General features: G+C 58.3%; 54 protein-coding genes, 1 tRNA gene and 1 pseudogene (1 of these 56 running past the window's edge). 23 read left to right on the top strand and 33 right to left on the bottom strand.

Annotated features, from left to right (window positions below):
• Together recG and ACFWW4_RS16650 are read left to right on the top strand one after the other, a co-directional pair.
• Positions 1-1177, top strand: partial view of an ATP-dependent DNA helicase RecG gene (recG, locus tag ACFWW4_RS16655; protein WP_411891896.1) — the 3' portion only. The gene continues 914 nt to the left of window position 1, outside the view; the window shows 1177 of its 2091 coding nt (coding positions 915-2091); the start codon falls outside the window, past its left edge; its stop codon occupies positions 1175-1177.
• Positions 1178-1277: 100 nt separating this feature from the next.
• Entirely contained in the window at positions 1278-1400 is a 123-nt protein-coding gene (locus ACFWW4_RS16650) for a hypothetical protein (RefSeq protein WP_393928435.1), read from the top strand.
• Between the two features lie 210 nt (positions 1401-1610).
• Here the strand turns inward: ACFWW4_RS16650 and ACFWW4_RS16645 are convergent, their stop codons facing one another.
• Positions 1611-2057: an iron-sulfur cluster assembly scaffold protein gene (locus ACFWW4_RS16645; protein ID WP_393928434.1), complete on the bottom strand. Its 447-nt coding sequence runs from the start codon at positions 2055-2057 to the stop codon at positions 1611-1613.
• Between the two features lie 67 nt (positions 2058-2124).
• Between ACFWW4_RS16645 and hisI the strand changes: the two genes are divergently transcribed.
• Positions 2125-2499 carry a phosphoribosyl-AMP cyclohydrolase gene (gene hisI / locus ACFWW4_RS16640; RefSeq protein WP_411891895.1) on the top strand — a complete coding sequence of 125 codons (375 nt, stop codon included), beginning with the start codon at positions 2125-2127 and terminating at the stop codon, positions 2497-2499.
• On the opposite strand, the gene gluQRS is transcribed toward hisI, so the two are convergent.
• From gluQRS to gyrA, 6 genes are all read right to left on the bottom strand, one after another.
• Positions 2468-3319 (bottom strand): tRNA glutamyl-Q(34) synthetase GluQRS, encoded by an 852-nt coding sequence (gene gluQRS, locus ACFWW4_RS16635; protein ID WP_411891894.1) that lies wholly within the window; start codon positions 3317-3319, stop codon positions 2468-2470. The two genes, hisI and gluQRS, sit on opposite strands and share 32 nt — an antisense overlap.
• Complete coding sequence (locus ACFWW4_RS16630; protein ID WP_411891893.1) at positions 3316-3933, bottom strand: class I SAM-dependent DNA methyltransferase; 618 nt, start codon at positions 3931-3933, stop codon at positions 3316-3318. The genes gluQRS and ACFWW4_RS16630 overlap by 4 nt, the downstream gene beginning before the upstream one ends.
• 22 nt (positions 3934-3955) lie before the next feature.
• Entirely contained in the window at positions 3956-5311 is a 1356-nt protein-coding gene (gene trmFO / locus ACFWW4_RS16625; RefSeq protein ID WP_411891892.1) for a methylenetetrahydrofolate--tRNA-(uracil(54)-C(5))-methyltransferase (FADH(2)-oxidizing) TrmFO, read from the bottom strand.
• 67 nt (positions 5312-5378) lie between these two features.
• A complete protein-coding gene (locus tag ACFWW4_RS16620) occupies positions 5379-6305 on the bottom strand; it encodes a porin (RefSeq protein ID WP_393928429.1) in 927 nt (308 codons plus the stop codon).
• A 206-nt stretch (positions 6306-6511) separates the two neighbouring features.
• Entirely contained in the window at positions 6512-7264 is a 753-nt protein-coding gene (locus ACFWW4_RS16615; RefSeq protein WP_411891891.1) for a hypothetical protein, read from the bottom strand.
• A gap of 150 nt (positions 7265-7414) precedes the next feature.
• The gene (gene gyrA / locus ACFWW4_RS16610; protein ID WP_411891890.1) at positions 7415-10147 is read right to left on the bottom strand and encodes a DNA gyrase subunit A; all 2733 of its coding nucleotides are present in this window, start codon (positions 10145-10147) and stop codon (positions 7415-7417) included.
• 196 nt (positions 10148-10343) lie between these two features.
• On the opposite strand from gyrA, the gene ACFWW4_RS16605 reads away from it, so the two are divergent.
• Positions 10344-10610, top strand: coding sequence for an usg protein (locus ACFWW4_RS16605; RefSeq protein ID WP_393928426.1), 267 nt, complete (start codon positions 10344-10346; stop codon positions 10608-10610).
• Positions 10611-10635: 25 nt separating this feature from the next.
• Here ACFWW4_RS16605 and ACFWW4_RS16600 read toward each other — a convergent pair whose 3' ends face one another.
• From ACFWW4_RS16600 to rocF, 3 genes are read right to left on the bottom strand one after another with little or no spacing between them, the layout of a single operon-like run.
• The gene (locus ACFWW4_RS16600) at positions 10636-11409 is read right to left on the bottom strand and encodes a fumarylacetoacetate hydrolase family protein (protein ID WP_411891889.1); all 774 of its coding nucleotides are present in this window, start codon (positions 11407-11409) and stop codon (positions 10636-10638) included.
• Between the two features lie 55 nt (positions 11410-11464).
• Complete coding sequence (locus ACFWW4_RS16595; RefSeq protein ID WP_393928424.1) at positions 11465-12511, bottom strand: ornithine cyclodeaminase; 1047 nt, start codon at positions 12509-12511, stop codon at positions 11465-11467.
• On the bottom strand, positions 12508-13437 hold the full coding sequence (rocF, locus tag ACFWW4_RS16590; protein WP_411891888.1) for an arginase: 930 nt from the start codon (positions 13435-13437) through the stop codon (positions 12508-12510). Before rocF ends, ACFWW4_RS16595 begins: the two co-directional genes overlap by 4 nt.
• 86 nt (positions 13438-13523) lie before the next feature.
• Between rocF and ACFWW4_RS16585 the strand changes: the two genes are divergently transcribed.
• Positions 13524-13943, top strand: coding sequence for an Lrp/AsnC family transcriptional regulator (locus tag ACFWW4_RS16585; RefSeq protein WP_411891887.1), 420 nt, complete (start codon positions 13524-13526; stop codon positions 13941-13943).
• On the opposite strand, the gene ACFWW4_RS16580 is transcribed toward ACFWW4_RS16585, so the two are convergent.
• Together ACFWW4_RS16580 and ACFWW4_RS16575 are read right to left on the bottom strand one after the other, a co-directional pair.
• On the bottom strand, positions 13900-14379 hold the full coding sequence (locus tag ACFWW4_RS16580) for a disulfide bond formation protein B (protein WP_411891886.1): 480 nt from the start codon (positions 14377-14379) through the stop codon (positions 13900-13902). The two genes, ACFWW4_RS16585 and ACFWW4_RS16580, sit on opposite strands and share 44 nt — an antisense overlap.
• The gene (locus tag ACFWW4_RS16575) at positions 14376-14954 is read right to left on the bottom strand and encodes a YqaA family protein (RefSeq protein ID WP_411891885.1); all 579 of its coding nucleotides are present in this window, start codon (positions 14952-14954) and stop codon (positions 14376-14378) included. Before ACFWW4_RS16575 ends, ACFWW4_RS16580 begins: the two co-directional genes overlap by 4 nt.
• A gap of 112 nt (positions 14955-15066) precedes the next feature.
• On the opposite strand from ACFWW4_RS16575, the gene ACFWW4_RS16570 reads away from it, so the two are divergent.
• The 3 genes from ACFWW4_RS16570 (at position 15067) to ACFWW4_RS16560 (ending at position 16940) form a co-directional block, all read left to right on the top strand.
• Positions 15067-15921: a neutral zinc metallopeptidase gene (locus ACFWW4_RS16570; RefSeq protein ID WP_411891884.1), complete on the top strand. Its 855-nt coding sequence runs from the start codon at positions 15067-15069 to the stop codon at positions 15919-15921.
• A 63-nt stretch (positions 15922-15984) separates the two neighbouring features.
• A tRNA-Leu gene (locus ACFWW4_RS16565) sits at positions 15985-16070 on the top strand.
• Positions 16071-16328: 258 nt separating this feature from the next.
• Positions 16329-16940 carry a Hint domain-containing protein gene (locus tag ACFWW4_RS16560; RefSeq protein WP_411891883.1) on the top strand — a complete coding sequence of 204 codons (612 nt, stop codon included), beginning with the start codon at positions 16329-16331 and terminating at the stop codon, positions 16938-16940.
• Here ACFWW4_RS16560 and ACFWW4_RS16555 read toward each other — a convergent pair.
• Positions 16933-17523 carry an NTP transferase domain-containing protein gene (locus ACFWW4_RS16555; protein WP_411891882.1) on the bottom strand — a complete coding sequence of 197 codons (591 nt, stop codon included), beginning with the start codon at positions 17521-17523 and terminating at the stop codon, positions 16933-16935. The genes ACFWW4_RS16560 and ACFWW4_RS16555 overlap by 8 nt on opposite strands.
• Positions 17520-19928 carry a GcvT family protein gene (locus ACFWW4_RS16550; protein WP_411891881.1) on the bottom strand — a complete coding sequence of 803 codons (2409 nt, stop codon included), beginning with the start codon at positions 19926-19928 and terminating at the stop codon, positions 17520-17522. Before ACFWW4_RS16550 ends, ACFWW4_RS16555 begins: the two co-directional genes overlap by 4 nt.
• A 114-nt stretch (positions 19929-20042) precedes the next feature.
• Between ACFWW4_RS16550 and ACFWW4_RS16545 the strand changes: the two genes are divergently transcribed.
• The gene (locus ACFWW4_RS16545) at positions 20043-21329 is read left to right on the top strand and encodes a DUF2254 domain-containing protein (protein WP_411891880.1); all 1287 of its coding nucleotides are present in this window, start codon (positions 20043-20045) and stop codon (positions 21327-21329) included.
• On the opposite strand, the gene ACFWW4_RS16540 is transcribed toward ACFWW4_RS16545, so the two are convergent.
• A complete protein-coding gene (locus ACFWW4_RS16540; RefSeq protein WP_411891879.1) occupies positions 21319-21876 on the bottom strand; it encodes a YSC84-related protein in 558 nt (185 codons plus the stop codon). The genes ACFWW4_RS16545 and ACFWW4_RS16540 overlap by 11 nt on opposite strands.
• A 376-nt stretch (positions 21877-22252) precedes the next feature.
• On the opposite strand from ACFWW4_RS16540, the gene ACFWW4_RS16535 reads away from it, so the two are divergent.
• From ACFWW4_RS16535 to ACFWW4_RS16525, 3 genes are read left to right on the top strand one after another with little or no spacing between them, the layout of a single operon-like run.
• Positions 22253-23500 (top strand): ATP-binding protein, encoded by a 1248-nt coding sequence (locus ACFWW4_RS16535; protein WP_411891878.1) that lies wholly within the window; start codon positions 22253-22255, stop codon positions 23498-23500.
• Positions 23501-23503: 3 nt separating this feature from the next.
• Complete coding sequence (locus tag ACFWW4_RS16530) at positions 23504-24001, top strand: hypothetical protein (protein WP_411891877.1); 498 nt, start codon at positions 23504-23506, stop codon at positions 23999-24001.
• Complete coding sequence (locus ACFWW4_RS16525) at positions 24001-24918, top strand: tetratricopeptide repeat protein (RefSeq protein ID WP_411891876.1); 918 nt, start codon at positions 24001-24003, stop codon at positions 24916-24918. The genes ACFWW4_RS16530 and ACFWW4_RS16525 overlap by 1 nt, the downstream gene beginning before the upstream one ends.
• Here ACFWW4_RS16525 and hemB read toward each other — a convergent pair.
• A complete protein-coding gene (gene hemB / locus ACFWW4_RS16520) occupies positions 24915-25913 on the bottom strand; it encodes a porphobilinogen synthase (protein ID WP_411891875.1) in 999 nt (332 codons plus the stop codon). The two genes, ACFWW4_RS16525 and hemB, sit on opposite strands and share 4 nt — an antisense overlap.
• A gap of 120 nt (positions 25914-26033) precedes the next feature.
• On the opposite strand from hemB, the gene ACFWW4_RS16515 reads away from it, so the two are divergent.
• Together ACFWW4_RS16515 and mfd are read left to right on the top strand one after the other, a co-directional pair.
• On the top strand, positions 26034-26558 hold the full coding sequence (locus tag ACFWW4_RS16515) for a hypothetical protein (protein ID WP_411891874.1): 525 nt from the start codon (positions 26034-26036) through the stop codon (positions 26556-26558).
• Between the two features lie 39 nt (positions 26559-26597).
• Positions 26598-30047, top strand: coding sequence for a transcription-repair coupling factor (mfd, locus tag ACFWW4_RS16510; RefSeq protein WP_411891873.1), 3450 nt, complete (start codon positions 26598-26600; stop codon positions 30045-30047).
• A 9-nt stretch (positions 30048-30056) separates the two neighbouring features.
• Here mfd and ACFWW4_RS16505 read toward each other — a convergent pair whose 3' ends face one another.
• The 3 genes from ACFWW4_RS16505 to ACFWW4_RS16495 all read right to left on the bottom strand — a co-directional run bounded on the left by ACFWW4_RS16505 (position 30057) and on the right by ACFWW4_RS16495 (position 33537).
• On the bottom strand, positions 30057-31253 hold the full coding sequence (locus ACFWW4_RS16505; protein WP_411891872.1) for a multidrug effflux MFS transporter: 1197 nt from the start codon (positions 31251-31253) through the stop codon (positions 30057-30059).
• Positions 31254-31388: 135 nt separating this feature from the next.
• The gene (locus tag ACFWW4_RS16500) at positions 31389-32036 is read right to left on the bottom strand and encodes a DsbA family protein (RefSeq protein ID WP_411891871.1); all 648 of its coding nucleotides are present in this window, start codon (positions 32034-32036) and stop codon (positions 31389-31391) included.
• Positions 32023-33537 carry a class I adenylate-forming enzyme family protein gene (locus ACFWW4_RS16495; RefSeq protein WP_411891870.1) on the bottom strand — a complete coding sequence of 505 codons (1515 nt, stop codon included), beginning with the start codon at positions 33535-33537 and terminating at the stop codon, positions 32023-32025. The genes ACFWW4_RS16500 and ACFWW4_RS16495 overlap by 14 nt, the downstream gene beginning before the upstream one ends.
• Before the next feature lie 65 nt (positions 33538-33602).
• On the opposite strand from ACFWW4_RS16495, the gene ACFWW4_RS16490 reads away from it, so the two are divergent.
• Positions 33603-34226 carry a helix-turn-helix domain-containing protein gene (locus ACFWW4_RS16490; RefSeq protein ID WP_411891869.1) on the top strand — a complete coding sequence of 208 codons (624 nt, stop codon included), beginning with the start codon at positions 33603-33605 and terminating at the stop codon, positions 34224-34226.
• A 27-nt stretch (positions 34227-34253) separates the two neighbouring features.
• On the opposite strand, the gene ACFWW4_RS16485 is transcribed toward ACFWW4_RS16490, so the two are convergent.
• From ACFWW4_RS16485 to ACFWW4_RS16470, 4 genes are all read right to left on the bottom strand, one after another.
• Positions 34254-34601: a hypothetical protein gene (locus ACFWW4_RS16485; protein WP_411891868.1), complete on the bottom strand. Its 348-nt coding sequence runs from the start codon at positions 34599-34601 to the stop codon at positions 34254-34256.
• Positions 34602-34648: 47 nt separating this feature from the next.
• Positions 34649-35299, bottom strand: a complete 651-nt coding sequence (locus tag ACFWW4_RS16480) for an aquaporin (protein ID WP_393928399.1) — start codon at positions 35297-35299, stop codon at positions 34649-34651.
• The gene (locus ACFWW4_RS16475) at positions 35296-35766 is read right to left on the bottom strand and encodes an arsenate reductase ArsC (protein WP_411891867.1); all 471 of its coding nucleotides are present in this window, start codon (positions 35764-35766) and stop codon (positions 35296-35298) included. The genes ACFWW4_RS16480 and ACFWW4_RS16475 overlap by 4 nt, the downstream gene beginning before the upstream one ends.
• A 70-nt stretch (positions 35767-35836) precedes the next feature.
• Entirely contained in the window at positions 35837-37549 is a 1713-nt protein-coding gene (locus tag ACFWW4_RS16470; RefSeq protein ID WP_411891965.1) for an extracellular solute-binding protein, read from the bottom strand.
• A gap of 371 nt (positions 37550-37920) precedes the next feature.
• On the opposite strand from ACFWW4_RS16470, the gene ACFWW4_RS16465 reads away from it, so the two are divergent.
• Entirely contained in the window at positions 37921-38694 is a 774-nt protein-coding gene (locus ACFWW4_RS16465) for a 3-hydroxybutyrate dehydrogenase (protein ID WP_393928397.1), read from the top strand.
• Positions 38691-39722, top strand: a complete 1032-nt coding sequence (locus tag ACFWW4_RS16460; RefSeq protein ID WP_411891866.1) for a patatin-like phospholipase family protein — start codon at positions 38691-38693, stop codon at positions 39720-39722. The genes ACFWW4_RS16465 and ACFWW4_RS16460 overlap by 4 nt, the downstream gene beginning before the upstream one ends.
• On the opposite strand, the gene ACFWW4_RS16455 is transcribed toward ACFWW4_RS16460, so the two are convergent.
• The 5 genes from ACFWW4_RS16455 to ACFWW4_RS16435 all read right to left on the bottom strand — a co-directional run bounded on the left by ACFWW4_RS16455 (position 39715) and on the right by ACFWW4_RS16435 (position 43764).
• Entirely contained in the window at positions 39715-40317 is a 603-nt protein-coding gene (locus ACFWW4_RS16455; RefSeq protein ID WP_411891964.1) for a LysE/ArgO family amino acid transporter, read from the bottom strand. The two genes, ACFWW4_RS16460 and ACFWW4_RS16455, sit on opposite strands and share 8 nt — an antisense overlap.
• Positions 40318-40320: 3 nt before the next feature.
• Positions 40321-41049: a DUF502 domain-containing protein gene (locus ACFWW4_RS16450; RefSeq protein ID WP_393928395.1), complete on the bottom strand. Its 729-nt coding sequence runs from the start codon at positions 41047-41049 to the stop codon at positions 40321-40323.
• 82 nt (positions 41050-41131) lie between these two features.
• The gene (locus tag ACFWW4_RS16445; RefSeq protein ID WP_411891865.1) at positions 41132-42037 is read right to left on the bottom strand and encodes a pseudouridine-5'-phosphate glycosidase; all 906 of its coding nucleotides are present in this window, start codon (positions 42035-42037) and stop codon (positions 41132-41134) included.
• Positions 42034-42927 carry a PfkB family carbohydrate kinase gene (locus ACFWW4_RS16440; protein ID WP_411891864.1) on the bottom strand — a complete coding sequence of 298 codons (894 nt, stop codon included), beginning with the start codon at positions 42925-42927 and terminating at the stop codon, positions 42034-42036. Before ACFWW4_RS16440 ends, ACFWW4_RS16445 begins: the two co-directional genes overlap by 4 nt.
• A 36-nt stretch (positions 42928-42963) precedes the next feature.
• Positions 42964-43764, bottom strand: a complete 801-nt coding sequence (locus ACFWW4_RS16435) for a DUF4198 domain-containing protein (RefSeq protein WP_411891863.1) — start codon at positions 43762-43764, stop codon at positions 42964-42966.
• On the opposite strand from ACFWW4_RS16435, the gene ACFWW4_RS16430 reads away from it, so the two are divergent.
• The 3 genes from ACFWW4_RS16430 (at position 43757) to tsf (ending at position 47015) form a co-directional block, all read left to right on the top strand.
• Positions 43757-45103, top strand: a complete 1347-nt coding sequence (locus tag ACFWW4_RS16430; protein ID WP_411891862.1) for a HupE/UreJ family protein — start codon at positions 43757-43759, stop codon at positions 45101-45103. The two genes, ACFWW4_RS16435 and ACFWW4_RS16430, sit on opposite strands and share 8 nt — an antisense overlap.
• A 164-nt stretch (positions 45104-45267) precedes the next feature.
• Positions 45268-46068, top strand: coding sequence for a 30S ribosomal protein S2 (gene rpsB / locus ACFWW4_RS16425; RefSeq protein ID WP_411891861.1), 801 nt, complete (start codon positions 45268-45270; stop codon positions 46066-46068).
• A gap of 74 nt (positions 46069-46142) precedes the next feature.
• The gene (gene tsf, locus ACFWW4_RS16420) at positions 46143-47015 is read left to right on the top strand and encodes a translation elongation factor Ts (protein ID WP_411891860.1); all 873 of its coding nucleotides are present in this window, start codon (positions 46143-46145) and stop codon (positions 47013-47015) included.
• A gap of 396 nt (positions 47016-47411) precedes the next feature.
• Here tsf and ACFWW4_RS16415 read toward each other — a convergent pair whose 3' ends face one another.
• From ACFWW4_RS16415 to ACFWW4_RS16400, 4 genes and pseudogenes are all read right to left on the bottom strand, one after another.
• A complete protein-coding gene (locus ACFWW4_RS16415) occupies positions 47412-48173 on the bottom strand; it encodes an autoinducer binding domain-containing protein (RefSeq protein WP_411891859.1) in 762 nt (253 codons plus the stop codon).
• Positions 48170-48616, bottom strand: a complete 447-nt coding sequence (gene aroQ, locus ACFWW4_RS16410) for a type II 3-dehydroquinate dehydratase (RefSeq protein ID WP_411891858.1) — start codon at positions 48614-48616, stop codon at positions 48170-48172. The genes ACFWW4_RS16415 and aroQ overlap by 4 nt, the downstream gene beginning before the upstream one ends.
• 78 nt (positions 48617-48694) lie before the next feature.
• Complete coding sequence (locus tag ACFWW4_RS16405) at positions 48695-49618, bottom strand: hypothetical protein (protein WP_411891857.1); 924 nt, start codon at positions 49616-49618, stop codon at positions 48695-48697.
• Between the two features lie 448 nt (positions 49619-50066).
• Positions 50067-50582: pseudogene (locus ACFWW4_RS16400) on the bottom strand (glycosyltransferase family 2 protein); the annotation flags it as partial.
• A 1334-nt stretch (positions 50583-51916) separates the two neighbouring features.
• Between ACFWW4_RS16400 and ACFWW4_RS16395 the strand changes: the two are divergent.
• The 3 genes from ACFWW4_RS16395 to ACFWW4_RS16385 all read left to right on the top strand — a co-directional run bounded on the left by ACFWW4_RS16395 (position 51917) and on the right by ACFWW4_RS16385 (position 55031).
• Positions 51917-52771 carry a hypothetical protein gene (locus ACFWW4_RS16395; protein WP_411891856.1) on the top strand — a complete coding sequence of 285 codons (855 nt, stop codon included), beginning with the start codon at positions 51917-51919 and terminating at the stop codon, positions 52769-52771.
• Between the two features lie 74 nt (positions 52772-52845).
• The gene (locus ACFWW4_RS16390) at positions 52846-54012 is read left to right on the top strand and encodes a nucleotide sugar dehydrogenase (RefSeq protein WP_411891855.1); all 1167 of its coding nucleotides are present in this window, start codon (positions 52846-52848) and stop codon (positions 54010-54012) included.
• Complete coding sequence (locus tag ACFWW4_RS16385; RefSeq protein ID WP_411891854.1) at positions 54012-55031, top strand: SDR family NAD(P)-dependent oxidoreductase; 1020 nt, start codon at positions 54012-54014, stop codon at positions 55029-55031. The genes ACFWW4_RS16390 and ACFWW4_RS16385 overlap by 1 nt, the downstream gene beginning before the upstream one ends.
• A gap of 129 nt (positions 55032-55160) precedes the next feature.
• Here ACFWW4_RS16385 and ACFWW4_RS16380 read toward each other — a convergent pair.
• Positions 55161-56015, bottom strand: an 855-nt coding sequence (locus tag ACFWW4_RS16380; RefSeq protein ID WP_411891853.1) for a TniQ family protein, incomplete at its 5' end; no start/stop codon positions are given.

Raw genomic sequence — 56015 nt, 5'->3', positions numbered from 1 at the left:
GCTGATGGCGCTGTTGATCGTGGTAGAGGCTGGCGGGCAGGGGGTGATGATGGCCCCGACCGAGATACTGGCCCGCCAGCATCTGGAGGGGTTGCAGCCGCTGGCGGAAAGCGCGGGCGTGGTGCTGGAGATTCTGACGGGTCGCGACAAGGGGTCGGAGCGCAAGGTCAAGCTGGCAGCGTTGGCTGCAGGCAGGATTGATATTCTGGTCGGCACCCATGCCGTGTTTCAGAAAGATGTGCATTTTCATGATCTGCGACTGGCAATCGTGGATGAGCAACATCGCTTTGGTGTGGCCCAGCGGATGGAGTTGGGTGCCAAAGGGCAGGCGGTGGATGTGCTTGTGATGACCGCGACGCCGATACCACGGTCACTGGCGCTGGCGCAGTATGGCGACATGGATGTGTCGGTTCTGGATGAAAAACCACCCGGACGAACGCCTGTGCAAACCGCGCTGGTTTCAACCGCGCGGATGGATGAGGTTGTTGAAAAACTGCGCCATGCGGTGGCCGAAGGACGGCAGGCTTATTGGGTGTGCCCGCTGGTTGAGGAAAGCGAAGTCATGGATATGACCGCCGCAGAGGAACGGTTCAAGCATCTGCGTGCCGCTTTGGGTGAAGGTGTTGTTGGGCTGGTGCATGGGCAATTGCCGCCGGCAGAGAAGGACGCGGCGATGGCGCGCTTTGTATCGGGAGAGACAAAGGTGTTGGTCGCAACCACGGTGATCGAAGTTGGGGTGAATGTCCCCGATGCGTCGATCATGATGATCGAACGGGCCGAGCATTTTGGCCTCGCACAGCTGCATCAATTACGCGGTCGGGTCGGGCGCGGGGACGCCGCGTCGACCTGTTTGCTGCTTTATCAGGCCCCGCTGACCGAGAGCGGGCGGCGCAGGCTGGAAATACTGCGTGAGACAGAGGATGGGTTCCGCATATCCGAGGAAGATCTGGCCATGCGCGGGGCGGGTGATGTGATTGGCACGGCGCAGTCCGGTCTGCCGCGGTTTCGGATCGCCGATCTGGAGCGTCAGGCGTCACTCATGGCGCTGGCGCAATCGGATGCGCGCAAGTTGTTGCATGATGATCCGACGCTGGAAACAGATCGTGGGAAAGCGGCCCGTACATTGCTGTGGCTGATGGAGCAGGACAAGGCGATCCGTTTGATTTCAGTGGGTTAGCGTAACGTGTTCCAAAATGTTCACGAATGTTCCTAAAAAGTTCTTTACACAAGGTTAATGATGTGAGAACAAAGCAGCAACAGAACGTGAGGAACACAGCATGGCCCAAGAGATCAAATCCATCATCGTCCGGTCCCGCGAGACGCTTTTGGCTGATGCGCTTGGCGTTGTGGCCCTGATGATCATGTTGTTTGTCGGATTGTCCTTGCCCGGGCTGATCTGACCTCCCTGGCGATAGCCGTCCGGTCCATCACATTGCCCTGTCCCAAGAATGCAATGTCTGATGACCTGCCTGTCTGAGTCCAAAAAGGGGTTTTGCCTCCCCCGCTGGAACGCCGGACCGGACCTGTCGCTTAAACTGCCGCCGCCATCCTGTCCCGGATGTGCGGCGGTTTTTTCTGCGAGGGGCAGACTTTTCCAAGAAATTGGCTGCTCAGGCAGTGGCTTTGGCGGTTTCCAGTGCGTCTAGCGTGGCATCAAAAGCCAGCAGGATCGATGCATGCCGGTTTTTGTAATCCTTGGCAGGTTGCAGGACCTCAAGCCCGTCGAAAGGGGCGGTGGGCACAGGGCCGTCAGATTTCAACATGGCGTAAAGCTCATCACGCCCTTGCTGCACCTGCGCGGGCGTTGTGCCTACGATGCTGCCGCCAACGACGGCAGCGGCGGCCTGACCTAGGGCACAGGCCTTGACGTCCTGGGCATAGTCCGTGATCACGCCGTCTTCCAGGACGATATCGACGGTGACGGTTGATCCACAAAGGGGGGACCGTTTCTTGGCCGTGGCAGAGGGCTGCGCGAGCCGTTCGGTGCGCGGCATGTCGGCGGCCAGGGCAAGGATCCTGCCGGAATAGAGTTTGATCATGTCTGTTTCAGCTGACATCGCGTTTGCCCTTCCTCACGGTCCTCTTTAGATAGTCCGGACCGATCCTGATGCAAAGGTTTTTGACATGCCCTTCGATCCCGCCAGCCTGAAGTATAATGACGCAGGCCTGATCCCGGCGATTGCGCAGGATGCCGCATCAGGTGAGGTGCTGATGATGGCCTGGATGAATGCAGAGGCTGTCGCGCGGACACTGGAGACAGGGCAGGTGACCTATTGGTCGCGGTCCCGGCAGGAGTTTTGGGTGAAGGGGGCGACCAGCGGGAACACGCAGGCGCTGGTGGATTTCAAGGTGGATTGCGACCGCGATTGTCTGTTGATCGAGGTGCAGCAGACGGGCCCCGCCTGCCATACCGGCCGCCGGACCTGTTTCTATACAGCCGTGCGCAATGGTGAAGAGATTGAAGTGGTCAAGCTGCCGGAAGACCCACCATCTGCCTGATGTCATTGGGCGTGGCACCCTCGGCCCGGTATTTGGCGATCGCGCGGGCGTCGTCGCGTTTCGCCAAACGCTTGCCGTTCTCGTCGCGGATCAGTTTGTGGTGGTGGTAGATCGGGATGGGAAGGCCCAGCAGATGATAAAGCAGCACATGGATGCGGGTGGCATCAAACAGGTCTTCGCCACGGATCACATGGGTGATGCCCTGCGCATGGTCGTCCAGGACCACGGCTAAATGATAGGCGGCGGCCATGCCGCGCCGCGCCACCGCGACATCACCGATTGATGTCATCAGGTCGTCCGCGTCCAGTTGCAGCGTGCCGCAATACTTTTCGCCGGTTTCCTTGTAACTCGGCAAGGGCGCCGCCTGATCGACCGCTTCTTCCATATGCAAGCGGATCGCATCGCCCTCCCTGAAGTCTGCCATCGTTCGATGTCGGCAGGTCCCGGGATAGATGCGTCCGTCGGGTCCATGGGTGGGCACGCCCTCTTGGGGAGCGCTGGCGGCGTTTTCGATGTCGGTCCGGCTGCAGGAGCAGGGGTAGAGCAGACCTATCGCGGCAAGTTTTTGAATATTGGCCCGAAAACGGGGTTCGGACCGCGATTGCTTCATGATTGGTTCCGGCCAGGACAGCCCCAGCCAATGCAGATCGTCGATGGCCTGTTGTTCGAATTCCGGTTTTGAGCGGACGCGGTCGATATCATCCATGCGCAGGATGAATGTTCCATCGTCCGCCATGGCCATGTCATAGGCCAGCATCGCGGAATAGGCATGCCCCAGATGCAGTGGCCCGGTGGGCGATGGCGCAAAGCGGGTGATCATCGCCGTCGCAGGATGATGATGTCTGAGCCCATGTCCATGTCACCCAGATGGGGCCCGTGCTCGCGAAAAATGACCTCGGCCCGGCCTGCACCGATTTCCGTGCTGAGCGCCTCTGTGTAGCTGGCGTCTGCAAGGGTTGGATCGTTGTAGGACAATGCCAATAGACCACCGGTGTTGAGTTTCCCCACAAGTGCGCCCAGCGTTTCGGGTGGCGCGGCCCCGAGGCTGACGACGCCTGCCGCGACGATCACCGGGTAGGCGCCACGCCCGAAGCTGAGTTCGCCGGGTTGCGAGAGCCAGGTCTTGGCATAGACGCCGCGTTCGATGGCCTTTTCAAGCATCTCTGCGGTGACGTCGGTGCCGTGCAGGGTGCCGCACCCCGCTTCGCGCAGGATTTGCCCGGAGAAACCGGTGCCGCAGCCAAAATCCAGAATGGTAGTGTCAGGCGTCGCATGCGTTTTCAGCGCAGCGGCGATCCGGGCAGGGGTATGATACCCGCGCGCGGTGATATCGGCGTCATAGGTCGCAGCCCAGTTTGCGTAAACCGCGATGGTTTCCTCCACCGGGCGCGGTGTCCAGAGATCGGGGCGCAGCGGGTCCTTCTTGTCAGCCATGGTGCAAAGCTAACGCGGCAGTTCAGGCGGCGTCCAGCGCCATTTGACCCAGCCACGCCTGCCAATCGGATTTGGCCCGGTCGGTATAGGCTTTGTAGCGGTCTTTGCGGTTGCGCCGCCCGCCCTTGACCCCTTCCAGCGGTGGGAAGAGACCAAAATTGACGTTCATGGGTTGAAATGTCTTGGCATCAGCCCCGCCGGTGATGTGGGTGACAAGCGCGCCCATCGCGGTTGTATTCGGCACCGGGTCCAAGGTTTGGCCGGTCATTTCGGCCACCGCCATACGACCCGCAAGCAGGCCCATGGCGGCGCTTTCAACATAGCCTTCGACCCCGGTTATCTGGCCGGCAAAGCGGATGTTGGGCCGCGACCGCAGGCGCATCTTGTCATCGAGCAGCGTGGGAGAGTTGATAAAGGTGTTGCGGTGGATACCGCCGAGGCGGGCGAATTCCGCATTCTCAAGCCCAGGAATCATTTTGAAAACAGCCTTTTGCGCGCCGTATTTCATCTTGGTCTGGAAGCCTACGATGTTGAACAGCGTGCCAAGTGCATTGTCGCGGCGCAACTGGACAACGGCGTAGGGTTTGTTTTGTGGATCATGGTCGTTGGTCAGGCCGACAGGTTTCATTGGGCCAAAGCGCAGGGTTTCGCGCCCGCGTTCGGCCATGACCTCGATCGGCAGGCAGCCGTCGAAGTAACCGGCGGTTTCGCCTTCCTTGAATTCCGTCTTTTCGGCCGCCAGCAATGCGTCGATGAAAGCTTCGTACTGGTCGCGTGTCATCGGGCAGTTGAGATAGGCGGTGCGTTCTTCCTCGGTTTCGCCCTTGTCATAGCGCGACTGCATCCAGGCGACATCCATGTTGACGCTGTCGGCATAGACGATGGGGGCGATGGCGTCGAAGAACGCCAGCGCCTCGGCCCCGGTTTCCGCTTGCATAGCCTCGGCCAATGCGCCTGAGGTCAGCGGACCCGTCGCGATGATCCAGTGACCGTCTTCGGGGAGCGCGGCGATTTCATCGTGGGAAATGGAAATGTTCGGGTGTGCGGTGAGCGCTGCGGTGACCGCTTCGGCAAATGGATCACGGTCGACGGCCAGCGCGCCGCCCGCAGGCAGCCGGTGCCGGTAGGCGGTTTGCATAATCAGTCCGTTGGCCTGCATCATTTCCCAATGCAGCAAGCCGACGGCGTTTTGTTCATGATCGTCAGAGCGGAAGGAGTTCGAACACACCATTTCGCCCAAATTGCCGGTCCGATGGGCGAAGGTGCCCACTTTGGGGCGCATTTCGTGGATCGTCACGTTCAGGCCCGCATTGGCTGCCTGCCACGCAGCTTCGGACCCGGCCATGCCGCCGCCGATAATGTTGAGTGTTTTTTCCATGAGGGCACATTTAGGTCCTGTGCCGGGGAATGAAAAGGCCCGCGCACGTGGCGCGGGCCTTGATTGGTTAGGGTGTGGCGATCGGAAGCGCACCAAGCGCATTTCGGAACTGGCCGCTGCCTGCATTGGCATCCCCGCGCAGGTCGCGGGCAAATTCGCGGTCCAGACGTGTGGGCCCGCCAGTTTCGAACGAGATTGAAAGGCTCAAAGTGTCGACCGTTTCACCATTGCTTGGATCAATCTGGCCGATGGAGGCGTCAATCCATGCCCCGTCCGCAATCTCATACCCGGCACCGATCTTGAAGCTGGTGTAGTCGACCAGCCCGCCGGATACATTTTCGAAAGCGGCTGTACCGCGGAAGGCGCTGCCGAATTCATAGGCCCCGCGCGCACCGATGGTGCTGGCATCATCTTCGGAATTGCCCGCGAAGTAGACGCGTGCATCGATGGGGCCCTGTTCGTAATCTGCCGAAATGACGTAGCCTGTGCTGTCATTGGCGGTGTTGCTGCTCAGCCCGATGCCGAGGTCGATCCCTGGCGATACTTCGAACGTGGCGACACCCAGATACAGGGTTTCCTCTGCATCGAGGTCCTGCCGGATGCTGAGCCCGACGCCAAATTGATCTGTCCGGTATTGGGCGAACGCACCGGCGACAGTGGCGTCCGCTGTATCCGTCTCAACATTGCCGATTTCGGCCCCGATCAGAATGTCGGGTGAGAGGAAATATCCAGCCCCGACCGAGATCTCACGCGTCGTTGCATCCAGGTCGCCCCGATCCGCCGAGAGGTTTTCGACTGCGCCCGAAAGCAGGACATCGCCCACCTGGTATTCGATTTCGCCGACCAGTTCGTTGGCGTTGATGTCGTCATCACCGACAGAATAGTTGTTTCGGTCATAGCTAAATTGTGCGTAACGCACACCATCAGCCGCAACCGTGCCGGTCACAAGCGCGACGACAGCGGTGGAGCTGAGAATGATTTTGGTTCTTGTCATTGTCCAAACCTTTAATGGATGCTGGTAGCGATACATCTGGAATGCTGCCCTAGGGGAAATGGCGCAATCGGGGGGCAGTGGCAGAAAACCTGACTGATGCATCTTTGTCGCAAGGAGTGGCAAGGTCTTGCCGAGGTCGGCGGAAGACCGCAAAAAGCCCCGCAACAATGGCGGGGCTTTGTAAGGATTGTTCTGATTTGGGGCGTTTAGTAGCCGATGGCCTCAAAAACGCTGCGGTTGCTCATCAGGGTGCCGCTGGACCGGCCAAACGTCATTTCGGCCCCGATTGCAAAGAAGTTCGAGTCGTTTTCAGAGACAAACAGATCGCCGTCGATAGACGCCGTTGCGCCAAGCTGGCCAATTTCCGCATAGATCGAAGGGCCGTTGTCGAATGTATACCGGCCACCGATAGCGGTTGTCCCAAGGGTGACGCTGTCATTGAAATCATCGCTGAATGTCACAGCTTGGCTGTTCAGCATCAATGCAAAGTTGCGCGCCACTTCAAACTCGAAGGAGATACCGGCAATGCTGGTGTCAATCGAAGACGAGTCGCTGAGCCCGTCAACTGCGCCGTAGTAAAACTCAAAACGTCCCTGAGGAGAGCCGAAACCGGCCTCGACCCCGAAATGTTCGTAATTTGCGCCGCCGTCATCATCGCTGGCGACATACACACCCAACGCCGTGGTCGGCGAAATCATGTAAAGGCCATGCAAGGTCACGTTCGTGCCCGCCTCGTCGATTTCGTCGGAGTTGTAGACCGCCAGGTTTCCGCTGATGGCGAAGTCCCGCGACAGGCCCAGTTCAGCACCTGCCTTCAGCGCGGAGTTTGTGGCATCGTAGCTGTCATCATCGAAGACATTCACGTTGCCGGAGATCGTCGCCCCGTTCAGCGATTGCGAAAACGATGGGGTGGCCGCAACTGCAAGTATCACTGCAGCAGAGAAGATCTTGTGAGACATTGAGAAAATCCTTTGATGGGCGAGGTATGCTCGCCTTTTACGCCTGTTGCGATTTTTCGCCAGTGCAAGATTTTCAACAGATTCAGGATGTGATGCGGTCGCAACAGCCTGCGGTTGCCCGCAGGCTATTCTATGACCGCTTAGACCGTATCAGGACGCCTCTTCTTCCTCACCCTGATCGGCGATCCACGCCACGCTGACCACGGTTTCGCCTTTGCCGGTGTCGAACACCTTGACCCCGCCCGCACCACGGGACCGGAATGAGATGCCGTCAATGGGCACGCGGATGGACTGGCCGGTTGATGTGACAAGCATGATCTGATCCGAGATATCGACCGGGAAAGACGTCACCAGCGGACCGCCACGCATCGCCTTGTCCATGGCCGCGACCCCCATGCCGCCGCGTCCGCGCACGGGGTAGTCGTGGCTTGACGACAGCTTGCCGGATCCTTTGGCGGTGATTGTCAGGATCAGGTTTTCCGCAGCCGACATTTCGGCGTAGCGTTCTTGGCTGATCTGGCCTGGCGCGGCCTCTTCATCTTCGTTCTCTGCCTCGTCGGTCAGTCCCGCCATGGCACGACGCATTTTCAGATATGCGGCACGTTCGGCAGGGTCAGCCTCAAAATGCCGGATGATGGACATGCTGACCACTTCGTCCTTGCCGGTTAGCCTGATGCCGCGGACACCCACGGATGCACGGCTGTTAAAGACGCGCACATCTGTCGCTGGGAAACGGATGGCCCGACCTGAACTGGTGACCAGCATCACGTCATCGTCGTTCGATGCGATGCGGGCATTGATCATCGTGGTGCCTTCATGTTCACCTTCAAATTTCATGGCGATCTTGCCGTTGGATTTCACATTCGTGAAGTCTGACAGGGCGTTACGGCGTACAGTTCCAGCAGACGTGGCAAAGACGACCTGCAGGTCGTCCCATTCTTCTTCGGGCCGGTCGACAGGCATGATGGCTGCGATGGAGACCCCTTGTGGGATCGGGAGGATGTTGACGATCGCCTTGCCTTTGGCAGTCCGGTTGCCCAAGGGCAGACGCCATGTTTTCAGCTTGTAGACCATTCCGTCGGTTGTGAAGAACAAAAGCTGTGTATGGGTGTTGGCGACAAAAAGGGTGGTGACAACATCCTCTTCCTTGGTCTGCATGGATGACAGGCCTTTGCCGCCACGGCGCTGCGCGCGGAAATCGGCGAGGGCTGTGCGCTTGATGTACCCGCCGGAGGTCACGGTGACGACCATGTCCTCTTTCTCGATCAGGTCCTCGTCTTCCATGTCGCCCGACCAGTCGACGATTTCGGTGCGACGGGGGACGGCGAACAGTTCGCGGACCTCATGCAATTCATCCCGGATGATTTGCATGATGCGGTCGCGTGAGCCGAGGATCTCAAGGTATTCGCGAATTTTTCCGGCCAATTCCTGCAATTCGTCGGTGACTTCCTTGACGCCGATCTGGGTCAGGCGCTGCAGGCGCAATTCCAGAATGGCGCGCGCCTGGGTTTCAGACAAATTATACGTGCCGTCCTCATTGGCTGTGTGGGTCGGGTCATCAATCAGTTTGATGTATTCAAGGATGGATTCCGCAGGCCAGCGCCGGGTCATCAGTTTTTCACGGGCGGTCGCGGCGTCTGCGGACTGCCGGATGGTGGCAACAACTTCGTCGATATTGGTGACGGCCACGGCCAGACCACACAGAACATGGGACCGTTCGCGTGCCTTGCGCAGTTCGAATGCCGTGCGACGGGCCACGACATCTTCGCGGAAATCCACGAAAGCCGTCAGGAAGGCACGCAGCGTCAACTGTTCGGGCTTGCCACCGTTCAGCGCCAGCATGTTGCAGCCGAAATAGGTCTGCATCGGGGTAAAGCGGAACAGCTGGTTCAGCACGACCTCTGCTGTGGCGTCGCGCTTGAGTTCAACCACCACCCGCACGCCATTGCGGTCGGATTCGTCCTGCACGTGGGCGATGCCTTCAATCCGTTTATCGCGGGCCGCCTCGGCGATCTTGTCGATCATTGCCGATTTGTTCACCTGATAGGGAATTTCATTGATGACAATGGCATAGCGATCCTTGCGGATTTCCTCGACCTCGGTTTTGGCCCGGACGATGACGGAACCGCGCCCTTCGAGATAGGCCTTACGCGCGCCGGAGCGGCCAAGGATGATCCCGCCGGTCGGGAAGTCGGGACCTGGGATATATTCAATCAGGTCTTCGGAGGACATATCCGAATTGTCGATCAGGGCGAGTGTGGCGTCGACCACTTCGCCCAGATTGTGAGGCGGTATGTTGGTGGCCATGCCGACGGCGATACCGCCAGCGCCATTGACCAGCATATTGGGGAAGCGCGACGGCAGGACGCTGGGTTCGCGTTCCTTGCCGTCGTAGTTATCCATGAAGTCGACCGTGTCCTTAGGCAGGTCTTCGGTCATATACTGCGCGACTTTGGCGAGCCGGGATTCAGTATAACGCATGGCGGCGGCGCCATCGCCATCCATCGACCCGAAATTGCCCTGACCATCAATCAGCGGCAGCGACATGGAAAAATCCTGGGCCATCCGCACCAATGCGTCATAAATCGCGCTATCGCCGTGCGGGTGATAGGAGCCCATTACATCGCCGACAGATTTCGCGGACTTGCGATAGGACTTATCGGCGGTGATCCCCTTTTCATACATCGAATAAATGATGCGACGATGCACTGGTTTTAAGCCGTCGCGCAGATCAGGGATTGCGCGCGATACGATGACGCTCATCGCGTAGTCGAGATAGCTGGTCTTCAGTTCGTGTTCGATCGTGACCGAAGGGCCGGTATACGCGGGGCGCATTTGCGGCATTTCATCATCGTTTTCAGGGGTTTCTGGGGTATCGTTCACGTGGACCGCCTGTTGTTACTGGCACTGCTATATTTCGTTGCGCTGACCTTATCAGACACTTGATGTGGGGTGCAATGGCGGATGCCATGCCTGGTTGGCAGCCTTGCGGGTGGACTGATAACAAGCTGTTTTTATTGACAAAGTTTATAATTCGGGAATCATTTTGGAATAAGCATAAGAAACGAAAGGAGTGCCGATGCAGTCAGAAGCAGAATTGATGATGAAAGGGTACGGTCTGACCACGGCCGAACTGTTCTATCACATGCCCGATCACCCCCATGTGCTGAACACTTTTATCTGGCAGGATTACGACCTTGCCCCCGATCACGATAAATTATTGAAATTCATAGGGTTTTGGCAGGAAGAGCTGGACGGTCCGCTGCATTCCGTCCGGTTTGTTCATCGCAAGATGATCAGTGCGGGCGAATGGCGCAATGTGACGGGCGAATTCCACTATCACTGAAGACAGCGTTTATCCTGTTTGCTTCCTAACCCGAAGTGTCATCCACCATTGTGACCCCAAGACGGCCAATACCGTCAATAATCACGTCAACCCGATCCCCGGCCTTCACCGGACGCGCACCGATTGACGTGCCGCAGGCGATCACGTCGCCGGGCATTAGGGTCACATCCTCTGACAGTTTGCTGACGATCTTCGCGGGCGGCATAATCATGTCATCGGCTGGATAGGATTGCCGTTCGCGCCCGTTGACTTCGACCCGGATAGTCAGATCGCGCCAGTTCAGGTCAGTGGCAATGACGGGGCCGACAACGCCGAAGCCATCAAAACCCTTGGCACGGGTCCATTGCGGGAATGACGGATCAGCCGTCAGGACCTGTAAGGCTGTGATATCGTTGATGCAGGTATAGCCGAGGATTGCGCTCTCGGCTTCGTCCTCGCTGATATGGCGGCATTCCTGTCCGATCACGATTCCCAATTCGCCTTCAAAGATGACCCGGCCGACATCTGCGGGGATTTGGACGGTCGCGTCCGGCCCAGCCAGCGACGTGACGGGTTTGAGGAACCATAACGGGTGTTCAGGGATATCCAGTTTGTTGCGGGTCGCTGCCGCATGATAGTTGTTCCACAAGCCAATGAACTTTCCGGGAACGGTAGGGGCCAGTAATCTTTCCTGATCAAGCGGAACGGGATCGCCTGCCCCTTCATCGGACCCAAGCACCTTCCGCGGCAGGAAAACGCCATCGCTGATGACCCCGGTCACTATATGCCCGTCAGTGCCTTGAATGCGTGCCCAATCCATCCTGTTTTTCCCCTAAGCTCATGATCTTGTCGAACATTAGGGGCCGCGCACAGGATTAACCAGCCCGCTTGATCATTCCGAAGAGGTCGCGCGGATCGTCAGGGTCGGCGATCAGGTCGAGGTCGATATAGAACGGCGTATCCTTGATCTTGTCGTGCACGTAGCGCAGTGCGCTGAAGTCTTCGATTGCGAAGCCGACACCGTCGAAAAGGGTGACCTCACCAGCGGATTGCCGGCCCTTGGCGGCACCGGTGATGACCTGCCAAAGCTCTGTCACCGGATGGTCCGGATCCATCTGCTGAATTTCACCTTCGATGCGGGTTTGTGGGGGATATTCCACAAAAACCGAGGAGCGGGCGACGATATCACGGTGCAGTTCCGTCTTGCCGGGGCAATCGCCGCCGATGGCGTTGATATGCACACCTGCGCCGACCATGTTGTCGGTCAGGATCGTCTGCATATCCTTGTCTGCCGTGGCGACGGTAATGACATCAGCCCCTTCAATCGCATCCTCGGGCGTCGTGCAGGGGGTGATGTGAAAGCCCAGACCATCAAGGTTCTTCATGCATTTTTCGGTGGCGGCGCTATCAATGTCATAAAGCCGCACGGTGTCGATCCCGCAGACAGCCTTGATCGCAAGACACTGAAATTCGGACTGGGCCCCGTTGCCGATCATCGCCATGGTCTTGGCATCCGGTCCGGCCAGATGTTTGGTAGCCACTGCCGACATCGCCCCGGTGCGCAGGGCAGTCAGGATTGTCATTTCAGAAAACAGGATTGGATAGCCGGAATAGACCTCTGACAGGACGCCGAAGGCGGTTACCGTTTGCAGCCCTTCGCCCATGTTCTTTGGGTGGCCGTTGACATATTTGAACCCATAGAGTTCGCCGTCAGATGTGGGCATCAGTTCGATCACCCCAACATCTGAATGGCTGCCAACACGGGGGGTTTTATCAAACAGTTCCCAGCGGGCAAAATCCTGTTCAATTGCGTGCGCGAGATCGGCCATAAAGGTTTCGATGCCCACATGATGGACCAGCCGCATCATGTTATCGACGCTGACAAAGGGCACCATCGCCAATTTGGAGGCTTTGAGGCTCATGATTTGCTCCGTGTTGGGCGGTCAAAGACGCGGCGGCCCAGAAGGGATGCGGTCAGGTCGACCATCAGGTTGGCGGTCGTCCCGCGATCATCGAGAAAGGGGTTGAGTTCAACGAGGTCGAGCGACGTGACCAACCCACTGTCAGACAGCATTTCCATGACCAGATGCCCTTCGCGCACCGTGGCCCCGCCGGGGACGGTCGTGCCGACAGCCGGTGCGATGGAAGGGTCGAGGAAATCGACGTCGAGCGAGACATGCAGCATCCCGTTGGCCTCTGCAACCTTGTCGAGGAAGGATTGCAGTGGCGCGCTGATCCCTTCCTCGTCAATCCGGCGCATGTCGACCAGCATCACGTCGCCACCGGTCAGAATCGCGTGTTCGGCACTGTCGACCGACCGCAGGCCGATCATGCAGATATTGGCAGGATCCACCTTGGCGGGCAGGGGCGGGTAGGCATCAAACCCGTCGCGCCCTGTGACGTAACCCACTGGCGTTCCGTGCAAATTGCCGCTGTCGGTCGTTTCCGGTGTGTGGATGTCACTATGGGCATCGAGCCACAGTGCAAAGAAGGGTTTGCCGATCTTTTGCGCATGGGCCGCCATGCCGGCTACGGTGCCTGCGGCCAGCGCATGATCGCCACCCATGAAGATCGGCATGCCCTTTGTGGCAGCATTCTGTGCGGCGTCCATCAGCGTATGGGTCCAACCGACATTTTCTGCCAGCTTGTGCACCAATGGGTTTTTCGGCTCCGGGACATTCACGTCCTTGGGGGCCAGATTGCCGATGTCTTCGACCGTATGGCCAAGCTGCGTAATGGCTTCGGCGATGCCGGCGGTGCGGTAGGCATCCGGGCCCATAAGGCAGCCGCGGCGGCGTTTGCCGCAGTCCACCGGCGCCCCGATGAGAATACAAGTTTTATGTGTCATGGGGCGAGTGTTGCCCAAAATAGGGGGTGGGGTAAGCATGCAAATTGTGCAAAATGATGATGAATTGATCGAATTGGATGGTAAGAATGGACGAACTGGACAGTCGCCTGATTGGCGCATTGCGGCAGAACGGGCGTGCATCCCTGTCGGATTTGGCGGCGACGCTTGGGGTGACCCGCAGCACGGTGCGCGCGCGACTGGATCGGCTGATCGCGGGCGGTGAGATCGCGGGGTTTACCGTGCTAACCCGGTCGGATGTGCGGCCTGATGCGGTGCGTGGGCTGATGATGCTTGAAATCGCGGGGCGCGGGGCAGAGCGGGCGATGAAACGACTGACCGCCATTCCGGAAGTGCGGGCAGTCCATTCGACCAATGGCACCTGGGATCTGATCGCCGAGATCGGGGCTGATACGCTGGAGGCGTTTGATCAGGTCCTGTTTGCGATCCGCCGTCTGGAAGGGGTCACGCGGTCCGAGACGAGCCTGCTTTTGTCAACGCGGCGATGATCCAGACAGCCATCAGAGCGAAGGAAAGAAGCGCGTTCCAGCTTGCCATGGACAAGGTCAGAAACTCCCACGACACCTGATCGCACATCACGACACGTGGTCCTTCGATAGCGAGCAGGTCAGCACCGCTCAGCCCGTTCAGCCCGCCACCCGCGCTAGTGCAGCTTGACGGGCCTTCCCACCAGTCCCGTTCCACCCCGGTGTGGTATACGCCGATCCCGCCGGTCGTGGCCGCTGCGATAGCACCCAGAAACGGTAGGACCCGACCGGGGATGGCCAGTGCCATCGCGCCGATCACAATCGTCGCTGCATGCGGCCAGCGCTGCCACAGACACATCGCGCAGGGCGGATATCCGATCAGTTGAAAGAAGAATGCGCCCCCCAGCAATGCCGCAGACCCGCCAGCGGCCAGAAGGATCATCAGATTACGCGTCATAGAAGCCCCACAAGTGCAAAACCGCCCAATAGCAATATGCAGAAGATGATAAAGACGAGCCCCAACCGCCGTTCGATAAAGTCGCGGATCGGCGCCCCGAATTTCCAAAGCAACGCGGCCACAATGAAGAACCGCAAGGCCCGGGCAATGATGGAGGAAATGATAAAAACAGGCAACGACAGCTGCGTCACACCCGACGCGATTGTGATCACCTTGAACGGAAAAGGTGTGACCCCGGCGAACAGCACGGCCCAGGCGCCGTATTCATTGTAAGATGTTGCGAATTCATCGAATTTCTCGCCTTTTCCATAGAAGTCGAGGATCGGCTGGCCCACGGCCTCAAACAGGCCATAGCCGATATAATAGCCAAGCATACCACCAGCAACGGATGCAACCGTGGCGACCCCAGCGATCAGAAAGGCGCGGGAGGGGCGGGCGATGATCATCGGGATCATCAGAACATCGGGCGGAATCGGGAAAAACGAAGATTCCATGAAGGCGACAACCACCAAAGCCCAGAGGGCGTAAGGCGACTGCGCAAGTGAGAGTGTCCAGTTATAGAGTCCGCGCAGCATTGCCGGGCCTTTTGTGGTTTCGCGCCGTTAGGCCATGGCCATCGCCGAGGGTCAAGCTTGTCTAGACCATCATTCCGCATAAGATGGCCCCAGATGGTGGGGAGTATCGATTATGAAATGGCAAGGACGGCGCGGCAGCAGCAATATCGAAGATCGTCGCAGGCGCGGGGGCGGTGCCCGGCGGGCCGGGGGCATTGGTGGCGTGGCTGGCGTGCTGGTTCTGTTGGCGGGGTGGTATTTCGGCGTTGATACCAGCCAGTTTGTCGATCTGGGCGGCGGGGGTTTCGAAGCCAGCTCGTCCGCCGAAATCACCCCGGCAGATGAACGCGCGGCCCAGTTCGTGTCAGTGACGCTGGCTGATACTGAAGAGGTCTGGTCAGATATATTTCAGCGCCAATTGGGGCAAACCTACCAACCACCAATCCTGGTATTGTTCAAAGGGCAAACGCAATCGGCTTGCGGTGGCGCCTCTGCCGCGACGGGGCCGTTTTACTGCCCGCCTGAACGTAAGGCCTATCTGGATACGGATTTCTTTACCACGTTGGAACAACGCCTTGGGGCAGAGGGCGATTTTGCCGCCGCCTACGTGGTGGCCCATGAAGTTGCCCATCATGTACAGAATGAGTTGGGCATACTGGGACAAGTGAATCAGTTGCGTGCGCAAATGAGCGAGGCGGATTCGAATGCCATGTCTGTTCGGGTGGAATTGCAGGCCGATTGTTTTTCCGGGATCTGGGCACGCGCGGCGCAACAGCGGTTTGGCAGTCTGGAACGCGGCGATATTGCCGAGGCGATGAATGCGGCGGCCCAGATCGGTGATGATACACTGCAGCGCAATGCAGGCCAGGCGGTGCGCCCGCATACCTTTACCCATGGCACCAGCGAACAGCGCCAACGCTGGTTTGCACGCGGTCTGGAAAGCGGCGATCTGTCGATCTGCGATACCTTTGCTGCGACCCGTCTGTAAGAGGCAAAAATACACAAGTCCTGATTGACGGCGTTGGCGCGCCCGATTAGGACATGCGCACTGGCCGATGTGGCGGAATGGTAGACGCAGGGGATTCAAAATCCCCCGATGGCAACATCGTGAGAGTTCGAGTCTCTCCATCGGCACCAGCTATCCTTTGCGTGTGATGAACGCGCGACGGATTTTCGTGATAATCCGCGATCCAACGCTTGGTTTTTGAGTCATTTACGGTTTATAAACCAATAGGTCGGCAAGTTTTCGCCGACCAGCCGGTTTGTATCGGTCGCGTATTTTTTCATCCTCGCGGCCAGTTGAACCCGGCAGGAGTGACGGCAACGAGTAGGACAGTTATTGTCATGAATTATTCCAAATCGCATGTTGTGGCGAACAAGGACAGGAGTCCGCAGATGATGGTGGCACATCCGCGTATCGTTCCATGTTTCACCCCGGGTACCCATATTGCGACGCCGAAGGGCGAACGCGCGGTCGAGACGCTGACAATCGGCGATCGTATCCTGACCCGCGACCATGGCATTCAGCACATTACATGGTCTGGCCACCGCTCACTGACGGCCGATGAGTTGAAGGCGACGCCCAGCTTGCGCCCTGTGCTGATCCGGGCGGGCAGTCTGGGCAATGATCTGCCCGAACGTGACCTGCTGGTGTCCCCGATGCACCGGATGCTGATCGTGTCCGACGTGGCGCGCAAGCATTTTGGCGAGGCAGAGGTATTGGTTGCTGCAAAGGACATGACAAAGCTGCCGGGTGTTGATGTCGTCAACGTACCGGGCATCACCTATCTGCATTTCATGTTTGAGGCGCATCAGATCGTGCTGGCGGACGGGACGTGGACGGAAAGCTTCCAGCCCAATGATTATTCACTCAAGGGTGTGGTTCCGGCGCAGCGTGAGGAGTTGTTCCTGATCTGTCCGGCCTTGGCAACACAGGAAGGTGTCAAGAGGTTCCGCGCCGCGCGCCGCGCCTTGCGCAGCGTGGAAGCGATCCGGCTGTTCAAGTAACGCCGCGCCGCCATCTGTTCCAATCCTCTGGCGTATCAAGGTCAAGCCGCGCGCGATCATCGGCGAAGCGGGTCAGATGGGTTTGTGATTTCAGCGGTTTGACGAGCGGTTCACCACCGCCATCTCCCGATAGTTTGGCGAATTCCGGCCTGAGCGTGCCATCGAAAACGATCGGATGGCCGGGATACCCTCCCGTTGTGGCCCCGCGCCAGATCAGAAAATCCGGGTTGTCTTTGCGCGCTTGAAAAATCACCTGCATGTCGGTGGTTTCAATTCCCACCAGATCGCCCAATAAAATCATGAAAGCGGCACATTCAGGAAGCTGTTGCACAGCGCCGCGCATGGTGCCGGACATGCCTTCCGCAGCCTCGGGCACCGTCAAGGCGGTCAAATCCAGACCAGCCAACGCATCCTTTCTTGGATGATCGGAAGCGGGAAGTGCCACAAACACGGCATGCCCCGTGGCAAGCGCGCGCCTCGCCTGCCTGCGCAGCAGCGGTTCGCCATCCACGTCTTCCAGCAGCTTGTCACGTCCGCGCATCCGGGTGGACCCGCCGCCAGCAAGGATCAGGATCGGGATCATCCGCGCATCGCGCTGCCGTCAGGGTCGAACAGCGGGGTGGTGATCTGTACGGCCCGGCGGCGTTGACCCATGATTTCGATTTCGGCCTCCAGCGTGCCGGTGGCATGTTCGCGCGGCACCAGGGCGAGGGCGACGGATTTGCCCGCATGATGAGAATAGCCACCGGAGGTGCAGAAACCCCTGACCTCACCGTCGATGAACACCGGTTCATAGGCGACCACATCGGCGTCATCCGCATCCACTTCGAAACTGACAAACGTGCGGGCAGGGGGGGTGGCCCGCTCCGCTTCGGCTGCGGCCCGCCCGATGAAATCAACGTTCTTCTTGAAGCTGATGAACCGGTCCATGCCGGTTTCTGCGGCGGTATAATCGGGCGAGAATTCGGATAGCCAAGAGCCAAAGAACCGGTCCAGCCGCAGCGACATCATCGCCCGCATGCCGAAGGGCGCGATGCCCATCGGTTGACCCGCGTTCCACAATGTCCACCACAATTGACGCTGATCCATCGGATCGCAATAAATCTCGTACCCCAGATCACCGGTATAGCTGACCCGCTGCACGATGCAGGCGACCTGCCCAATCGTCATGCGGCGCACATCCAGAAATTTGATCCCGTCCACATCATCGGGGGTGCAGGCGCGCAGCAGATCGCGCGATTTGGGTCCGGCAATCTGAAAACCTGTGCGCTTGTCCGAGATGTTTTCGACAATGCAATCGTCGCTCGCATTCTGCAGGAACCAGCGGTGATGCACCTCTTGCGCACCATAGCTGGCGGTCAGCTGGAATTCGGTATCCGACAGACAGGAGACGGTGAAATCCCCCCAAAGCTGTCCCTTGGGCGACAGCATTGGGGTCAGTGACATCCGCCCGGGTTGGGGGATGCGGCCCGCCATGATCCGGTCAAGCCAGGCGCGGGCGTCAGCGCCGGTGACGCTGAACTTCCCGAAATTCTGGACTTCGTTGATGCCAACGCCGCCACGCACCGCGGCCACCTCACGCGCGGTCGCGTTCCAGGCATCGGACCGGCGGAATGTCGGCGTTTCGTAACCGGGGTCACCGTCTTGTGCAAAATAGTTTGCCACTTCCAACCCGAACTGATGCCCCCAGACCGCCCCCAGATCGCTGAAGATGTCGTACATGGGTGTTGTTCGGTGGGGGCGTGCTGCAGGCAATTCTTCGTTCGGATAGCTGACGGAAAACCGGTTCTGGTAGTTTTCGATCACTTTGGGGCGCGTGTAACCGGGGGTAATCCATTTGCCATAACGAGCGACGTCAAGTGCTGTGACATCGCGCTCGCATTCGCCTTCGATCATCCATTGTGCCAGCATCAGGCCAACGCCGCCGCCTTGACTGAAGCCCGCCATCACACCGCAAGCGGACCAGTAGTTGCGGACGCCCGGCACCGGGCCAACCAGCGGATTGCCATCAGGGGCGAAGGTGAAGGGGCCATGGATGACGGATTTGACCCCGGCGGTGGCCAGCACCGGAAAGCGATTATAGGCAAATTCAATCGAGGCTTCGACCTTGTCCAGATCGTCGGGCAGCAGTTCATGCCCAAACTCCCAAGGCGTGCCGTCCACGGCCCATGGTTTACAGGGCTTTTCATAGAACCCGATGCAAAGTCCACGCCCTTCCTGCCGCAGATAGCTTTCGCCGGCAGGGTCCATCACATGGGGATGTTCGCTGTCGCGTTCGTAGATCTCAGGGATGTCATCGGTGACGATATACTGGTGTTCCATCGGGTGCAGTGGGGTGTAGATGCCAGCCATCGCCCCCACTTCGCGGGCCCAGAGGCCTGCAGCATTCACCACATGTTCGGCATGGATTGTGCCCTTTTCGGTGACCACATCCCAAGTGCCGTCTGGGCGCTGGTTGGTCTCGACCACTTTGCAATGGGTCTCGATCGTGGCCCCGCCCATGCGCGCCGCTTTGGCATAGGCGTGGGTCGTGCCGGACGGATCCAAATGCCCATCAAGCGGGTCGTAGAGTGCGCCTATGATCCCATCGAGATTGGTGATCGGCGCGATTTTGGCAATTTCTTCGGGGCCAACAATTTCGGTCTCTAGCCCCATATACCGGTGCTTGGCGCGTTCCGCGACCAGCATGTCAAACCGGTCCTGATTGTCGGCGAGAGTCACGCCACCAACGTGATGTAGACCGCAGGACATGCCGGTGATTTCCTCCAACTCCTTGTAAAGCTTGATGGTATAGCCTTGCAGGGCGGCCATGTTGGTGTCGCCGTTCAGGGTGTGAAAGCCGCCCGCGGCATGCCATGTCGACCCTGATGTCAGTTCTGACCGTTCGATCAGCATCACATCGGACCAACCCAGCTTGGTCAGGTGATAAAGAACGGATGCGCCAACGACGCCGCCCCCAATGACTGCTACGCGCGTTGTGGTCTTCATCTGCCGCATTCCCTAGTTTACCACTGCACCATGGCGCATGGGCGCGTGTGAACGATTATCCGCTTGCGACTGTTTGTGTCGCATATGAACTGTCGCAGCAATAAGGCCCGGACGATGAAAATGAAAAACAGGGTGATGGCGGCCTTTGTCACGTTCGGCCGTAGGGTGCGGTCAGCCTCTCGCAATCTGTGGACGCGGGTCTTGCTGATTTCCGTGCTTTGTCTGCTGGCGGTTTTGATCGCGAAGGTGCTGGGTGATTTCATTCCCGACGGCTTTGCCGAAATCGTCGGCGCGGAGTCTGTGACCGAGCTGTTGACGATCATCGCCAACGCCATGCTGGCGGTCACCACCTTTTCACTGAGCGTGATGGTGACCATTCATCGGGCGGTGGCCGGGCAATGGACCCCGCGCGCGCACCAGATGCTGCTGCGCGATACGCCGACACAAACGGTGCTGGCTACGTTCATCGGCGCCTATATTTACGCGCTGGCCTCACTGATCCTGCTATCCACGCCGTTCTTTGGCGAGGCCGAGATCGTCGTGTTGTTCGGTGTGACGCTGGCTGTGATCGCTCTGATCGTGGCGATGATCGTGCGCTGGATCATGCATCTGCAGACATGGGGCAGTCTGGAACAGACGGCGACTGCCATCGAAACGGCTGCCGAGACCGCCTTTCGCGAACTGGCGGACCGGCCGTGTCAGGGGGCCAATCCACTGACGCCAGATACGGTCATTCCCGCCGGCGCCGTTGATCTGCTTGCACGCGATACCGGCTATGTGCAGGCGGTGCTTTTTGAAAAGGTCTCTGCCGATGCTGAAGAAGAGCGCGCGCAGGTTTATTTTCTGGCGCCAATCGGCCGTTTTGTACATCGTGGTGATGTGATCGGACATATGGCGGGCGGCAGCGATGGACTGGCGCGCAAGATCGGGACCTGGATCACGATTGGGCCGTCGCGCACGCCGGATCAGGACCCCCGCTTTTGCCTTATCATGCTGAGCGAGGTTGGTTCCAAAGCGTTGTCAGCAGGGATCAATGACCCGGGCACCGCGATTGACGTGATAGGTCGGATTGCCCGCCTTATCGAGGGGTATTCGCCGGAGGTCGATCGTGATCACACACCCGACTATTCGAACCTGTGGGCGCCGGTTCTTGATCCGGTTGATCTGGTGCAGGAACCGCTTGCTCCGCTGGCCCGCGATGGTGCGGCACAGGTCGAAGTGCAGATCGTCTTGCAAAAGCGCCTCGCCGGTCTGGCCCGCCATGCGCCACCGGCGATTGCCGATGCCGCAAGGGTGCTGGCCAAGGACGCGCTGGCACAGGCCAACGCGGCCATCCCAGGTGAGGGCGACCGCAAAAGGCTGGCCGCCACCATGGTAAGTCTTTCAGAAATCAGGGAATAATTCGGGTATACTTGATACCTTCCAGCGTCGCGCCCAGTCGCAGACCAGTCTGCGCAAAGTTGACCGCAATGACGGGTGCCAGGCTTGTTGTTGTTTCGGCCCGCAGGCTGTCACCCTGATCGCTGACGGCATATTCGATATCAGCCCCGGCGGCCCAGCCCGGACCGCGGCGGAACTCAAGAAGCGCCTCATCCGTCATGAAAAACAGGACTGAGCTGAACTGCTGCGCCCCAATCTGCAGACCCGCACTGCCGGATGTGGCCGAATAGTAATCGACCGTTGATGGCCCAACCCGCAGCGCGCCGCGCCCAAAGCCGCCGCCGATGCCAAGCCCGGCCTCGGTGATCAGCGGCATGACGAGCATACCCGCCGCCCGGTTCGACAGATCGCGGGTGCCGGGATAGGTATTATACATAAAATTCAACGTGCTATCGACGCGCGCATCAATTGTCGCGGCCCCCGGGCCGCCGATGCCATTGCCGCATGCGGCCAAAGTTGTGGATGCCAATGCGCCAAGCGCAAAACCGCGCCTTGAGAAACTGCTCATGATTTTTTCCGCCTTATGTGCCTGTGTGAAGGCGTTTGCCGCCTTTTATGCGCATAACTATAGGCAAATGCATCCGGGCTGTCACGCGGTTTGGGTGTTGCGTGAACCCCACCGTACGGTCGCAACGCACGGTCGGGCGCGAATCATAGGTTAACGCCTGCTTTTCGTGGCCAAACAGCGGTCGGCATCGCGTCGGATTTGCGTCGGCAAAACGTCGGACTTTTTGTCGGCCAGAGGTGCCTTTAATGCACCGCACGCTGAAATGGTTTACGGATCCTAAGCTCGAACCCGAAAGCAGGTGGCGCATCGTCATAATCTTCCCCTATTTCTGCCCAGATGGGTATGGATATGTGCTGCGACCAAAAGGATATCCCTTATGACCGATACTGCGTTTGATGCGCTGCTTGCACGACTGGAAAAGGCCCCTGACAACCTGACTCTGCGTCTGGCCATCCTGCGCCGCGCACGATCTGCCGGGTTGGCGTCGCGCGCGCTTGAACTGGTGCTGGAGCTGGATCCTGATGCCGTGGCGGATGCGGATGATCGCGAGCTTGTCGCCTGTACCTTCCAAGAGGCCGGGCTGGATGACGATGCAGCCATCTGGCGTGGCGCAGAGGACGAGGCTACGGCGGCAGAACCGTCAGCGCCTACCACATCAGTCCCGTCTGTTCGCCCGGTTGCAAAGCCACAGAAGGCATTGCGGGTTGTCGGTGGCACCGATGGTCCGGACCCGTTTGGGGACGCCGTTGTCGAGGAAGAGGCACCGCTGACATTTGCGGATGTCGGCGGGCTTGACGATGTCAAACGCGATATCGAGCGTCGGATCATTGCCCCGTTTCGACATGCGGGACTTTTGTCCAGATTCAAGAAACGCGCTGGCGGTGGTGTATTGCTTTATGGCCCGCCCGGCTGCGGTAAGACGATGATCGCGCGGGCCATGGCGGGCGAGGCTGGCTTTAACTTTCTGTCGGTCGGAATCTCTGACATTCTGGATTACCATGTCGGGGCGTCCGAGCAGCATTTATCTGCAGTTTTCGACAAGGCGCGCAATAACACACCGACGGTGCTGTTCTTTGACGAGATTGACGCGCTTGGATCCAAACGGACATCGGACACGGCGGTGCACCAGAACCAGTTGGTCAGCCATTTTCTGGCGCAGATGGATGGTGTGGACAATCGCAACGACGGTGTGCTGCTGTTGGCCGCTACCAATATTCCCTGGTCGATGGATGGCGCATTCCTGCGTCCCGGACGGTTCGACCGATTGTTTTTCGTCCCACCGCCGGACCGCAAGGCACGCGAAGCGATTCTGGCGTTGGAGCTGGACGTACGCCCGGCGAAACCTGATCTGGCCATTGATCAGGTGGCTGCACGCACATCGGGCCTGTCGGGTGCCGATCTGGCCCAGATTATCGAGCGCGCTGCCGATCTGGCCATTGATGCGACGCTTGAGCAAGGCAGCGAGGTGCCAATCGACAACGACATGCTGGCCGAGGCGACCCGCACTGTGCGGTCATCGGTTTTGGATTGGTTAAGCACCGCGCGCAATCATGCGACCTATTCCAATGAAAGTGGCCGTTATGACGACATTCTGGATTTTCTGAAAAAGCATGGTCGGACCTGACGGATGCAGTATCAGATACCCCCAAATGTTTTGCCCGGCGCCCGGCCACGGCAGGTTGTTCATCCTTATGCGATCCTATTCGTGATGATGATGTGCGGCGCCGGCATCGGCTGTGCCTTGGCGGCCTATAATGCCCGCCAGCTTGGCTGTCTTGACCAGCGCCGGCAGTGGACGGTGCTGACGCTGTTTTGGCTGGCTGTTGTCGTCGTCGCAATCATCGCCCGCTGGTTTCAGATGAGTTTCGAGCCGGATCACATTGGCAATCTTTTTGGCGATGTTCTGAAATCCTTGACTCTGGTGGGTGCCTTTGTCGCGGCATGTTATGCGGTTGATCGGCAGTCCGTTCTCTATTCTTTGCATACACAGGAAAAGTCCGGGTTATTGCGCAGTATCGGTTTCGCGCTGGGTGCGATTGGGATTGCTTTTGTCATTTCGCTGCTCTTGGCGGAGGTGCCTCATATTCGGCTGATGTTTGTAGGCGGGTCAGCGTGGACGCGATGATGAGCGTTGATCTGATGAAAGCTATGGGTGCGTTTCGGCGCAGTGACTATCAGACCGCCAGAACGCTTTTTGCGAAACATCTGGCCGAGTATTCCGAAGACGCTGTCGCCCATGCGCATCTGGCTTTCTGCCTGCTGGCCCTAAAGCAACCCTTTTCGGCACTCGAGCAGAGCAACCGGGCATTGCGCGCTGACCCGGAACTGGGACTGGCCCATCTGGCCAAGGCGCAGGTTTCCAGTGCGCTGGATGATCCGGCGACAAGCAAAGCCGCTCTTGCCGAGGCCTTGCGTCTTGATCCCGAGAATGTCGATGCGTTGTTGATCAAGTGTTCAACTGCCATGTTTGAACGAGATTATGCGGGCGTAGAGGCTGCGGCACTTGCCCTGCTGGCCAAGCAGCCCGATAGTTTCATGGGCCATTACTTTCTGTCGCGTGCGGCATCATCTATGTTGAAGGGCCAGAAGGCCGAAACCGCCGCCCGCGATGCCCTGCGCCTGCAGCCGGATGATTCGTCCGCGCATGAGGCCATCGGTTGGGCATTCTGGGCACAGAACAGGATGGACAAGGCCCGGCAGGCCGCGCTGAGTACGCTGGCGCTGGATGCCGATGATCAGGGGGCGCATAAGCTGTTGGCTGCCGTCGAGATGCAGTCGCGCCCATTGACCGGCGGGTTTCACAGGTTTGGCATGGCCGCGAACGAACTGTCGATCAAGAAGGCAGTGTATTATGTGGCTCCGGCTTTCTTTCTCTATTTTGTTGCTTACGACATCATGCGATTTCTGGACTATGATGATGCGGCGCGCATCATCAATCGCATCGTTATTGTGCTGTCCGTGCTGGTTTGGCTGAGCGTCAATTCGTTCAACAAGAAAGCCGTCAGGAACAGGCAGGCGGCCAAGTTGCGCTATGACTATTAACCCTGCAGATGTTTTGCAGCAGCCGGGGCGAAATAGGTCAGGATCCCGTCGCAGCCGGCCCGTTTGAAGGCAAGCAGGCTTTCCATCATCACCTTTTCCCCGTCGAGCCAGCCGTTTTGCGCCGCGGCCTGCAGCATCGCGTATTCGCCACTGACCTGGTAGGCGTAGGTGGGCACGCCGAAGCTGTCTTTGACTAGTCGGCAGATATCCAGGTAAGGCATGCCGGGTTTGACCATGATCATGTCGGCCCCTTCCATCAGGTCCCGTTCGACCAGCCGTAGCGCTTCGTCCGTATTGCCGGGGTCCATCTGGTAGGTGTTCTTATCGCCGGTTAGGGCCGCTGACGCACCGACTGCATCCCGGAAGGGCCCGTAGAAGGCAGAGGCGTATTTGGCGGTGTAGCTGAGGATGGCGACGTTCTGGTGCCCCTCGGCCTCGAGCGCGGTGCGGATCGCGCCGATCCGTCCGTCCATCATGTCGGAGGGTCCGAGGATGTCGGCCCCGGCGTCGGCCTGGGCGAGGGCCATTTTGACCAGCGCCTCGACGGTACGGTCATTCACGATCTCACCATTTTCAACAAAGCCGTCATGGCCGTTGATGTTGTAGGGGTCGAGCGCGATATCGGTCATGATGGCGATATCGGGGGCAGCATCCTTGATTGCCCGGATCGCCTGATTGGTCAGGTTTTCGGGGTCCCAGGCCATGGCGCAATCCTCGGTGCGCGCCTCCATCTCCGTATATGGAAAGATGCAGATGGCGGGGATGCCGAGCGATTGCGCCTCAACCGCGGCCTTGGCAATACGGTCGACAGTCTTGCGAGTCACGCCGGGCATGGAGCTGACGGGGGTTTCGTCATCAGTGCCGTCCATGACGAAAACCGGCCAGATCAGGTCATCCACGCTCAGCGTGTTTTGCCGTGACAGCGCCCGGAGTGCCGGGGTTTTGCGCAGCCGCCGTAGGCGTGTGGCGGGGAAGGGGGCGACGGTGGGTTTCATGGCCAGACCTCGACTGATGTTGCGGACATGGGTCGCATGGATTTTGACGCATCACAAGTCTGGGCAATCCCAAATCGGGACGCTAGGGTCTGCGCAGTTCAAATGGGGGCGATACGCGCAGTGAATTGGAATGACGCCATTTTTCAGGTGATTGACCTGCGTACCTTTTCAAATGTCTGGTATTGGCTGGCGGTGGCGGTGACGTGGTCGATGGTCAGCCATTGGATTTTGGGCGTCCCCTTTGACATGATTTATCGCGCCCGCCGGCATGGGGGTGAGGCGGCCGCCGATCTGGAGGTGCTGGTCGCTGTCAATGTGCGCCGCCTGATGATTATTACTGATGTGGCCGGGTTGTGGCTGATGGGGTTTGCGGCCTTTGTGCTGAGCGCGCTGGCCTTGATGGGTTTCTGGTATGGCTTCGAATTGGCGCAAGGTGTGTTTTGCCTGGGCTTTCCGCTGACCTTTGTTGCGCTCATGAATATCCGCATGAGCCGCCAGTTCGCGCAGAAGCTACCGAAAGGTGAAGCCTTACCTGCGGCTTTGTTCCGGATGCGCTTCTGGATACAGGTGATCGCCATGATTTCGATCTTCATTACAGCGATGTATGGCATGTATCACAATCTTTCGCTGCCCCTGGGCTTCTGAATGGTTGACACCGCGACCCGGCGGGGTAGGTGACCGCCCATGCCCGATCCGAAACATATCACCGTCAGCGGCGCCCCCGAGGGGTTTGATGCCCAGTTGATCCTGGCAGAGGCCGCCAAGGGCGGTCCGGTTCTGCATGTGGCCCGCGATGACAAGCGGTTGGCAGCAATGCAGGCTGCACTGGCCTTTTTCGCGCCGGATATGCCCGTTTTCACCTTCCCTGCTTGGGATTGCCTGCCCTATGACCGCGTGTCGCCCAATGCCGATGTATCGGCCACGCGTATGGCGACTTTGGCCGCATTGGTGCATGGGATGCCGGGCCAGTTTGTGTTGCTGACATCGCTGGCGGCAGCGACCCAGAGGGTGCCGGCGCGGTCGCTGTTGCGGGAGGCGGCGTTTACAGCCACAGTTGGCAACCGAATTGATGAAGAGGCGCTGCGTAACTTCCTGGTCCGTATGGGTTTTACGCAAAGTCCGACAGTGCTGGAACCCGGTGATTATGCGGTGCGTGGGGGGATCCTTGATATCTATCCGCCCGGGCAATCGGGGCCGGTGCGCCTTGATCTGTTTGGCGATGTGCTGGATGGGGCGCGCCGGTTTGATCCGGCGACACAGCGGACAACTGAGAAGCTGAGCGAGGTGGAACTGGCCCCGGTGTCGGAGGTGATACTGGATGAGGCGGCGATTACCCGGTTTCGTCAGAACTACCGCATCGAATTTGGTGCGGCGGGGACGGATGACCCGCTTTATGAGGCTGTGTCGGCGGGCCGCAAACATGCCGGTGTCGAACACTGGCTGGGGTTCTTTCAGGACGATCTGGAGACTTTGTTTGATTATCTGCCCGGGGCCACGGTGACGCTTGATGATCAGATGACTCCGATGCGGTTGTCGCGGTGGGATTCCATTGTCGATCAGTATGGCACGCGGATGCATGCACTGAGCCAGAAGGGGCGGATGGACACGGTCTACAAGCCTGCGCCGCCCAAGCTGTTGTATCTGGACGATAAGGCGTGGAATGCGGCGGTTGCGGGGCGGCGTGTGCTGCAGTTTTCGCCGCTGAAACAGGCGACGGGGCCGGGCGTGATTGATGCCGGCGGTCGGATCGGGCGTGATTTCGCACCGGAGCGTCAGCAGGAAAGTATCAGTCTTTTCGGTGCGTTGGCGGATCATATTCGCGCACGGATGGAGGTTGGACCGGTTGTTGTTGCGTCATACTCCGAAGGTGCGCGGGAACGACTGGAAGGGTTGATTGAGGACGAGGAGATTGCGGAGGCGATCCCTGTCACCGACTTTGCCCGTGTGGGCAAACGCGGTTTGCATCTCGCGGTCTGGGCGCTGGATCATGGGTTTGAAGCACCGGGACTGACGGTGATTTCGGAGCAGGATGTGCTGGGCGACCGGCTGATCCGTCAGACCAAGCGCAAACGCCGGGCGGAGAATTTCCTGAGCGAGGCAAATAGCCTGTCGCCTGGTGATCTGGTGGTCCATGTCGATCACGGGGTAGGCCGGTTCAAGGGCATGGAAGTCGTGACCGCCTTGGGGGCGGCGCATGAATGCTTGCTGATCGAATATGCAGAGGATTCAAAGCTTTACCTGCCGGTCGAGAATATCGAGCTGCTCTCGAAATACGGGCATGAAACCGGGCTGCTGGATAAGCTGGGCGGTGGGGCGTGGCAGGCTAAGAAAGCCAAGCTGAAAGAGCGGATCAGGCAGATTGCCGAGCGGCTGATCCGCGTGGCGGCAGAGCGTGCTTTGCGGACTGCGCCTGTGCTGGATCCGCCGGATGGGATGTGGGATCAGTTTCTGGCGCGTTTTCCCTATGCCGAGACCGATGATCAACTGGCGGCCATTGAAGATGTGTTGACGGATATGTCCGCTGGCAGGCCGATGGACCGGCTGATTTGCGGTGATGTGGGTTTTGGCAAGACAGAGGTGGCTATTCGCGCCGCGTTTGTTGCCGCGATGAGTGGTGTGCAGGTGGCGATTATTGCGCCAACCACGCTGCTGGCGCGGCAGCATTATCAGAACTTTGCGGAGCGGTTCCGGGGTTTCCCGGTCAATGTGCGACCGCTGTCGCGATTTGTCAGCGCGGGGGATGCAGCCAAGACCCGTGATGCGATCAGCAGAGGGACTGTGGATATCGTTGTGGGGACCCATGCGCTGCTGGCGAAGGGGGTCAAGTTCAAGAACCTTGGCCTGCTTGTCATTGATGAAGAACAGAAATTTGGAGTCCAGCACAAGGAACGCCTGAAGCAATTGCGCACGGATGTGCATGTGCTGACGCTGACCGCCACGCCGATCCCGCGCACGCTGCAACTGTCCTTGTCGGGTGTCCGCGATCTTTCGATCATCGGCACGCCGCCCATCGACCGGCTGGCGATCCGCACCTATGTCAGCGAATTCGATACGATCACCGTGCGCGAGGCGCTGTTGCGCGAACACTATCGCGGTGGGCAATCCTTCCTTGTTGTGCCACGCATCGCCGATATGCCGGAGATGGAGGCGTTTCTGCGCGATCAGGTGCCGGAGGTGAGTTTCATCACCGCGACCGGGCAGATGGCGGCAGGGGAACTCGATGACCGGATGAATGCGTTTTACGACGGCAAGTATGACGTGCTGCTGGCAACCACGATTGTGGAATCGGGGCTGGATATTCCGACGGCCAATACGATGATTGTCTGGCGGGCGGATATGTTTGGGCTGTCGCAGCTTTACCAGATCAGGGGCAGGGTGGGTCGCTCAAAGACCCGTGCCTATGCGTATCTGACCACCAAGCCGCGCCAGAAACTGACCGACACGGCGCAGAAACGCCTGCGCGTGCTGGGGTCGATTGATACGCTGGGGGCGGGGTTCACGCTGGCATCGCAGGATCTGGATATTCGTGGGGCGGGTAACCTGCTGGGCGAGGAACAGTCCGGCCAGATGCGCGAGGTGGGCTATGAGCTCTACCAGCAGATGCTGGAAGACCAGATCGCGGCGATCCGGTCGGGTGCGGCTGAGGGGATTATCGATGATGGTCAGTGGGCGCCGCAGATCAATCTTGGTGTGCCGGTGTTGATCCCCGAGGACTATGTGCCCGATCTAGATGTGCGGTTGGGTCTGTATCGCCGCCTGTCGGATCTGACGACCAAGGTCGAATTGGAAGGCTTTGCAGCGGAACTGATCGACCGGTTCGGCAAGCTGCCGAAAGAGGTGAACACGTTGATGCTGGTGGTTCGCATCAAGGCGATGTGCAAGCGCGCGGGGATTGCAGCACTGGATGCAGGGCCGAAGGGGGCTACGATCCGGTTCCACAATGACAAATTCGCCTCGCCCAAGGGGCTGGTGGAATTCATCGAAGCACAGCGCGGGCTGGCGAAGGTGAAGGACAACAAGATCGTCGTGCGTCGGGACTGGGCCAAGGAACGCGACAAGATCCAGGGTGCGTTCAATATCGCGCACGATCTGGCGCAGAAGTTGGCGGACGAGAAGAAGGCGCAGGTGGGGTAGAGCACCGCCCTACACCTCGCCCGGACGTTTGATCATGTTGGTCAGCCAGAGCGCGAGGCTGGCGGCAATCAGTGTTCCGAAGGCCATGGGTAGTGGCGTGCCGTCGAACATCAGCGCGACCGGGGCCGCGATAAGTACTGCACCGACGGTGGCCACTGATGCGATGACAGACGCGGCAAGGCCGGCGATATGGCCCATTTCCTCCATCGCGAGGGCGTTGAGGTTGCCGATGGTCAGCCCGGCCTGAAAGAAGTTGGCCGTTACCCAGAACACATAGGTGCCAAAGGCGAACCAGTAAGGACCGCCTGCCGCGGTGATCACGATCATCAGCAGCGTGATTGCAATCTGGACCGTATACATCCCCTTGATGATGGCCCGCATCCCCAGCCGCATGACAATCCGCGCGTTCAGGACGCTGCCGGTGGCGGCGATCACGGCGATGCCGCCGAACCAGAGGTGGAAATGCGCGCCCTGATCAAAGGTGATGTCGAATACCTGCTGGGTCGATGAAAGCACGATAAAGAGCATGCCGAAGGTAAGGGTCTGAACAAAGATCGACAGACGGGCGGTGCGATGGGCGAACATCTCAAACACGGCGTGGCGCAAGGTGGCGCTGCTGAGGGGGCGCCGGTTTTCCCGCGCCAGCGTTTCGGATTGGCGGAGCATGAGCCAGATCACCGAGATGACCGAAAAGACCACGAAGGCCAGAAAAATGCTGCGCCAGCCGAAGCTGCCCATGATGTAGTAGCCCAATGTCGGCGCCAGAGCGGGCACGAGCGAGAAGACGACCATCACGAACGAGATGATACGCGCCATATTGGGGCCGGAATAGAGATCGCGGATCAGCGCCATGGCAACCACGCGGGGGCCCGCCGCACCAAGGCCCTGTACGACGCGAGCGGCCAGCATGACCTCTAATGATTGAGCGGCCCAGGCAGCGATACTGGCGATGATATAGACGATGGCGCCGCCGATCATGACGGGACGCCGCCCAAAGGCGTCTGACAGCGGTCCGGTGAAGAACGTGCCGACCCCCATCCCCAACACAAAACTGGTAATGATAAGTTGTGCGTTATTGAGGTGGTCGGGCGACAGGGCCGCGCCGATTTCGGGCAATGCGGGCAGCATCGCGTCAATCGAGAACGCGATTGTGGCTGACAGCATCGCCATCAACGCGATGAATTCCGTTTGGGGCAGGCGTTTCATGGCTGGGTCCAGAACGAGTATTGGGTCGCCCAGACCAAACATTACAGGGCGGGGATTAATCGGGTGTTAAGATTTACAAACCGTTGACGCGGGTAGTTAGCAATAGCGCAGGCGGTGGTTGTGGTGCAACGCGGTTCAGCCTTCCGTCGCGGCAAGCTGACCCATGATATCTTTGATCGCCTGCACCCACATGTCGGGTGGTTGTGCGCCCGGAACAGCGTGCTGGTTTGCAACGATGAATGTGGGGACCGAGTTAACGCCCATTTCGCGGCTGTGCTTATCCCGCGCGCGGATGTCATCCACATCGGCGTCTGATGCCAGCAGTTTTGTGACCATTGCTGCATCCATTTCAGCGGTGTCGGCGATGTCGGCCAGCACCTCGTGATCGCCGATATCCCGTCCGTCGACGAAATAGGCCTTGAAGAGCAGATCAACGACAAAAAGTTGCCGCTGTTCGATCCCGGCCCAGTGGATCAGGCGGTGCGCGTCGATTGTGTTGGGTGTCTTTTTGATGGCCTCGAAATTGATATGCGCGCCGGATTTTTCGGCGTGTTCGACCACGGGGGCATAGGCCTTGATTGCCCCTTCCTTGCCGCCGAACTTACCTTCGAGATAGGCGCGCCGGTCCATGCCTTCGGCAGGCATGTCGGGGTTCAACTGGAACGGATGCCATTCGATTGTGAACGGGTGGTCGGGGACTTCGGCCAGGGCTTTGTCCAGATTTGTCTTGCCGATATAACACCACGGGCAAATCGGGTCAGAGATGATATCAAGCTTGACCATGTGCGGCCTCCCATTCGGTGCGCAGCACACGCCGCAGCAATTTGTTATTCGCCCCGCGTGGCAGGGTGTCCTTGGCGATATAGAGCCGGGGTCGTTTGTAGCCAGCCAGCCGGGCGGCCATGAACCTGTCGAGTTCGTCTTCGTCTATCATGTTTGAGGCCACGTAAAAGGCCGCAATGATGGATGTGCCTGTGCCCGCCTGCACCGCACAGGCTGCAGCCTCGGTGATGTGGGGGTGGGCGGTTAGCACATCTTCAACCTCGACCGGGCTGACCCGGTAGCCGCCGGCGTTCATCATATCGTCATCCCGGCCCGCATAGGCGATGGCGCCGCTTTCATCCATGATGCCGATATCACCGGTCAGAAACCAGTCGCCCTGATAGCGGGCGGCCGTGTCTGAGGGCGCGCCCAGATAACCGAGCATCAGGCCCGGGTCCGATTTATGGACAGCAATGGTTCCGGGGGTGCCGCGTGGGACAGGGCCATCCGGGCCGATCAGCGCCACCTTGCGCCCCGGTTGCGGAAAGCCGGACGTGCCGGGCGGTGCCGGGTTGTCAGGACTGCCGGAAATGAAGGTGGAGCATTCGGACATGCCGAATGCCTCGAATATCGGGGTGCCGGTTTTGGTGGTCCAGTCGCTGCGATAATCCTCGGCCAGTTTTTCACCGGCAGAAAGGCCGTGGCGCAGATTGGGCAGGGCAGGGATATCGGCGCGCAGCAGGCGACGATAGACGCCGGGGGCGGCTGCAAAGATGGTCGCGCTGTGGTCAGCGATCAGGCGTGGCAGTTGATCGGCAGGGATATCCTTGTGCGGGATCAACGCTGTGGCCCCGACGGACCATGGATCCATCAGGCCGGTGCCGAGTGTATAGGTCCAGTTGAACGCCCCGGCATGCAGCATGCGGTCGGCCTCGCGCAGCCCGTACCAGCCGTCCCACATCATCTGGCGCGCCCAGATCGCCCGATGCGCATGCACCACCGCGCGCGGCTGGCCGGAGGTGCCGGAGGTGTAGATGACATAGGCAGGGCGGTCTGGGTCGCCCATGGCGTATTCCGCTGCCGGGAGCGTCCAGAACTCACGCAATTTGCTGGCTGGTAGGACCGGCCCTGGCCCTTTGGCCATGCCGGTTGCCCGGATGGTCAAGGCTGGCTTGATTGTGGCGGCAATACTGGTGATTTCGGGTTGGGTGAGTTGCGACGAGACCGGGACAGGAATGATCCCGGCAGTGATAGCACCCAAATAAGTGATTGGAAATTCTGGCGTGTTGCCCAGTTGCAAAAGCAGATGGTCACCGGGTGTCAACCCGTGGTTCAGCAGTCCGGTTGCCGTGCCCCGGATTGCGCTGGCCAGCTGGCGGTAGGTGAAGGTTTCGGGGGCGCTGCCGATGATTTCCAGCGCTGTCTTGTCTGCAAGCCATTCGGCATGGGTCAGCACATGGGCGGCCATGTTGAACAGGTGGGGCGCAGGTGGAAATGGATCAGGATCAGTGACGGATAACATGATGCATCGCTATCTGTGGCCGCGTTCAGTTGCAAGAACCCGGGACGGGTCGTAGATAGGGACGCATGACCGATATCGACCCCAAGAACCTGATCCGGATTGCCCATGAAAACGGGGACAGTTCCGTGGCGCAACCGCTTGATCTGGGTGCGCGCGTTCGCGAATTGCGCAAGGCGCGCGACTGGACGCTGGAGCAGGCGGCACAACAGGCCGGGCTAGCCAGGTCGACCCTATCGAAGATCGAAAACGGGCAGATGTCGCCGACCTATGATGCGTTAAAAAAACTGGCCGTGGGGCTGGAGATTTCGGTGCCGCAACTGTTTACCCCACCGTCAAAGGGGCAGGTGAATGGCCGCATGGCCGTGACGCGCAATGGTGAGGAAACTGCGCAGATCACAACGACCTATGAACATGCGCTTCTGGGCACGGCGCTGACGTCAAAGAAGATGCTGCCATACCGCGCGCGGGTCCGTGCCCGGCGGATGGAGGATTTTGATGGCTGGGTGCGCCATGATGGCGAAGAGTTTCTTTATGTTCTGACCGGTCAGGTCCGGCTTTACACCGAGTTTTACGAACCCGTTGAGCTAAAGCGGGGTGACAGCGCCTATTATGACGCTGCCATGGGACATAATGTGGTGTCGATCAGCCAAGAAGACGCGACGATCCTTTGGGTCACGTCACTGTCCTGACGGGCATCAAATTTCTGGAAATTTGATTTAGCTGGCTTTGGCCAACGGTGGCTCCGGCGTATTGTCATCGCCGAAGCGACGGTCATCGTTCGATGGAACTTCGCCAGCAGGGATGTTCTGGGCCGATGCGTTGATCCGGGCATTGTCGCGTGTAGGATCCATGACAGCATCTGCAGGTTCTTCGCCCATCAGCCAATCGGCCAGCTCCATTTGCGCGCCGACAGGATCATCGCCTTTGGAGGCAGACAGGTAGTTCAGGAAACTTTCCTGATCGCCGTCAATCGCGAGGATCTCGTTTTCTTCAAGCGTAGGCCAGCGTGTCATTATGCGCGGGGTGAAAGCGGTCCAGTTTTGGGCGACGTCTTTCCATTGCATGGTTTTCTCCTGTCTGTTGCTTGCTGGCACAACACGACGGGCGCGGATTAGTTCCGAAAAAGCCGTGGCAGGATCAGTGCGGCGATGCCAACACCAACTACCTGCATCAGGATAAACATTGGGATATGGGCCGGGTTGATCCCGGCGAATGTATCGCTGAGCCCGCGCGCGATGGTCACGGCAGGGTTGGCAAAGCTGGTTGATGAGGTGAACCAATAGGCGCCCGTGATGTAGAGGGCGACAAGTGTGGGAACCGCATCGCGATTGGAATGGAGACCACCGAAGATCACGAAAAGCAGGCCGAACGTGGCCAGAATTTCGGAGAACCATTGCGCGGTACCTGTGCGGTCGGTGGCTGAGAATTGCAGGATGTCGAGGTCGAACATCATATGGCACGCCCAGACGCCCAGGATCCCGCCGATGATCTGGACGACCACATAGGCGGCGGCCGTAATAGGCGTCATGTCGCGCCGGATCAGGAAAGCAAGTGTCACGACGGGGTTGAAATGCGCCCCCGAGATGGGACCGAGCGTTGTGATGATGAAATAGAGCGTGCAGCCGGTGGCGATGGCATTGGCCAGCAGGGCGATGGCGACGTTGCCGTCTGCAAGCGCGGCCCCCATGATGCCGGAGCCGACAACCCCGATCAGAAGGAAGGCGGTGCCGATCCCCTCTGCCAGGAGTTTCTGCCCGTTCATGTCCCGATCCTGTTCAAGGCCGATTGCAGATCGTCTCGCGACATCGTCTCAATTGGCATTGCGAATAGTTGTTGGGCCCGGTCATGCAGCAGGCGGTAGGCATCGGCAAAGGCGGCGTGTTGATCGTCTGGTTTCGCCGCCGCCGGATCTTCGACGCCCCAGTTGGCGCTTAACGGTGCCCCGGGCCAATAGGGGCAATCTTCCGCAGCAGCCGAGCCACAGGCAGTGATGACGGCATCCATGACCGGGGCGTCATCCTTGGCGTAGTCATCCCAGCTTTGCGAACTCAGCCCATCGGTCGGGAAGCCTTTTTCACACAGCAGGGCAATTGACTGGGGATGCACCTTTCCGGCAGGTCTGGAGCCAGCGGACCACGCAGTGATGCGCCCGTCAGAGCGGTGGGTCAGGATCGATTCAAGCAGGATGGAGCGGGCCGAGTTGCCGGTACAGAGGACGAGGATATTCATGTCAGCCTTTGGTGTTTCGGTCCCGCCTATGGGTTAAATGTAACAGACCCATGACGGGAGACCGAAGTGGCTATTCTTCATACCACCAGACATCGGGCTGCCAGCCGGGCCAGTCGCCAAAAACCGGGATGTACTCAGGATATTTCAGCTCTTTCGCGTGGGCTAGACGGCTGATGTTCCACTGATAGATCGGGATCACGTAGCGGCCCGTGGTCAGCACCCGGTCGAGCGCTTTGACCGCAGCCACAAAATCATCCTGGCTTTCCGAAGTCAGCAGCCGCCCGATCATCGCATCGACAGCCGATGATTTGATTCCCATCAGATTACGCCCGCCGGGTGTGTCGGCATCTTCCGAACCATAGTAATTGTATTGTTCATTGCCGGGAGAGAGCGACAGACCGCGCCGGTAATAGGTCATGTCGAAATCATATTGATCCGTGCGTTCCTTGAACTGGGCGCTGTCGGCGACGGTGACGGTTGGTGTCACCCCGATCCGGGCCAGCGATTCCACATACATGTCGATGATTGCCTGATTTTCCGACGCGCCCTGATCCAGCAGGATTTCAAAGGTGAACGGATCGCCGGATGCGTTTTTCATCTGGCCATCCTGAATGGTCCAGCCTGCGGCCTCCATCTGTTCGAGCGCCATTGCCGTGCCTGCCCGGTTGCGTTCTGTCCCGTCACCCATGGGCAGGCTGTAGCCGTCCATGGCGCCAGGCAGCAGGCTTTCGGCGAAAGGCGAGAGGAGTTCGCGCACGCGACCCTCGGCCGGGCCGTCCGACATGCCGAGCGGTGAATTTGACCAGTAGGACGTGATGCGCGGCTGTTGCGAACCGGTCATCGCCTCATTGATGAATTCGAAGTTGAAAGCGTGCAGCATCGCGTCGCGCACTCGCCAGTCGCTGAACTGGTCGCGCCGCGTGTTCATGACGAAACCGGTCATCCCAGACGGCCGTTGATGCGGCAGGACGGACAGGACCACATCACCGTTCTGGATGGCGGGGAAGTTATACTGGCTTTCCCAGCGGGCCACGTTGAATTCGCGGTTGGAATTGACCTCGCCCACCTTGAACGCCTCAAACGCTGCAGTTTCATCGCCGAAGAATTCCAGCCGCACCTCATCTATGTTGTTGGTGCCGCGCCGGAATGGCACGTCATTGCCCCAGTAATCCGGATTGCGGCGCAGCGAGACAAAGCGCCCCGGTTCGAAATCGTCGATCATGTAGGGGGCGGAGGTGATCGGCACGATCTCGGTTGTGGTTTCAGCGAAATCGACCCCGTCCCATTGCGCCTTTTTCAGGATCGGGCGCATGCCTGCCAGCAGAGCCAGTTCGCGGTCTTCGACATTGAAGGTGAAGCGCACGGAGCGTTCACCTGTCTGTTCCATGCTGTCGACCTTGGTCCAGAAACCAAGGTAACGCGGATGGCCAACCGTCCCCAGCGTCTCATAGGACCACATGACGTCTTCGATGGTGACCGGGCTGCCGTCAGAGAATGCCGCACCTTCGCGCAGGGTGAATTCCACCCATTCACGGTCTGGGCCGGTTTCGACCGATTCGGCCAGAACGCCATAAAGCGAGAACGGTTCATCCAGTGACCGGCCCATGAAGCTTTCGCCAAGGAAGAATCGCAACTGCCATGGCGTGGAGCCTTTGCGCACAAACGGGTTGAGGCTGTCGAAGCTGCCGACCTCTGCCGTGACGATCCTGCCACCGGTGGGTGCATCGGGATTTACGTAGGGGAGGGACACAAAATCAGGTGGAAGGGCGGGGTCACCATACATAGCTATGCCATGTTGCGGTTCTGCAACCGCCGCTGCGCCTGCAATGATCAGGCCCAGTCCGAGCCCTGCGGCCCTTGCTGCCTTGAGAATTTTGAGTGTCACGATTTGATGCCCCCTGCTGTTTCTTTGATTGTTTCCCCGGATGGTAAAGAGGGTTTTCAACCTTTTCAAACTTTTAGCTTGGATGCGCGCAACTGATTGCTTATAAAGATGTCACTGCTCGATAGGTTTCTTGCCTGTATGAAACCTGCCTCAATAACTTTACGCCCGCCTTGTGCGGGCGTTTTTTTGTGGGCTCTCGGGAACGTCGGGTGGCTTTTGCAGTTGCAGCATATAGACTGAGTCGCGACGCAAAGAATCGGAGCCAAAACATGTCACTCGCAGGAAAAACCGCCGTTATCACCGGATCGAACTCTGGCATTGGCCTTGGGGTTGCCCGTGAACTGGCCAAGGCAGGCGCAAACGTCGTTCTGAATTCCTTTACTGATCGCGAGGAAGACCACGCCCTGGCCGCCGAGATTGCCGATGTAACCGGGGTTGAAGCGAAATATGTGCAGGCGGATATGTCAAAGGCGGAGGATTGCCGCCGCCTGATCGTGGCAGCCGGCGGTTGCGACATTCTGGTCAACAATGCGGGCATTCAGCATGTGGCCCCCGTGCAGGAATTTCCGACCGAAAAGTGGGAGGCGATCATCGCCATCAACCTCACGTCGGCCTTTCATACGATTGCCGCCGCCGTGACAGGTATGCGCGAGGGCGGATATGGCCGGATCATCAACATTGCCTCGGCCCATGGGTTGACGGCCTCGCCCTATAAATCGGCCTATGTGGCGGCAAAACATGGCATTGTTGGTCTGACCAAGACCATCGGGCTTGAAACTGCGCAGGATCCGATCACCTGTAACGCAATCTGCCCCGGTTACGTGCTGACCCCGCTGGTGGAAAGCCAGATCCCGGACACGATGAAAGAATACAACATGTCCCGTGAGGATGTGATCAAGAACGTGATGCTGGAACGCCAACCGTCCAAGGAATTTGCCACGGTCGAACAGTTGGGTGGCACGGCGGTTTATCTTTGTTCTGATGCTGCAGCACAGGTCACCGGCACTACCATCAGCGTCGATGGTGGCTGGACCGCGCTATGAAGCGCATCAACCTGGCACTGCAGGGCGGCGGAGCGCATGGGGCGTTCACCTGGGGTGTGCTATGTGCGTTGTTGCATGACGAAGATATCGAAATCGCGGCGATTTCCGGCACATCAGCAGGGGCATTGAATGCCGCTGCGTTGAAATCCGGCTGGGTGGCCAATGGGCGCGAGGGCGCACTGGCCAATCTTGAATGGTTGTGGGAGCAGGTGGGTGCCATCACCGATCCGCGTTTTTCTGAATGGGTGTCGTCGCTGGCCCCGACGGCGCATGTCTGGGCCAAAGCGATGGAGTATTCGCCAGCCTATGCCGCGTTTGACATGACGACGCGGATGTTTTCGCCATATGTTTATGGGCCGACGATGCGCAATCCTCTGGAGCACATCGTCAACGAATTTCACTATGACGAGGTCTGCGCCAAGGATGGCCCCGCATTGCATATCTGCGCGACCAATGTCCGCAGCGGCAAGATCAGGGTGTTTTCCGGCGATGAGATCATGCCTGACGTGATCATGGCCTCTGCCTGTTTGCCCAGCCTGTTTCAGGCGGTTGAGTTCACGGATCCGAAGACTGGCCAGACAGAGGCATTCTGGGATGGCGGATATACCGGAAACCCGGCTTTATTTCCTTTGTTTGTCAATGAATTGCCGGACGATGTTCTGATCGTGAATATCAATCCATTGCACCGTGATGACCTGCCGACGGACAGCCAGTCGATCCAGAACCGTATCAACGAGATCAGCTTTAACAGCTCTCTCTTTCGCGAATTGCGGGCGATTGATTTTGTGAAGCGGTTGTTGGCCGACGGGTCGATCAAAAAGGGCACCATGAAGGATGTGCTGGTTCATATGATCGCTGATGACGGTCTGATGAACGAACTGAACGTGGCGACCAAGACAATACCAAATGCCGTGGTGCTTGCCCGGCTGAAAGAGGCAGGGGAGGCCGCAGCAGGTGCATTCCTGAAAGCGCATAAGAAAGATCTGGGCGAGCGCAGTACGGTCAATCTGACCGAGATGTTCAGCTGAGTAGTTTTGCGGCCAGCGCCCACATCACAAGCCCGATCAGAACGTCCAAAATGCGCCAGGCCCGCGCCGATTGCATCACCGGGGCCAACAGTCGCGCGCCGTAGCCGAGGCTGAAAAAGAATACGAAGGATGAGGTGACGGCCCCAATCCCAAAGGCGGTTTTTTCAGCCACATCCGTATATTGGGTCGACACCGCACCGACGAGGCCCAGCGTATCAAGATAGACATGCGGGTTCAGCCAGGTGAAGGCCGCGCCGGTGGCAAGCGTGGCCCAAAGGCTGGCGGATTGGCCTGATAGCTGCATCGCATATTCGCCTTTCCACGCCGCCCAAAGCCGCAATGCGCCATAGACGATCAGAAACGCAGCCCCGCCCCAGGCCATGATCTGCGGCAACATCGGGTAGAGCGTGACGATCACCCCGAACCCCAGCACGCCAGCGGTGATCAGGATCGCGTCGGATGTGGCACATAACAGGCAAAGCCAGAACACATGCGATCGGGCCAGCCCTTGCCGCAGCACAAACGCATTTTGTGCCCCGATGGCGAGGATTAGCGCGAACGCCGTGGCGAAACCGGTGGCAGCAGGGACGAACAGCACTTATTCAGCAGCGTGAGGGAGCGCTTCGACCTCTTTCCCGTTGGGATAGACAAGACCGGCAGAGATCACGAGTTTGGCTGCGTCCTCGACCGTCATGTCCAGCACTTGCACATCGCTGAGCGGCAGGAACAGCAGAAAGCCTGATGTGGGGTTCGGTGTTGTGGGCAGAAATACGGTCACAGTCGGCTCACCATTGGAGAGTTTGGCGTCAATCTCGCCCTTGGCATTGGTGGAGATGAAGGCGATGGCCCAGATGCCCCTGCGCGGATATTCAACCAGGCAAGCCTTGTCGAATGACGTGTCGCGTTGGGAAAAGACGGTTTCGGCGATCTGTTTGGCGGCGTTGTAGATGGAGCGGACAACAGGCGTCCGATCCACCAGCCGTTCACCGATTCCCAGAAAGGACCGCCCGATCAGGCCCTTGCCGATCCAACCGACGATGACCGTGAACAACAGGAAGATGACAACACCGATCCCGCGTACGTTGACGTCAATCCAGTTTTCGGGTGTCCGCCCCAGAAGCCGGTTCACGAGTTGTTCGGGCTGATAATAATCCGGGACAAATGGCCAGACCCAGCTGTCGACCCAGCCGACGACTGTCCAGATCAGCCAGAGTGTCAGGCCGATGGGAGCGACGATGATCAGACCGGCCAGAAAATTGCTGCGCAAACGGGAGATCAGTCCCGGACGCATGCGGCGCTTGTTTTCGGTCTGCTGCGGTTCGGCCATCAAATTCATCCAAAAAAACGTTTCAGATAATATCTATGCATTGCGGCGTGGGGCCACAAGCGCCCTGCGCGATCTGCCTCGCCTATTTGCCCATGGCGATGGCAATTTGTGCAGCCAGCCGGGCATTATTGCGCACAAGGGCGATATTGGCGGTCAGGGATCGCCCGTCAGTCAGTTCGAATATCCGCCCGAGCAGAAAGGGTGTCACCGCCTTGGCGCTGATGTTCTGTGCGTCCGCCTCGTCCAAAGCCTGATCAATGATCGGGGCCAGGGTCGCTGCGGGAATTTCATCCTTTTGCGGGATTGGGTTGGTGACCAGTTGCCCGCCTTTCAGGCCCATAGCTGTTCGTATCTGCTGTGCCTTGGCGATCTGGGTGGCGTCGTCCATTCGCAAGGGGGCCACCATATCCGATTGCGCCGACCAGAAGGCGGGCAGCATGTCCTGCCCATAGGCGATGACCGGCACGCCGAGAGTTTCCAGCACCTCGAAGGTTTTTGGCAGATCAAGGATGGCTTTGGCCCCGGCGGCAACAACCGTGACCGGTGTTTGCGCCAGTTCCTGCAGGTCGGCAGAGATGTCAAAACTGTCCTCGGCCCCGCGATGCACTCCGCCGATGCCACCGGTGGCAAAGACATGAATGCCCGCCAGATGGGCCGCGATCATCGTGGCGGCTACCGTGGTGGCGCCGGTGCCACCGGTAGCAATGCAGGCGGCCATATCGGCGCGCGAGAGTTTGGCAACGTTTTCTGCCTGTCCAAGCGTGTTCAGCTGGTCGGGCTCCAGCCCGATATGCAGGGTCCCGTTAAGAACGGCGATGGTCGCGGGTGTGGCCCCATGATCGCGCACGTCCTGTTCCACAATCCGTGCGGTTTCCACGTTCTGGGGGAACGGCATGCCGTGGGTAATGATCGTGCTTTCGAGTGCGACAATGGGACCGCCGGTGTCGCGGGCCGCCGCAACCTCCGCACTATACTGGATGGGGATCATAGGGGTGTTTCTCCGGACACGTAGGTGGCAGCCGCGTTCAGCGCCCGGGTGAGCGCGTTGGCCCGGTTCATATCCTGCGCTTCCGACGCGATATGTGCGGCCATAAAAGTGTCACCCGCGCCGGTCACCCGTGTCACCATGACCGCTGGTGGGGTTTGGGTGATGATATCGCCTGCAGTGCCTTCCGAGGCGGATTTTCCACCATCGGTGACAAGTACCCGATGCGCGCCCCGTTTGATCAGGGCCTCGGCTGCGGTTTCTGAATCGTCGAATGTCGTCTGGCAGAGCAACCCTGCCTCTTCGAGGTTCACATAGATCGTGGCCGAGGGGTGATCCAACAGCGCCAGCAGACGTTCCGCTTTTCCGGGGGAGGCGGGTGCGACGCGCAGATCAGCCTGCGTAAAGAGTGGAGAGTGCGCGATATCCTGCAGCAGCTCTTTGGTCAGGTTACCATCAAGCGCCACTGGGCCAGCGAAGGGTTTTTCTGGCGACCCAAGCGCCCCGTTGTCGAGCGCGCGCAAAATCTTGTCGCCTGCGGCCTCCAGCGAATGCGCGTCGGCGATGGCGGCGATCAGGCCGTTGGCGCCCTCAACGGCCATGTAGACATCAGTGGGCAGATCCTCGGACCGATAGATATGGTCGCAGATCATGCCCATGCGGGTCGCTTCGGCCACCAGTTCATCGCCTTCGGCATCACGTCCGATGGTGGTCAGCAGGGCAGGGGTCATGCCAAAGCGGCGCAAGGTCATAGCGATGTTCATCGCCACACCACCGGGCAGGCGCGTGATCCGCCCGGGCACGTCGGAGCCCACCCGCATATGGCTGGCCGCACGCCCGATCACGTCCCACAGCACAGAGCCGATGCAAAGAATATCAGGTGTTCGTGTCATGGCCGCCTTGTGGCGCAGCCGATGGTCATGCGCAAGTTACTCCGGCACCGCAAAGGTCAGGTTGGCCCAAAGGGTTTGCCAGACCGCGCCTGTCGCCTCGGCCATCTCTACACTGGGTTCGCGCAGGACAACCGCATCCACCATATAGGCATGGCCAGGTTTGACAGGAAAGGTTCCGATCCCCTGATCATCGGTACGATAGAGCATGATTTCAACCGACCCGTCAGGGGCTTTTTCAAACACCTCGATCTGTTCATCCGAGCGCAGGTTTTCGCGGTAGTGCAGTTGCACCCGCATACCGTCAGACAGATCGTCCGTATACGGGTTGGTCAGCGCCACCAGTTCGGTTTCAAGGCCGATCCGCCGGTCGGAGCCAGCGGCGTTGCCCACGCCGATCAGGGTCTTGGAATAACGGCCATAGGCTTCGGTGAAGTCTTCGGTTGGCAGCCCGCGGGCATCGTGCTGGCTGCGGACATCGCCGAAATCCTTGTGATCGACGAATTTCTGGAACTTCTCCCAATTCTCGTATTTCAAAGTGGACGTGCGTGCCTGATAGGCCACCACATTCAGCCCTTCGGCCAGCACGTCGCGGCGCAAGGCGGGCCGGTCACCAACCCGGCCTTCGATGCGATCTGCGGCGTCATCGGTAAATACCACGAAATTTACAATGTTTCGGGGGATGTAGGCCAGTTTTGTCCCTTCAAATTCCTCTCCATTGACAATATGCGCTTGAAGCATACCGTCCGGCGCAACCTGATAGGCGAGCGGTTCAAGCCACAGCTCATGGGCTGTCGCCGGGGCAGAGAGCAACGCAAGAATGAGAGAGAGAATGCGCATCACAAAATCCTTTTCGGTTCGTTCTAGGGTGTCCTTCTTCAAGGCGATGTCAAGCGCGGTTCTGCTGTGGTTCACGACCCTGTCAATGGTCGCCGCCCACGAGGTGCTGCCGTCGATCGCCGATATGGAAGAGGTGAATGGACGGCTGGTGTTTGACGTGCAGGCCAATCTGGAAAGCTTTGTCGCGGGCATTGACCTGACCGAGACCGAGGACACCAACGAAGCACCGCAAGCGACCACATATGATGAGTTGCGGGCGCTGGAGCCTGCGGTTTTGGAAGAGCGGTTTCGCGCCTTCTGGCCGCAGATGGCCGCCGGTTTGACTGTGACGGCAGATGGCGTGCCACTTACAGTCGAACTGGAGACCGTTGCGGTTGGTTCAGTGGGCAATGTCGATGTTGTGCGCGATTCGGAATTTACGTTCTCGGCCGCCTTGCCGGAAGGCGCCCGGAATGTGCAGGTGGGTTGGGACAAGGCATTTGGTGTGCTTGTAATCCGTCAGATGGGTGTCAATGCGCCCTATGATGGCTATCTGGAGGCAGGCGCGCAGAGCGATATGATCGCGTTGTCGGGGGGTGGTCAGCCCACCGGCTGGCAAAGCTTCCTCCGCTACATCCCCGTGGGCTTTGACCATATTGTACCCAAGGGCTTGGACCATATCCTGTTTGTGCTGGGCCTGTTTTTTCTGGCCGCGCGAATGCGCCCGCTGATCGTGCAGGTGTCGTTGTTCACGCTCGCCCATACCATCACGCTGGCACTAGCAGCGCTGGGTTATGTCAACATTTCCGGCGCGATTGTAGAGCCGCTGATCGCGGCCTCGATCGTGTTTGTGGCGGTTGAAAACGTCTTTACCCGCGGGATCAGTCCGTGGAGGCCTTTTGTCATCTTCGGGTTCGGGTTGTTGCACGGGCTGGGCTTTGCATCCGTGCTGGGCGAATTTGGCCTGCCGGATGGCACGTTTGTCCCAGCCCTGATCGGGTTCAACGTGGGGGTCGAGGTTGGCCAGCTGGCTGTGATCGCGGTGATGTTCCTGTGCGTCTGGCAGGCGCTGCGCGTGGACCGGGGCGAGAATGAGGTGGGGCAGGGCTTTGCCCTTTACGCTGTCTTGCTGGTTGCTGCAGGGGCACTGATCGCGCTGAACCCGGCTGGCCTGGCAGAGGCGGTGGAATCACCCGTCTGGCTTTTTGCCGCACCTCTGGCGGCGGTCTTTGTGCTGTGCATGATGTCGATCCAGTTCCGTGATCAACTGGAGGCCTATCGCCGGTTCGTGGCGATCCCCTGTTCGCTGGCGATTGCCGTCGTCGGGGCCTACTGGTTTGTTGAGCGGGTGTTTTTGTAAACAGCCGCAAACATCGCTTGCAATCATGACGGTGCGCGTCTATCAGGCGCGCACTTAATCCCGCAGGCGGGGGCGGGTGCGTTGGGGAGAAATCCCAAAGCATCCACCGGTTGGGCAGATGCCTGATCCCCCGCTGAGGCTTGAAACCGGAAAAGGAAAACGACATGGCTCTCCCCGAGTTCACCATGCGTCAGCTGCTTGAAGCAGGCGTACACTTTGGTCACCAGACCGCACGTTGGAACCCCAAGATGTCGCAGTACATCTATGGCTCGCGCAACGGCATCCATATCATGGACCTGACACAGACTGTTCCCATGCTGGATCAGGCGCTGCAGGTCATTCGCGATACCGTCGCAAAGGGCGGTCGCGTTCTGTTTGTCGGGACCAAGCGTCAGGCATCCAAGCCCATCATGGACGCCGCCGAGAAATCCGCACAGTTTTACATGAACCACCGCTGGCTGGGCGGTACGCTGACCAACTGGCAGACTGTTTCGCAGTCGATCAACCGCCTGAAAGCGATTGACGAGGCCGCAAGCAACGGTTTCGCGGGCCTGACCAAGAAAGAGCGTCTGGGCATGGAGCGCGAGCAGGGCAAACTTGAAGCATCGCTTGGCGGTATCCGCGAAATGGGCGGCACGCCTGACCTGTTGTTTGTCATTGACGTCAACAAAGAAGACTTGGCCATCGCCGAAGCCAAGAAACTGGGCATCCCGGTTGTGGCAGTGGTTGATACCAACTGTTCACCCGATGGTGTGGATTACATCATTCCGGGCAACGATGACGCCGCCCGCGCCATTGCGCTTTACACCGATCTTGCTGCCCGTGCTGCCCTTGACGGCATGACAGCACAGCTGGGTGCCGCTGGCGTTGACATGGGTGCCATGGAAGAGCTGGCCGAAGAAGTTGTTGCTGAAGAAGCTGCAGCCGACGCGACACCTGCGGCCGAAGAAGCGCCCGCTTCCTAAGCGTCACAGAACGGTCGGGCAGGGGCCATAAGCCCCGCCCGCTGACATTCAATTCCTTCCGAAGGAGAAGTAACATGGCAATCACCGCTGCAATGGTGAAAGAGCTGCGCGACAGCACAGGCGCAGGCATGATGGACGCCAAGAAGGCGCTGACCGAAAATGATGGCGACATCGAAGCCGCCGTTGACTGGCTGCGCACAAAGGGCCTGGCCAAGGCCGCCAAGAAATCCGGCCGGACGGCTGCCGAGGGTCTGGTTGCCGTCGCCGTTGACGGTGGCAAGGGTGTTGCGGTTGAAGTGAACTCTGAAACCGATTTTGTTGCCAAGAATGCTGATTTCCAGAAAATGGTTGCTGGGATCGCCAAGGTTGCATTGGGCACCTCTGATATCGACGGTCTGAAAGCGGCCGATATGGGCGGCAAGACAGTTGAACAGACGGTGACTGACGCAGTCGCAGTGATCGGTGAGAACATGTCCGTGCGCCGCATGGCGACGCTGGAAGGCGGCAAGGTTGTGACCTATGTCCACAACGCTGCTGCTGATGGCATGGGCAATATCGGCGTTCTGGTTGCGATCGATGGCGACAATGAGGCGTTCGGTCGTCAGGTCGCGATGCATATCGCAGCCGCAAACCCCGCATCGCTTTCCGAAGACGATCTTGACCCTGCTGTCGTTGAAAAGGAAAAGCAGGTTCAGATGGATATCGCGCGCGAAAGCGGAAAGCCTGAGGCCGTAATCGAAAAGATGATCGTGGGTCGGATGAAGAAATACATGGCCGAGGTCACATTGCTGAACCAGCAATTCGTCGTGAATCCTGATCTGACAGTGGCAAAGGCGGCCGAAGAAGCCGGTGTTGAGATCACCGGTTTTGTCCGCCTTGAGGTCGGTGAAGGCATCGAAGTCGAAAAAGAAGATTTCGCCGCCGAAGTCGCCAAGATGAACGGTTAAGCTGTCAAAGCAACTATAATCAGGGCCGCCCTCGCCACCGCGACGGGCGGCCTTTTTCATTTGGTCTGTCGTGATCACAATACATGCTGCGGCACCGCACTCGGGAGAAATGCGGTGCCGCTCGATGTACCCATGCCTGCCCATTCGGGACGGGGGCAGACATGCATCGTTGCCGACACTCTTAGGCAAACCCAGAGCGCCGACGTCCGGTTGAACCGGCACGGACAATAGAGCCTTGTAATCGCAAGGGTTATAGCCGCTGTTCCCAGGCCTAAGGCCACCACTCACGGAACAACCTCAGTTTGGCTTTTTACCTAGCGTTAGGAAAGTCAGGGAAACCTGACCATGACGCAGGTTTATGATTTTTCCCCTTGCGTCACTTGCAATAATGCTGCGTCAGGCCTCAACATCGACGATGAACATCTGGTTGTAGAACGCCGCTTTCAGCACTGCCTGGGCGGTGGTTTCCACATCCAGCGCCTCGCGCGCCAGCCGCAGGTGTTTCTCAATCGTTGCCGGTGTCAGTTCCAGCAGGATCGCGATATCCTGCGTGGTTTTACCGTCACCGACCCATTGCAGCACCTCGCGTTGCCGCTTGGTCAGGCTACGTTCGCCGGTATAGGGCAGGGTGAGCAGTTTGAGGTGCATCACATTGTTCATGACGATGATTTCGTCACCATGTTTCGCCCATGTCTGTTCAACCGCATCCTGTGTCAGACCCGCCTTGGCTGTCAGCGCAATCGCCGCCTTGGTTCGCTCTGAAATGGAACGGAAGCTGATGGTATAGCCTGCCGTCACATTCATCTGTTTGTTGAATTCCATGACCCGCATTTCGCTGGGCGTCAAATTGTCCACCCGGCTCATGTCCATCATCCAGCGCCAGCTGCAGGCGCCGTCATTAGCCAGTGCCCATTTCAGCATCGGGGCGTGATAGTAAAAGCCCTCGTCAAAGAAAACCTTCATGTATTCAGGGCTTTGCGTGGATAACAGCACCCAATCCTGCGGATCCCCCAAGGAGCTTGAGGTGCGGTAACGGGTGTAGCCATACATCAGCCGGTCAAACCCGTAGGTTTCCATTTGCTTGGTATGCAGGTTCCACAGTTCTTCGACCGTGCGGGCATTTGTCAGCCGGTCAAGCTGTTTGACAAAACTGCTCATTGATCGTCTCCCAGATAGGCCAGAAGGGCGTCCATCGCCAAAGGATAGCCCGCAGCGCCAAAGCCGCAGATCTGGCCGATGGCCACGGACGAGATATAGGAATGGTGCCTGAATGGCTCTCGCGCATGAATATTCGACAGATGAAGTTCGACAACCGGCAGCGCGCAGGATGAAATCGCGTCCATCAGGGCGATGGATGTGTGGGTATAACCGCCCGCATTCAGGATCACCCCAGTATGTACACCGCGTGCTGCATGCAGCGCGTCGATCAGCGCGCCCTCATGGTTGGACTGCTGAAACACCAAGCCCACGCCAAGGCTTTCGGCCTTTGCCTTACACATCGCTTCGATGTCTTTCAGGGTCGTCGGGCCATAGACCTCTGGCTGGCGCGTGCCCAGAAGGTTCAGGTTAGGACCGTTGAGAATGAGTATGGAGCGGGTCATGGCCTTGCTCTAACATCTTAATTCAATTGGTCAAAGTTGAAATGGTATCATCTTATCGGTGCGGCAATGCGTGTCGCATCATGCTGGTTGCATGATCGTAATCGCCTTGTCTGTGCCGAGGCGCACAATATCGCGGTCGTAAAGCCGATCCAGATGCGCGCGTTCCCAATCCTGCCAGGGGTCAAAGGGCGGATCGTCGGGATAGGATTTCAGAACCGCCTGAAGCGTCTCTCTTTTCACCTTGGCCCCGTCGGATTTCATCAGCAAGCCAAGCTCAGCCACCGCGCGGTTTGAGATAGCGGGCCCCTTTTTGCTGCGCTTTCCTGTTTCCAGCGAGGTGGCATCGATCTTTTCCCCAACCAGATGCTGCAGAAGGGGCGTCATGCCAGCTGTCGCCTGATCAAATCCTTCGAAACGCCAGAGTATGATTTTGGACCGCGGCAACTGCGATCTGATCGGGCGCACGACGTCATGCCAACCTGACAGCCGCTTGAAAACCGCATCGCACATGGATTGGGGTGTCACGAAATCGGTATCGTGCCTTTTCAGGTCTGCGATGTAATCAAGGTAAAGTGCCGTGAAAAAATCAGCGTAGTTGCGCACCACCAGATGGATTTCATTGACGGCGAAAGGGATCTGTTGCGCAACCACCTTCATGATCGGGCCGGCATGGCGATAGAGCTGGCCGGTCTTGATGGCAGGCCGGATGGACCCGGCAATATTCTGATCGGTCAGGATCAGCCGGTCTGGACCGTCTTTCTTGACCTGATCAAAAAACCGCCCCGTCACCTTGCGCAACTTCCGGTCATCCATCACCGTTTGCCGGCTGCCCCCTGCATTCTGCTGGCAGGGTGCGGTGAAATTCTTGCGCATATGCCGATGATGGACCGCGTTGATACCCCGCTTTTGCAGGGCGTCTTCGTTGCGATCCAAAATCTTGTGCAGTCCGGCGGCACCGGTCTTGTGAAACCCCGCATGCAGGACGATATAGGGGTCAGGCATTCGCCGCCTTCTTTCGCGCCGCGCCGCCAACGTCGGTTTCTTGCAATGCCACGCGGAATTCCGGCCAACCCTCTCGCCCCTGCAGTTCTTCGATCTTGGCGATGTGCCAGTCGCAAGCCTTGCGGTGCAGATCGGCCAGAACCGGGTCGGTCAGAAGCCGTTCATATTCTGCCTTGGCGGCGGGCAGGCGTTTGAGAATGCTGTCATCATATTCGTGATTGGCGTTCATATGCCGCCAGTAATCGAGCCCCTGATCCGAGTTGATATGGTTCGTTCGTCCCCGGTCCCGTTTGACCAGAAAACTGTCGATGGAACGGACGGAATAGTGATGCAGCCGGGCAAATTCATGCGAGAACCCCCTATGGGCCGACCATTTGGCCTTGTGATAGGCGGTTGGCATTTCCTGTCCGCCCGCGTCGACCCAGCGCAGATCCTTTGCCCCCTCGGCTAGGAGAGGGCGATGGATTTTCATGCGCACGAATTTTTCGTTGTTGCGCATCATGGTTTTCATGCCGGAGGCGCGATAGTTCGGATACCGATCCTCGGGTGCGGCCCACAGGAACTGTTCGGTCACGAATTCGGGCTGATATTCGACAACACCGCCATTTCCAAACAGCTTCCAGCAGAACGAAATCGCATCGACATCGCCAGTCGCCGCAAGAAGGTCATTCAGATGCCCGTCGCCCACCCGGATGTTCAGAAACTCATCCACATCCGCGCACATCAGCCAATCGGCCTTCTGCGTGTAGGGGTGTGTTTCTGACGCGCGTAGGGCCTTGCGCTGTGGGCTGTGATGCTTGCGTAACTGATTGACCTCATGTTTGGCGAGGCCAAGTTCCTCAAGCCGCATGATGATCTTGTCGGTCCCGTCATCGCAATTGTTGGTGTAGACGGTGAAACCGGTAAACCCGATGGCGCGGTGATAGGCGATCCATTCCAGAATGAACGGCCCTTCGTTCTTCATGGTGGTAAAGATCGTGAACTTCTCGTCGCTGGCAGGGGGCTTGCGCTTTTTCGTTGCCGGAACCGCCGCAGGCCCCTTGGCCGCACGAAAGGCAGTGCGGACCCGTTCCGCCATCGTGTCCCGCCCTGCGTCAGCGTAATAAGCGCTCAGCGCGCCAGCATACCAAGGCAGATCACGCCGCCGACGATAAAGCTTGTAGAACATGTCCGGCGTCAGCTTGCCCAGCATGCCTGCCGTCATGATCGTTTTCAGCGCATCGATCTTGCGCAGGAAGACGGCCGATTTATGGTTTGAAAAGAAGCACTTGTAGGCCGTGACATTCGGCCCCTGCAGCCGTTCGAAATGGCGTTTGTCGGGTTCGTGATAAGGGTCATAGAACACGCTGACCGGCCCGGCCTGATCCAGCAGCCCTTGCGCATCGCCGAGGGGTAGGGTCCAATCCTGCCGTCGCCCGCGCAGATAACGTTCTTCCCACGGCACCAGATTGGTGTCGAGCGTCGATTGTGGATTGAAAGCCAGAACATGGGCACCGGGTGCCAGCGAGGAAAACACGAGCGCACCAAAGGCCCCCATGGAGGTGCCGGTAAACACCACCCGGTCGTAGCCTTGAAAGAACCCGTCCTTCGCCAACCGCTGCATTCGCGCAATCAGGTCAGCATCGCGAAACCAGAACGGGCCATTGGCCATGACGCCCAGATGCGACACCTGCTGGTCAGCGGCGAATTTGAAGGCCCATGGCACACGGCCCGGGCTTTTATCGTTGATGTTCGACAGGTTGTCGAAAGTCACCAGCAGTACCGGTCGCAACCGTTTGACGAACATCAGCGAATGGCGGGCTGTCTTTTCCAGAAAACCCTGCCCGTCGCCACCGGGGGCAAGGTCTGCAAACCAGAGCGGTTGCTGGATCGTCGCCGCAGCGTCGCCCGCAACATCATCCGGGGTATCCGTCTCGGCGGCATCGTCATTTGTTGTGTTTTTGGTTTTCATCTACGGACCGATACGACTTGTTCCAAACCTTTGATATCACGCAGGCAAAAGCATCCTCCGGCCTCGCTTTTCTGACCTGACACCGCCTGCATCTGAGCCCTTGCCAATACTACATCGCCTGCAACAGATATAGTGCAGGAAATGCATTACTTTTTGACTATTGATCAATCGTCACGTTGTAAGCTGCGGAGTGCAGAAGGGCCAAAGCGCCGGCGGGTTGGGCTGGTCCGGATGGCAGTTATCGCATATGTGGTTGGATCGACGATATTGCCTTGGCAGCGCCACAAAAACAGCGAACTTGGGCAGGACATATCAGATAACAAATCATGGGTCGTGCTGAGGACAAGATGAGTAAACTACCGCCGGTTGGCGCACTTTGGATTGGTGGATCCCTGACATGGCTTGAACAGCTCTGCCTGAAGTCATTCGTGGCGCATGGGCATGAGACCACATTGTTCACTTACGGCGATGTTAAAGGAGTGCCGGAGGAAGTGAAAGTCCGCGACGGTCGCGAGATTTTGGATACGGACAACTTCGTCAGGCACGCACGGACTGAGAGCGTCGCTTTGTTTTCCGATCTTTTTCGATTCCATATGATCAAGAAGATACCCGGGATTATCTATGTCGATACAGACGTCTATTGCCTGCGACCGGTCGACATGGATGAACAGAACCTATTTGGATACGAATCCATGGAGCGAGAGCGGGGTCGCTTGAACGGAGCCATCTTGCGGCTTGCACCTGATTCACCTCTGCTTGAAGGAATGCTCAAATTCATGGAAGACGAGTTTCCTTTGCCTCAGTGGCTCAGTCCCGCGATGCGGCGCGAAGCAAGCGAACGTCGCCTGGACGGGAACCCCATGCACGTGTCCGAGATGCCTTGGGGGATATGGGGACCTTTGGGTATCTCGAGCGTGGCCCGACAAACGGGTGAAATCAAACATGCAAAGTTGCCCGAATACTTCTATCCGGTCCACTTCAAGGAGCGTCGAAAACTTTTCCGGCGACCGATTGAAGTGCAGCGTTGCCTAACGGACAATTCATACACAATTCATATGTGGGCTCCGATCAAGCGCTTCTCAGCAAAACGCTTTGCGGGTCTTTGCCCTCCCTATAGTTATATAGGCCACCAGCTCGCGCTGCATGGTGTGGATCCGGAACGCGCGCCGGCGATGCATAACCTTGCCACCCAACAGGATTGATTAACGCAAAGTAATTGTGGGTAACTGTCACCTAAGCTAATCACAGCGGTAATTTACAAGCAGAGGAAACGCAGATGAAAATTGCGGTCGCCGGCCTGGGCTATGTTGGCCTGTCCAATGCAGTTCTGCTGGCGCAGAACCATACTGTCGTGGCGGTCGACATTGATGCGGATCGGGTTGCGCAAGTCAACAAGGGAAAATCCTGCATCGATGATGACGATATCTCTGATTTCCTGGCCGAAAAGACACTTGATCTGACAGCCACCACTGACCCGCAGACCGCTTTTGATCAGGCGGACTTCGTGATCGTTGCCACGCCGACAAACTATGACACCAAGACCAACCGGTTCGACACATCCAGCGTGGAAGATGTTATTCGACAGGTGCGCAACGTCGCACCACGGGCCGTCATCATCATCAAATCGACGGTGCCAGTCGGGTTTGTCGCTGAAATGCGTGCCGCAACCGATTATAACAACATCATTTTTTCACCGGAATTCCTGCGCGAGGGCAGGGCGCTTTATGACAATCTTTATCCATCACGGATCGTGGTGGGCGATCACAGTGATGCGGCAAGGCGTTTCGCCGACCTTCTGGTAGAGGGGGCGATCAAAACCGATATGCCGGTTCTATTCACCAGCCCGACAGAAGCGGAAGCTATCAAGCTGTTTTCAAACACTTTTCTTGCGATGCGTGTGGCGTATTTCAACGAACTCGATAGCTATGCCATTGCCCATGGCCTGAATACGCGCGAGGTGATCGAGGGTGTCAGCCTAGACCCGCGTGTTGGTGGGCACTACAACAACCCGTCCTTTGGCTATGGTGGATACTGTTTGCCCAAGGATACCAAGCAGTTACTGGCTAATTATGATCAAGTGCCGCAAAGCCTGATTGCCGCAATCGTGCAATCGAACCGGACCCGCAAGGATTTCATTTCAGACCAGATTATTGCAAAAAAACCAAGTGTGGTAGGGGTTTATAGGCTGGTTATGAAGGCCGGTTCCAGCAATTTTCGCGACAGTTCCATTCAGGGGATCATGAAACGGATCAAGGCCAAGGGGATCGAATGTATCGTCTATGAACCGGTCCTGGAAGATGATCGTTTCTTCCATAGCCGCGTGGTGCGCGATCTTGACGCTTTCAAGCAAGAGGCTGATCTGATCTTGGCCAATCGACTAGCGGATGATGTGCGCGATGTGGCGCACAAGGTCTACACCCGCGATCTGTTCGAGGTGGACTGATGGCGCGACGGACAGTTCTGGTCACCGGTGCCGCGGGATTTATCGGTTATCATCTGTCCAGGCTTCTGCTGGACGAAGGGTTAACGGTCGTAGGGCTGGATAACCACAACGACTATTACGATCCGACGTTGAAGGCTGCACGCGAAGCTGATTTGCTTCGAAACGGCAACTACTTATCCGTCAAAGCGAATGTAGAAGAGCAGGGGCGTCTGATAGGGCTGTTTGAGGCGCATCGCCCGGATGTCGTGGTCCATCTGGCCGCGCAGGCCGGCGTCAGATACTCGATCGACAATCCGCGCGCCTATACCGAAGCCAATCTGCTGGGCACATTTGAGTTGCTTGAGGCCGCGCGGGCCTTTCCGCCCAGACATACGATGATCGCCTCAACCAGCTCTGTCTATGGTGCCAATACCGCAATGCCATACCGGGAAACCGACAAGGTAGACAGCCAGATGTCCTACTACGCGGCAACTAAAAAAGCGACCGAGGCGATGTCACACAGCTATGCGCACCTCTTTGGCTGTCCTGTAACAATGTTCCGGTTCTTTACGGTCTATGGGCCGTGGGGGCGTCCGGATATGGCGCCATATCTGTTTACATCTGCGATTTTTGACGGCCGACCCATCAAGGTCTTTAATCACGGCGACATGCAGCGCGACTTCACCTACGTCGTCGATCTGGTGCGCGGCATCAGGTTGCTGATGGATGCGATCCCTGAACGACCCGATGATGGGACGGTGCCGGAGGGCGACAGCTTGTCGCCAGTGGCGCCGTGGCGGGTCGTCAATATCGGCAATGGCGGCGCTGTAAGACTGCTCGATTTCATCGGCGCGATTGAGCAGGCTGCCGGACGGAAGGCCGAAAAACAAATGCTACCAATCCAACCCGGCGACGTACCAGCAACCTGGGCCGATACAACATTGTTAAGGCAGTTGACCGGCTATGCACCGAAAACCAGCGTTATCGAAGGAGCCAAGTCCTATGTTGACTGGCATCGGGATTACTATGCGGTCAACTAATTGACTTATTTTTTTACATAATACTGATTATGCGCCCAAAACTGATCTACTGACGTCACTGTTAATGTCCCTTAAAAATGGGACTCCTATTTTGAGACTCAATTTATCGCTCGAGAGCGATCAAGCTGCTTACGTTGGTAGCGCTAGTCTAGCGATGTTGAGGATGTGTCTTTCCAACTGATTGTAAGAATGTCGGGACATTAGTTCACGGATCCGATGCAGTGGCGTAGTGCCTTTCTCAAAACCAAACACATTGGATGCGTCTTCCAGCATACTGATCACGATGGCCAGTGCTTTACGGCGCTCGACCAGATGACAGACATGAAATGGATGCTGAAGATGGCGTGTCGCGAAGCCAAGCTTTGTGATCGATGGAAAATACGCGCTGTTAAACATATCGACGGGACAGAGATGATTGGGGTTCTCTGCTTGGAGCAAGCCGTCAAGCAACTTGGAGAACTCGGACGCGATACGCTGCCCTTTTGAACGCCCCGCCCGCCGTTTGATAGTTTTCAGAAAGAACCGCTCGTATTTTGCGATCATGTTCCAAGCCGTGTGTAGAACTGGATCTGCATTCCAATCATGCGCATGTTTGTCAGCAACAAAATCATATCCCAGCCGGCCATCAAGCGGCGTATGGCAATGTGGGCAGATCAGTGCCATCTGATCCCGATACAAGGCGTAATCTGGGCTTGGCACAAAATGGTAGCATGTCTGGCAGCGCCCAATCAGCGGTCGCTGGTGAAGCTGACATATGGTGCTGAAGGCAAGCGACCATTCGGGACGCAAAAAGTGATGTCCACCCTCCGCTCTGTCTTCCATTAAGCAAAGCGGACACCAGCCAAACTGGAGCTGTTCGTTCGACGTTTCTTCCTTTGTCTCTGGGTTCTTGGCCTGCTGCCGGTTTTGTGGACGGCAACTTAAGCTTTCATTGCTCGCTCCTCGAATGTCATAGGGCTTAGATAGCCGATGGTCGAGTGGCGG

Source organism: Yoonia sp. SDW83-1, from assembly GCF_046762885.1.
Lineage (GTDB): Bacteria > Pseudomonadota > Alphaproteobacteria > Rhodobacterales > Rhodobacteraceae > Yoonia.
Note: the sequence above shows the minus strand (reverse complement) of the source record. Positions and strands in the feature narration are given on the sequence as shown.

Bases quoted from the DNA above. Each gene is read 5' to 3' on its own strand.
- ACFWW4_RS16460 (WP_411891866.1), top strand. From the start codon at position 38,691: ATGAAGCGCATCAACCTGGCACTGCAGGGCGGCGGAGCGCATGGGGCG.
- ACFWW4_RS16530 (WP_411891877.1), top strand. From the start codon at position 23,504: ATGCAGTATCAGATACCCCCAAATGTTTTGCCCGGCGCCCGGCCACGG.
- ACFWW4_RS16570 (WP_411891884.1), top strand. From the start codon at position 15,067: ATGAAATGGCAAGGACGGCGCGGCAGCAGCAATATCGAAGATCGTCGC.
- ACFWW4_RS16465 (WP_393928397.1), top strand. From the start codon at position 37,921: ATGTCACTCGCAGGAAAAACCGCCGTTATCACCGGATCGAACTCTGGC.
- ACFWW4_RS16415 (WP_411891859.1), bottom strand. From the start codon at position 48,173: ATGAGCAGTTTTGTCAAACAGCTTGACCGGCTGACAAATGCCCGCACG.
- hisI (WP_411891895.1), top strand. From the start codon at position 2,125: ATGCCCTTCGATCCCGCCAGCCTGAAGTATAATGACGCAGGCCTGATC.
- mfd (WP_411891873.1), top strand. From the start codon at position 26,598: ATGCCCGATCCGAAACATATCACCGTCAGCGGCGCCCCCGAGGGGTTT.
- ACFWW4_RS16390 (WP_411891855.1), top strand. From the start codon at position 52,846: ATGAAAATTGCGGTCGCCGGCCTGGGCTATGTTGGCCTGTCCAATGCA.
- aroQ (WP_411891858.1), bottom strand. From the start codon at position 48,616: ATGACCCGCTCCATACTCATTCTCAACGGTCCTAACCTGAACCTTCTG.
- rpsB (WP_411891861.1), top strand. From the start codon at position 45,268: ATGGCTCTCCCCGAGTTCACCATGCGTCAGCTGCTTGAAGCAGGCGTA.
- ACFWW4_RS16490 (WP_411891869.1), top strand. From the start codon at position 33,603: ATGACCGATATCGACCCCAAGAACCTGATCCGGATTGCCCATGAAAAC.
- ACFWW4_RS16525 (WP_411891876.1), top strand. From the start codon at position 24,001: ATGAGCGTTGATCTGATGAAAGCTATGGGTGCGTTTCGGCGCAGTGAC.
- ACFWW4_RS16585 (WP_411891887.1), top strand. From the start codon at position 13,524: ATGGACGAACTGGACAGTCGCCTGATTGGCGCATTGCGGCAGAACGGG.
- ACFWW4_RS16595 (WP_393928424.1), bottom strand. From the start codon at position 12,511: ATGAGCCTCAAAGCCTCCAAATTGGCGATGGTGCCCTTTGTCAGCGTC.
- gluQRS (WP_411891894.1), bottom strand. From the start codon at position 3,319: ATGATCACCCGCTTTGCGCCATCGCCCACCGGGCCACTGCATCTGGGG.
- ACFWW4_RS16505 (WP_411891872.1), bottom strand. From the start codon at position 31,253: ATGAAACGCCTGCCCCAAACGGAATTCATCGCGTTGATGGCGATGCTG.
- ACFWW4_RS16575 (WP_411891885.1), bottom strand. From the start codon at position 14,954: ATGCTGCGCGGACTCTATAACTGGACACTCTCACTTGCGCAGTCGCCT.
- ACFWW4_RS16650 (WP_393928435.1), top strand. From the start codon at position 1,278: ATGGCCCAAGAGATCAAATCCATCATCGTCCGGTCCCGCGAGACGCTT.
- tsf (WP_411891860.1), top strand. From the start codon at position 46,143: ATGGCAATCACCGCTGCAATGGTGAAAGAGCTGCGCGACAGCACAGGC.
- ACFWW4_RS16395 (WP_411891856.1), top strand. From the start codon at position 51,917: ATGAGTAAACTACCGCCGGTTGGCGCACTTTGGATTGGTGGATCCCTG.
- trmFO (WP_411891892.1), bottom strand. From the start codon at position 5,311: ATGGAAAAAACACTCAACATTATCGGCGGCGGCATGGCCGGGTCCGAA.
- ACFWW4_RS16620 (WP_393928429.1), bottom strand. From the start codon at position 6,305: ATGACAAGAACCAAAATCATTCTCAGCTCCACCGCTGTCGTCGCGCTT.
- ACFWW4_RS16435 (WP_411891863.1), bottom strand. From the start codon at position 43,764: ATGCGCATTCTCTCTCTCATTCTTGCGTTGCTCTCTGCCCCGGCGACA.
- ACFWW4_RS16450 (WP_393928395.1), bottom strand. From the start codon at position 41,049: ATGGCCGAACCGCAGCAGACCGAAAACAAGCGCCGCATGCGTCCGGGA.
- ACFWW4_RS16385 (WP_411891854.1), top strand. From the start codon at position 54,012: ATGGCGCGACGGACAGTTCTGGTCACCGGTGCCGCGGGATTTATCGGT.
- ACFWW4_RS16440 (WP_411891864.1), bottom strand. From the start codon at position 42,927: ATGACACGAACACCTGATATTCTTTGCATCGGCTCTGTGCTGTGGGAC.
- hemB (WP_411891875.1), bottom strand. From the start codon at position 25,913: ATGAAACCCACCGTCGCCCCCTTCCCCGCCACACGCCTACGGCGGCTG.
- ACFWW4_RS16500 (WP_411891871.1), bottom strand. From the start codon at position 32,036: ATGGTCAAGCTTGATATCATCTCTGACCCGATTTGCCCGTGGTGTTAT.
- ACFWW4_RS16605 (WP_393928426.1), top strand. From the start codon at position 10,344: ATGCAGTCAGAAGCAGAATTGATGATGAAAGGGTACGGTCTGACCACG.
- ACFWW4_RS16475 (WP_411891867.1), bottom strand. From the start codon at position 35,766: ATGAATATCCTCGTCCTCTGTACCGGCAACTCGGCCCGCTCCATCCTG.
- ACFWW4_RS16600 (WP_411891889.1), bottom strand. From the start codon at position 11,409: ATGGATTGGGCACGCATTCAAGGCACTGACGGGCATATAGTGACCGGG.
- ACFWW4_RS16535 (WP_411891878.1), top strand. From the start codon at position 22,253: ATGACCGATACTGCGTTTGATGCGCTGCTTGCACGACTGGAAAAGGCC.
- ACFWW4_RS16550 (WP_411891881.1), bottom strand. From the start codon at position 19,928: ATGAAGACCACAACGCGCGTAGCAGTCATTGGGGGCGGCGTCGTTGGC.
- ACFWW4_RS16580 (WP_411891886.1), bottom strand. From the start codon at position 14,379: ATGACGCGTAATCTGATGATCCTTCTGGCCGCTGGCGGGTCTGCGGCA.
- ACFWW4_RS16480 (WP_393928399.1), bottom strand. From the start codon at position 35,299: ATGAACGGGCAGAAACTCCTGGCAGAGGGGATCGGCACCGCCTTCCTT.
- ACFWW4_RS16430 (WP_411891862.1), top strand. From the start codon at position 43,757: ATGCGCATCACAAAATCCTTTTCGGTTCGTTCTAGGGTGTCCTTCTTC.
- ACFWW4_RS16545 (WP_411891880.1), top strand. From the start codon at position 20,043: ATGAAAATGAAAAACAGGGTGATGGCGGCCTTTGTCACGTTCGGCCGT.
- ACFWW4_RS16405 (WP_411891857.1), bottom strand. From the start codon at position 49,618: ATGCCTGACCCCTATATCGTCCTGCATGCGGGGTTTCACAAGACCGGT.
- ACFWW4_RS16645 (WP_393928434.1), bottom strand. From the start codon at position 2,057: ATGTCAGCTGAAACAGACATGATCAAACTCTATTCCGGCAGGATCCTT.
- ACFWW4_RS16555 (WP_411891882.1), bottom strand. From the start codon at position 17,523: ATGATCCCGATCCTGATCCTTGCTGGCGGCGGGTCCACCCGGATGCGC.
- rocF (WP_411891888.1), bottom strand. From the start codon at position 13,437: ATGACACATAAAACTTGTATTCTCATCGGGGCGCCGGTGGACTGCGGC.
- ACFWW4_RS16470 (WP_411891965.1), bottom strand. From the start codon at position 37,549: ATGTATGGTGACCCCGCCCTTCCACCTGATTTTGTGTCCCTCCCCTAC.
- ACFWW4_RS16445 (WP_411891865.1), bottom strand. From the start codon at position 42,037: ATGATCCCCATCCAGTATAGTGCGGAGGTTGCGGCGGCCCGCGACACC.
- ACFWW4_RS16540 (WP_411891879.1), bottom strand. From the start codon at position 21,876: ATGAGCAGTTTCTCAAGGCGCGGTTTTGCGCTTGGCGCATTGGCATCC.
- ACFWW4_RS16485 (WP_411891868.1), bottom strand. From the start codon at position 34,601: ATGCAATGGAAAGACGTCGCCCAAAACTGGACCGCTTTCACCCCGCGC.
- ACFWW4_RS16615 (WP_411891891.1), bottom strand. From the start codon at position 7,264: ATGTCTCACAAGATCTTCTCTGCTGCAGTGATACTTGCAGTTGCGGCC.
- ACFWW4_RS16630 (WP_411891893.1), bottom strand. From the start codon at position 3,933: ATGGCTGACAAGAAGGACCCGCTGCGCCCCGATCTCTGGACACCGCGC.
- ACFWW4_RS16560 (WP_411891883.1), top strand. From the start codon at position 16,329: ATGATGGTGGCACATCCGCGTATCGTTCCATGTTTCACCCCGGGTACC.
- ACFWW4_RS16495 (WP_411891870.1), bottom strand. From the start codon at position 33,537: ATGTTATCCGTCACTGATCCTGATCCATTTCCACCTGCGCCCCACCTG.